The following is a 55,353-nucleotide window of genomic DNA, read 5'->3' on the forward strand; positions in this document are numbered from 1 at the left end:
ATCCGCCAAGCGTGCACTCAGCACCGCATCCGAGGCAAGATCGCCGTCGTGTCAACCACACCAGACGCGAGAGAGCCGATAAAACTCACCCGCAACAGCATCGCGGCCCTGTTAGGCAAGGGGCCGGACCGAGGGCTCGATATCGCCCGACCCACGCTGGCGACGCGTCGCGCGATAGGACTGCCCAGCACCTTGGGTGCGGATATCTTGGGGCGGAAGCCCGAAGTCGTTGCGGCACGCTGGCGTGTCGAGGCCGCCGCCAAGCGCATTGGCGTCGCTCGCGCATCGTTCTACCCCAACGTCAACCTTGTGGCATTTATCGGTTTGCAGTCACTGGGGTTGAGCAATCTCACGGCATCGGGTTCGGGCATCGGAAGTATTGGCCCGGCGATCCATCTCCCGATCTTCGAAGGCGGCCAGCTACGCGCCAACTACCAAAGTGCCCGCGCAGAGTACGACCTTGCCGTTGCAACGTACGACGAGGCACTGACCCAAGCCTTGCATGAGACAGCGGACGCAGCGCGCAGTCTGGACGCATTGAAAGACAGGCGTATTGCGATCGATGAAGGCCTGGCGCACAGCGAGAAGGCGTACGGCATGGCCAAGGCACGATTCGATGGTGGCCTCGCCGACTACCAAACCGTGCTCACCGCCGAAGACATCATGCTGCAGGCCCAATTGGAAGATACGGCGATCCACATGCGCGGTTACTCCCTGGACGTCGCGTTGGTCAAGGCACTCGGCGGCGGATTCGAATCCAACTCAACATTTGCAGCACAGGTGAAGCCATGAGCGACGCACTGGAAAATACACAGGTAAAGCAGGAAGAGGACGCCAAAGAGCCCGTCAATGGAAAGCGTAAACGCGCTTTTCTCGGGCTGGGAGGCGCCATCGCGCTGTGCGCCCTGGGAACTGGCGTATGGATGGTTTTCTTTGCAGGGAAAACGGTCTCGACCGACAACGCGTATACCGCCGTGGAAGTGGCGCAGATCACCCCCTTGGTAAATGGCCCCGTCAAGCAGGTGAAGGTCGTCGACACCCAGGCGGTGCATGCGGGCGACGTCCTGGTTGTTCTCGACGATACGGACGCCAGGATCGCTGTCGCGCAAGCCGAGGCGGATCTGGATCATGCACGGCGCCAGGTTCAGCAGATCATGCGCAACGACATCAGCCTCTCGGGGCAGATGGATCTGCATGAGGCGCAGATTCGCAGTGCCGAGAGTGATGTAGTCAGAGCGCGCGCCACCTTCGACAAGGCCTCACTCGACGAGAAGCGGCGGCAGAATCTGGTGGCTGGCGGCAGCGTGTCCGTGCAGGAGTTCACTGATTCGCAAACCACGCTGCGCGAAGCGACAGCTACGCTTCAACAGGCAGAGGCTAGCGTCAATGTTGCCCGCGCTGCACTTGCTGCAGCGGGCGGTGCAAGGCAGTCCAACGCAGCGCTTTTCAGCGGCAGCACCGTCGACAGCAATCCAACGGTCCGGGCCGCCGCCGCTCGACTGCAACAGGCGCGCGTCAACCTCGACCGTACCGTGCTGCGGGCGCCCATCGATGGCATCGTCACGCAACGAGCGGTCGATATGGGACAGCAGGTTCAGGCTGGCACGCGCTTGATGAGTATCGTGCCGATCAGCCAGATCTACGTCGATGCGAACTTCAAAGAGGTTCAGTTGAGCAAGGTTCGGCCTGGACAGAAGGTTCGCCTTACCTCGGATCTGTATGGCGACGACGTGGTGTACGACGGCCAGGTCGAAGGATTCGAGGGCGGCACCGGCTCGGCGCTCTCGGTTATTCCCGCACAAAATGCCACCGGCAACTGGATCAAGGTTGTGCAGCGCCTGCCGGTACGCATTCGTCTGGACCCGGCTCAACTGGCCAAACACCCGCTTCGCATCGGGCTGTCGATGGATGCCACGGTCGACTTGGCTTCATCCCGCGCGATCCGCTCGTCGGCGCGGGGGTAGTGCCATGTCTTCCTCCGAGTTTCCTCCGCTTACCGGAGCCAAGCTGGTCCTTGCGGCGATCGTGCTTTCGCTGGGCAACTTCATGGTGGTGCTGGATACCACCATCACCAATGTTGCGATGCCCACGATCTCGGGGTATCTCGGTGTGTCGACCACCGAGGGTACGTGGATCATTACTGCCTACGCTGTAGCGGAGGCCATTACGGTGCCGCTAAGCGGTTGGCTCGTGAAGCAGTTTGGCCAAGTCCGCGTTTTTGTAGTTTCGGTTGCGGCATTCGTGGTGTTTTCCATAGCTTGCGGACTTTCTTGGTCACTAGCCAGCCTGGTCGTCTTCCGTGTTCTGCAGGGGTTGGCAGGTGGGCCGCTGATTCCGCTTTCGTCAACACTCTTGTTATCGGTCTTCCCAAAGAACAAGTCCCATGTCGCGTTGGCCCTGTGGGGCATGATGACCGTGGTAGCACCCATCTTTGGTCCGATTCTCGGCGGACTGATTTCCGACAACTGGAACTGGCAGTGGGTGTTTTACATCAACATTGGTTTTGGTCTGTTCGTGGGCCTCGGATCCTGGAGCGTACTGCGGGGCCGCGAGACAACGATCACGCGCTCGCGCTTCGACAGTGTTGGGCTAATGCTTCTCGTGACCTTCGTGACCTCGTTCCAAGTGATGATCGACCAGGGGCGGGAGCTCGACTGGTTTTCCTCGAATGTCATCATCACCAGTGCCGTAGTAGCGGTGATATCACTGATATCGCTCATCATCTGGGAGTTGACCGACAAGGAGCCGGTCATCGACCTGTCCGTCTTCAAGTCGCGCAACTGGCTCGTGTCGACGGTCAGCCTGAGCCTCATGTTCGGCATATTTTTCGGCAATATCGTCCTCACGCCACTCTGGCTGCAGCAGCAAATGGGCTACACCGCCACGTGGGCGGGGTATGCGACAGCCCCCATGGGAATCCTTGCGGTGGTGACCTCGCCCTTGATCGGGCGCCTGCTGCCGAAGACGGATCCCAGGTGGCTCGTCAGCTACGGCATGGGGGTGCTGGCCATCTCGTTTTGCATGCGCGCGGTGCTCACGTCGCAAGTCGGCTTTATGTCGGTGGCATTGCCCATGTTTGTCCTGGGCGCAGGTATTCCCGCTTGCGTTATCACCCTTACGTCCCTCGGTGTTTCCGACCTCCCGCCGGAGAAGATTGCCAATGGAGCGGGACTTCAAAACTTCCTGCGCGTCCTATGCATGGCCTTCGGGTCGTCGCTGACACAGACGTACTGGGAGCATATGGGCAAGTTCAATCGGGCAGAGCTGGTGACTGCCATTGATCCCGATGCGCCGTCCGTTGTGGCCTCAACGGTCGCTCATGCAGGTGTTGGTCCTCAGGGCGCCACAGCAATGTTTTCGCGGATGGTGGATGGTCAGGCCGTCATGCTTGCGACAAACGATTTCTATGCGCTGGCTACCGTCCTTATGGTCGCGACCATCGGCGTGATCTGGTTCGCCAAGCGACCCACAGGTTCGCTGAAGGTGATCGCCCACTGAAAAGCGATCGTGCGATTCGACGCCTCCATACGATGAAGCATTTTCCATGTATGCCACTTGCATCAATTTACATGGGTGCTGCAGGCATGCAATGCGCTTCATCGAGGCGTTGCGCAACGGTCTCGCGCAAAAGGTGGAAATTATCGAGGTGCCAAGAACATGACTAGTCCAGAACGGCAACGTTACCCAAGTCCGGAGCATCGTATGCGTCCTTCACCCATCACAAATGCAGACTTCGAAGTAGCCGAAAAAATTTTGCATTTGACGGCTCGGGCGAGTGTCGCTATTTGGCATCTGATCACGCAGCACACCCGCGCTGTGGCTGATATTACGGGTATGCAGGCCAGTGTTCTCATGACCCTCATTGCCGGTCGCTGTACGACGTCAACTGAGCTTGCGCGCCAGTACGCTCTAAATCCGAGCGTCATTACTGGGCATGTCGATGGATTGGAGCAACATGGCTTCGTCAAGCGTGTGCCTAGCGAGTTTGATCGGCGGGTTCACCTGATCGTTCCAACGGATGAGGGGAGAGGCCTCTTCGGCAAAATTTCGCCCGTCTTCTCACGGGTTCTTGGTGAAGTATTCGACGGACTGGAAAGCGAAGAAATAGAGGCGTTCCAAAACAGTCTTCAGCGCATGGTTCTCAAGGCTGGTATGGCTGATGTGGGTGCCGAGTCGAAGCTTTTCCGGTTGGGAGTGGCGTGAAATTGCACCCCCCACATTACCCGACGCCAAAATTTTCGCCTCGTGATGACAACTCTCACGCACATCCACATACGGAAACACCATGGAGCCTAATGCTGGAACCATCGTTGTAACCGGCGCCAGCAACGGGCCTTGGCTTTGGAAACGTCTCGCTGATCCACATCGGTGCAATGTTTCACGACATGGATTCGGTCGCACCGGACAGCACGGCTACCTAGCGCCTCGAAGTCGACAGCGCGAACGCGTCATGCGACTTCAAGCGTTCAGGTCTTCGTCGAGTGGAGTCACGTGTGACTGACACGGAGGCGAATTCGCAAGTTCAACTTCTGTTGAAGGCCTGGTGCGAAGGTCATTATGCACGTACCGCCAAGGCTCCTTTCGATACGTGTCCGTATCTTGGCGGAGGTGAAATGGCCGTGGCCTGGCAACATGGTTGGCTATTCGTCGACCACGATGATGCCGCGATCGTCGGACCCGAAGTTAGTCACCGTGGTTATCCATAAGCATGAGGCGTCGAACCTCGAGGAGATCGACTACGCGCCGCCCGATTCGCACCGAACCGTGTCTAGATAAAGCTGTCGGTAGGCTTCGACCAGTTGGTCGAGACCGAACGTTCGGTTTCTGCCGCTCGGGTTCGGCAGTACCCAAATGGCAGCGTCCTTCAAACGATTTAGCTGCAATCCCCAGGCGACGTCTCGTTGACCCGAGAGTCCGCAGTATGCCGCTTTGCCCAGAAAGGCGACGGCACGTGGCGCATGGCATGCAATTTTCTGCTTGAACGCGGAGGCGGCAGCAACGAACTCCTCTGTCGAGAGTTGATCTGCACGCGCCGTCGGCCGCTTCACCACTGAAGTTAAACCGAACCCGTGACGGAGTATCGACCTATCTTCCAAGGGCGAAATTTCCTCGGGTGTGAATCCTGCGAGGTGCATGACACGCCAGAATCGATTGCTTCTTCCGGCGAAATGGTGTCCTGTCGCGGCTGCCATCACGCCGGGATTGATCCCGCAAAAGAGCACATGAAGACGCCCGGAAATGATGTCGGGGAGTCCATCGGTCACGACCTTCTCCTCAGCATGCGATAAACCCGGACTCGATGCCCGGGTGTGCCATTGCCGACCTCACCCATTACGGTTTGCACCGAAAGATCAGCCGCAAATCACCTTCACGGCCCTCTGCGCGAGCTTCCTCAGCTCCTTCCTAGGCGTACCGGAACGAGCGCGGACGGCCATGGTATGCATCGTTGCGGAGGCGAGCTCTGCGAGGGCTTTGAGGTCGGCATCCTTTCTCAGTTCTCCGGCGGCACGCGCTAGTTTGAAGCGCGCCTCGAAACTGGCATCGAGCGAATCAAAGCCCTTCGCGACAATGCCTCGGACCTCGGGATCGACCGAAGCCTCGGTGACGGCTGTGCCGACCACGAAACATCCAAGCACCTGCTCGTCGCTGGAGAAATAGATGGATAAGGTTGCGTCGTAAACCCGCATCAGGGCCTCGGCCAGGGTGCCGCCGCCTTCGAGCGCCTCACCCAGCACCGCAAGCTTGAACTCCCAGTAGGTGCTGAGCGCCTTGATGTAAATGTCGTGCTTGTCACCAAATGCCGCGCGAAGACTGGGCCTGTTCATGCCGGTCGCAGCAGAGATGTCATCGAGGGACGTACCGGAATAACCCGTCTTCCAGAACACCTCGCTGGCCGCTCGGAGGGCGGTTTCTGGCTCGTAGGCGCGTGGCCTGCCACGGGGCCTTTTCTCAGTCTTCCCATAATTTGTACGAGATTGCATAAAAATACTTGACCTCGGCTTGGCTCGATCCTTATTATTGTTCGTTGTTGTACAAAAATACAACGTCCCTGGGGCAGGGAGTGAGCCATGTCCTGGCAATGTCTAGGCTGGCAGGCATCGCTCAATTTCCGTACTTATCGAGACATCTGTGATGAACAAGCAATCCGATGGGGCAGCAGGCGGGCAAGAGGCAGGCGCTCGCGTCGAAACGGCAAGCAGAAGTATCAAGGCAAGGCTGCGCGCTCCACTCATGGTAGGACTGCCACTGTTGTTGGCCATAGGCGGCGGCGCCATATATGTGGCTGCGGCACACGATGTCGTGACCGACGACGCTTTCGTGCAGGCCGCGAGAGTTTCCATCAATGCCCGGGTCCCAGGGCAGGTGGTGAGCATTTCGGTGAGGGACAACCAACGGGTCCGTGCAGGCCAGTTACTGTTCCAGGTAGAACCCGAGCCCTATCGGATTGCAGTGGAACAAGCCGAGGCGCGCCTCGGCGGCGCGCGTCTGCAGATCGAGGCGCTCAAGGCGACCTATCGCCGGCAGTTGGTTGCCGTGGAATCAGCCAGGGCTTCCGCGGACTTTGCCCAGCGCGAATATGCGCGCAAGAAGGCCTTGCTCGCCTCGGATTTCACCTCGCGCTCCGCGTACGAACAGGCCGAAACGGAGCTCACGGTCGCGCAGCAGCACATTGCATCGGCCCAGCAGGATGTCGCCAGCACTGTCGCCGAGCTGGATGACAATCCCGATATCGCGGTCGATCAGCATCCGTCGGTCCGCGAGGCCATGGCTCAATTGAATCGTGCCAAACTCGATCTCTCCTACACAGCGGTGATCGCGCCAGATGATGGCGTCGTCACCAAGGTTGACGATCTGCAAGTGGGCGACTTCGTCAACGCCGGTGCGACCGTGTTCTCGATGATGTCGAGCCGGGATGTCTGGGTCGAGGCGAATTTCCGCGAAACCGGCATGACGCATATGCGGCCGGGCCAGACAGCCGTCATCGACGTCGACACCTATCCCGGACATGGCTTCAAGGCCCACGTGGTCAGCATCAGCCCTGGCACGGGATCTGAATTCGCAGTCTTGCCGCCCGAGAACGCCACGGGCAACTGGGTGAAGGTTGTACAGCGCATGCAAGTGCGGTTGGAGTTCGACAACGCTGATCCGAAGTGGCCGCTGTACTCGGGCATGAGCGTCACCGCGCAAGTCGATACCAGGCAGGGCGCGGGCGCCATGGCGGTGAGCTTCGGCAACGGGGCAGGTTTGTGAGTACGGATCTCCATCCCGGCACCGACGTGACGTCGCACCGGTACCTGGTCATGGCTGCGCTGCTCGCGACCTTCATGCAGGCGATCAACATATCCATACCGAATGCGGCCATCGAGTACGTGCAGGGCACCCTGTCGATGGCCGACGACGAGATCGGTTGGGTGTTTACCGCCTACATCGCCGCCAGCGCGATCATCATGCCGATGACGCATTGGTTGTCGGGGCGCTTTGGAAGGAAGGTCGTATTCCAGGTTTCGATCGCGCTTTTTGGTCTGGCCCTCGTGCTCGACACGCTGGCGACCACACCGCTGCAGTTTGTCTTGGCCCGCATCATCCAGGGCGCCGCAGGCGGTACGCTCGCTCCCTTGTCGATATCGATCTTGCTCGACGAACTTCCGCCGCTGCGGCACGGCTATATCGGCCTGCTATGGAGCGTGACGGCACTACTCGGCATGTTCAGTGGGCCAGCTGTTGGCGGCTGGCTGAGCGAATATCTGGGGTGGCATTCGATCTTCTATCTCAGCCTTCCGGTCGCTGCCTTCATCGCATTGACGATGGGCCTTTACCTGAAGGAGAAAAAGGCTGAGAAAAAACCAAGTTTCGACTTTTTTGGATTGGCAACGTTCTCGGCCGGCATAGTAGGGTTGCAGATGGTGCTCGATCGCGGCGAGCGCATGGAATGGTTCGCTTCGACCGAGATCTGGCTTGAAGCGGTGGCGTCCGCGCTCGGCTTCTACCTCTTCGTCGTGCACGTGCTGACCAAAGACCAGCACTTCCTCAACAAGGCCTTGTTCAAGGATCGCAATTTCGGTCTTTCGACGGTGATGTTCTTCGCGCTTGGCTTCGTGTTGCTGCCGACGCTGGCCTTGACCTCACCCATGCTCGAGGAGTTGCTCGGCTACCCGGCGCATACCGTTGGTTACATCACGATACCGCGAGGTGTTGCCTTGGTGGGGGCCTTGCTGCTGACCTGGCGTCCGCCCACACGCGTGGACAACCGGGTGTTTGTGATAGCCGGGCTTGCCCTCACGATTTATGGGTGCTGGCGCATGCTCGATTACTCGCCGCTGATGTATTGGTGGCCGATCGTCTGGGCCGGCGTCATCCAGGGTGTGGGCTTGGGAATTCTGATGCCCGCGCTCACCAGGGCGGCCTTCTGCACGCTGGATCCGAAATTCCGCTCGGAAGGCACCGGGCTCTTCAACCTGTCGCGTCTCTATGGCAGCACGATAGGCATTGCGATCGTGCAGATCTTTTTCTTCAACAACACTCAAAGCATGCACCAGGCACTCGCCAGGAACCTGCGGCCATATCGTATCGCGGGCGATGCAGGCGGGTCGTTGTCGCTGCAAAGCCTGGCAGCGATGAATGACCTGGTTACGGGTCAAGCGGCGGTCGTTGCGATCATCGATCAATTCAAGATCCTGATGGTGGTCGCGCTGGTCGTGAGCCCCCTTGTCCTCTTCCTTCGCAAGCCGCGCACCGGCTATTGATACTCCTGGGTAGCAACATGAAACTGATTGCATCGATTTTGCCGGGGCGCGTTGCGCGGACAGCGCTGGTCCCCTTCGCCATGTCCGTGCTTCTATCCGCCTGCATGGTCGGGCCAAACTTTGAAAGACCGGCGGCGCCCGCTTCGCAGCACTACGATGCGCAGGCCGAACAGGCGCTCGGCGGAACCAACAAGACGGCCGACACACCACATGTCGATCTCGGCGAGAAGATAAGTGGTGACTGGTGGTCACTGCTGGGCTCCGCAAAACTCGACGCGATGATGCACAAAGCCATCGCAGGCAACCTCGATCTGGCAGCGGCCGATGCGACGATCGCCCAAGCAAACGAAGCGGTGGCATCCGCAGCAGGAGGCCTGCGCCCCCAAGTTGGGTTTGCAGCCCAGGGCGGCCGTGAGCGGGCGATGATTGGGGCAGGGATCCCGACAACCAACTTCTATGCCGTCGGGCCGCAGGTGAGCTTCGATCTCGACCTTTTCGGTGGCACCAAGCGGCTGGTCGAAGAGCGCAAGGCGCTCGCCGAAGTGCGGCGGCATCGATTCGACGCGGCTTACCTGACAGTGACCGGCAACGTGGCCAGCGAGGCGTTGCTGCTGGCATCCGCGCGTGCCCAGATCGACGCGGTCCAGGCGTTGATCGCCGACGACAGGAAGAACCTCGAGCTCGTTCATGCAGCCCATCGATACGGCAGCGCCACGTTGGTTGACATCGCGCTGGTCACCACCGAGCTTGCGCAGGATGAAACCTTGCTGCCACCGCTCGCGCAGCAGCGCGACGTGGCACGGCACACGCTGTCGGTTCTGGTGGGGAAGGGGCCAGGTGACTGGATGCCGCCGGACTTCGATCTGAGCGATTTCACACTGCAGGACAATGTACACGTCAGTCTGCCCTCCGAACTTGCTCGCGAGCGACCGGACATCCTTGCAGCAGAGGCACGACTCCATGCGGCAAGTGCGGCGGTCGGCGTGGCGACGGCGGATATGTATCCGCACCTGACGCTCTCCGCTTCGCTCGCCCAGGCGGGCCCCGGCGTCGGAACGCTCTGGGGAGCGGCCGCCGACCTGGCCGCGCCGCTTTACGCCGGTGGCGCGCTAAAGGCGAATCATCGCGCCTCGATCGACGGCTACAACGCAGCCCTTGCCGATTACCGGCAGACCGTCGTCAAATCCTTGGGGCAAGTGCCCGACGTACTGCAGGCGGTCAACCACGACAGCGAAGAATATGCCGCGCAGGAGCGCGCGTTGAACGCCACGGATACCAGCCTGAAGTTGAATCAGCGTGGCTATCAGGTGGGCGAAACCGGTGTGCTTCAGGTGCTGGATGCCGAGCGCAGCTACCAGCGGGCATTGATCGGCCAGATTCAAGCGAAGACCGCGTGCTACCTCGATGCGGTGCGGCTGTCGATTGCGCTTGGCGGCAATTCCAATGGTGCTTTCGAGCAACGCGTGGCCTCCGGGGGCCCAGGACCAGCACAGTGACGGCGGCTGTTGCGATTCCACTTCGGTGGTCAGCTGTCCGAGACGCAGGCGTGGTGGTGCAAGGTGCGCGCGCGCAGGCGCGGCGTCACGAAGTCGAGGAAGGCACGCAGTTTTAACGGCAGCGGCACTTGCCCCCGGTGTACGACATGGATCGGTTGCGGCGCCGACTCGAAGGAATCGAGGACCACCGCGAGCGCGTTGTCACGTATGGCGTCTGCCGCCTGATAAGACAGCACGCGTATCAAGCCCACCCCGAGGATCGCGGCGTCGACGGCCGCCTCCGCAGTATTCACTGCGAGCCGCGACTGCACGGGCACGGACGACTGCGACTTGCCCAACTCGAAGACCCATGCGGGCTTGGATTCAAGCACCTCGAAACTGATGCACTGATGCCCGGCGAGATCGTGCGGAGAGGTCGGCACACCATGGGTCGCCAGATAGGCAGGGCTGCCGCAAATGACCCGGCGGACCGTACCGACACCTATCGCCATCAACGAGCTATCGGGCAATTCACCGATGCGGACGGCGACATCGATGTTCTCCTCCATCAGATGCATGACTCGATCGGTCAACACTAGGCTGATGGCGATCTGCGGGTAGTTCGCGAGAAAATCCGCCACTACCGGCACGAGGTGCAGGCGTCCAAAAACAATGGGCGCCGTGACCACCAGCTCGCCCTTGGGTGAAGCGTATTCTCCCGTCGCCTCACGTTCGGCTTCACCGATGTCTTCGAGTATGCGCCGGCAAGCGGCCACATAGGACACACCCGCTTCCGTCAGCGACAGTTGGCGGGTCGTGCGGTGGAGCAGGCGGACTTTCAGATGCGATTCCAATTGCCCGACCTTGCGGCTGACCGTTGCCAGCGGCATGTCCAGGCGCCGTGCGGCGGCCGACAGGCTGCCCGAGTCGACCACGGCGACGAGGATGGACATCGACTCGAGAAGATTCATTCGCTCTCTCAAATATTGGAAGGATCATTCCCAATATTGGCAGATTCTCTTTTTTAGTGCAGCTAGTTAACGTGCGCGCCTGAGTCCGGCGCTGCGGCTTGTGCTCCAGCGACAGTGAGACGAGATCATCTGGAGAACGCCGTGAGCGGCTTACCTACCACATCCGAAAACCTACCTGCTGGCATCGTGTCACGCGGCAAGATCATGGTGATGGCAATCATCGCCGGCGCGGTCATTACCAACATCTACTGCACTCAGCCTATCCTGCCGTTGATCGCGGCGAGCCTGGGAGTCAACCTGACCGCAGTCGACCTGGTCGCCGGCGCCGCGCTGCTGGGATTCTCGACCGGCCTGGGGCTGCTGCTGCCGCTTGGCGACCGGTTTGATCGACGCAAGCTGGTGCTGGGGCAGATCGCACTCGCGTTCGCCCTTGCCACGGCCGCAGCGGTGGCGCCAGGTATTTGGGCGCTGATCGCAGCATCCTTCGGCCTCGGCATCGTCAGTTGCGTACCGCAGCAACTTGTACCCTTCGCGGCAGCCGCGTCGCTGCCCAGCGAGCGGGGACGCTCGGTGGGAACCGTCGTCAGCGGCATCATGGTCGGCATCCTGACGGGGCGCACGGTGGCCGGAGTCATTGGCGCGGCGTACGGCTGGCGTGCGGTCTATGGCGTGGAGGCGGCCTTCATGATTCCTGTCTGGATCGCGGCCGCGGCGATGCTGCCGCGAGGCGTGGCATCCACCAACGTGTCTTACGGGCGCCTGCTTGCCTCGCTCTGGCCGCTGGTGCGGGATCATCGCCCGATCCGTGAATCGATGATTGTGCAGGCCTTGCTGTGGGCTTGCTTCAACGCATTCTGGGTGAACCTGGCGGCGCTGCTTGCGAATGGTCCGTGGCACCTTGGCAGTGCGTGGGCGGGTGGCTTCGGCATCATCGGCGCGGCCGGCGCGCTTGCCGCGTCTCTAGGCGGGCGGATCTCCGACCGGCGTGGCCCACGCACTGTAGTGGGCGCGAGTATTGGCTTCGTTACGCTTGCTTATCTACTGCTTTCCGGTGCAAACAGCTCGCTCACGTTGCTGGTCATTGGCGTCATCGTGCTGGACATCGGCGTACAGGCTGGGCTCGTATCCAATCAGACGCGCGCCTTTGCCGTCGACCCGAAGGCACAGGGCCGCATCAACAGTCTTTACATGACGGCCACGTTCTTCGGTGGCGCAGTGGGCACGATCGCAAGCGGCTGGCTGATGACGCGATTCGGTTGGAGCGGTGTGGTTGGTTTTGGCATTGCGCTGGGAGGCATCGCGTTCGGGTTCCACCGGATCGGTGCAGCACGCGGCGTGGGGGCTTTGCGTGGTACGGCGCTGGTGAAAGAAGTGGAGGTATCGAGGAGTGCGTCTTGAAGCGAGTAAAGAGAGTGCTTATGTGATGCGCCAAGTTCAAACGGGCGCACAAGGACCACGTCAGCATGAGCGACGGTGCGTTGAACATCAACGCGTTCGTGCACAAACCCGCACGTGCCGACGAGGCGAAGCAGACCGCCTGGCTGGCGCGGCGAGCCTGTTCATGCGGCTTGGTGCGTCGGTGCAGAAAACGGATACACCCAGCTATCCGATCGGTTATGACGCAGGCAAGGCGTTGAACGCGGCGGGGCGAGCGGCTGGCGAAACGGGTTACGGCGCGCACTGGGCCGGACAGGGGGCGCCCTTGGCGCGGCCCCTGTCGGCGCAGGCGTTGATGCGCAGCTTGATCAACGAGTGGCAATTGACGTCCTGAGCTCCGTCGATGTGAGGCTCGCGGGTAGGCGTGAGCCGAGGATTTGTAGGACACTTCCTTGATTACGTCGCCGGAGCCGGGTGGGTCGTCTCTTATGGATCGCATCGATGCCATGAAGGTGTTCGTCGCCGCCCTGGACGAGGGAAGCCTAGCTGGTGCGAGCCGTCGCACTGGGCGCTCAGCGGCCGCGGTGAGTCGGGCCATTGCCTTCCTCGAAGCGCATGTGGGCGTGCCGCTGCTGTACCGGACCACGCGCTCGATCAAGCTGAGCGAAGCCGGCGAACGTTATGCCGTCGCCTGCCGCAAGGTGCTGATGGAGCTTGAAGAGGCGGACCGCCAAGCCGCCGGCGAGCGTTCGGTGCCGCGCGGCACACTCACCATCTCCGCCACTGTGTTCTCCGGCGTGGAAATTCTGCGACCCGTCGTCGATGCCTTCATGGACGAGTACCCAACGGTGAATGTGCGGCTGCACCTGCTGGAGCGGGCGGTGAACCTGGTTGAAGAGGGCATGGACCTGGCGCTGCGCATTGCACACCTGGCCGACTCCACGCTCATCGCCCATCACATTGGCGAGGTCCGCCGTGTCGTGGTGGCCTCGCCTCGCTATCTAGCCACGCACCCGCAGATTGCCGAACCAGCCGACCTCGGCAAACAGCAAATCATCGCCATGACCCATATGGGTTTGGATTCGTGGAGCTTTCCACCGCTGGAGGGCTCGCCCGTATCGCGCTCCGTTTCATTCACGCCGCGGTTGGTGGTGAACAACGTTCGTGCCGTCATCGAGTCGGTGGTGGAAGGGCATGGCGTGGCACGTCTGCTGTCGTACCACGTGGCACCCGAGATCAGACAGGGCAGGGTGCAGGTGTTGCTCGTCGACGACGAACCGCCACCGCTCCCGGTGCACATCGTCTCGCCGTATGGACGGCTGTCCGTGCCCAAGGTACGGGCCTTCGTCGATTTCGCCCTGCCGCGCCTGCGTTCACGTTTCATTGCACTGGCGAAGGATGCGGAACGTGCCGACAAGGTGCCGATTCCACCGCCACGCGGAAGAGTGTCTGCCGAATAGCGGGGATTCGCTTCTTCCCTGTGTACTCCTAGATTGAAGTCGTCGGTGGCAACCGCCGATCAGCACACGCTGAACCTACTTCAATCCAGAGAGAGTCAGACCATGAACAAGCAGCAGAAAGTCGCCATCATCACGGGCGCATCCCAGGGCATCGGTGCCGGCCTCGTCAAGGCCTTCCGCGACCGCAACTACCGCGTGGTCGCGAACTCGCGTTCCATCCAGCCATCCAGCGATCCGGACGTAATTGCGGTGGCTGGCGACATTGCCGACCGTGCCGTGGCGGAGCGCATCGTGAACGAAGCGCTGTCGCACTTCGGTCGCATCGACACGCTGGTCAACAACGCCGGCATCTTCAGTGCCAAGCCTTTCACCGCGTTTACCGCACAGGACTACGCCGACAATATCGCCGTGAACCTCACGGGCTTCTTCCACGTCACCCAGCTCGCCATCGCGGAGATGGAAAAGCAGCGCAGCGGCCATGTGGTAAGCATCACCACCAGCCTGATCGACCACGCCATCGACGGCGTGCCGTCTGTCCTTGCCTCGATGACCAAGGGTGGCCTCAACGCCGCGACCAAGTCGCTGGCCATCGAATACGCCAAGCGCGGCGTGCGCGTGAATGCCGTGGCGCCAGGCGTCATCAAGACGCCGATGCACGCGCCGGAAACGCACGGTGCGCTGGCTGGCCTGCACCCGGTGGGTCGCATGGGCGAGATCGCCGACATCGTCGATGCCGTGCTCTATCTCGACAACGCCGGTTTCGTCACGGGTGAAATCCTGCACGTCGACGGTGGCCAGAGCGCCGGTCACTGAGTCCAAACCGGGGTGGGCATCCCACCCACCCCGGAAGGCATCGAGGAGAGCGTCATGCCAATGGTCAACATTCAGATCACCCGAGAGGGGACAGGCGCAGGCCGCAGCGCGGCTACCGCAAAAGAGAAGGCCGCCGTGATCAAGGGCGTCAGCGAGGTATTGCGCGACGTACTCCACAAGCCACTGGACTCTACGTTCGTAGTGATCGAAGAGGTGGAACTGGAGAACTGGGGCTGGGGCGGTTTGCCCGTAGCAGAGTTTCGCAAGCAGCTCTTGATAGAGAAACAGTGAATCGTCAGTGACGCCATGCCATTGCTGGCGTCCCGGAGCTGCATTTTAGGCGGCGCCTGCCTCGAGTTCGGTTTACTGCGCAAGCTCAGGCGGGCTCGCGCCATCACAGGAGACAGAGAGATGGCACGTGGGTACTGGGTTGTAACTTTCCGTTCGGTATCGGATGAGAGCCGCGTTGATGCTTATGCCGATGCATCCCTGCCGGCTATCCAACGGCATGGAGGACGGGTCCTGGCTGCGGGAGTACCGGCCTTCAATCATGAAGCAGGTTCGAACCAGCGGGTCGCCATGGTCGAATTTGACAGCGTGGAGGCTGCCGAAATGGCTTATCTCAGTCACGAGTACCAGGCCTCCCTTCAGCATCTAGCGGGCGCCGCCGTGCGCGACGTGCGCATCATCGAAGGCCGTTAGCTTTCTTCAAATACGAGTGCCATCACCATGAACAGTCATCGGGACGTACTCGACGTCGCGCAAAAGTACCTTCGAGGAATCTACATAGGGGGTAGCGCGACGCTGCATGAAGTATTTCGCGAAAGCGCGCGCGTTGAAGACATCGTGACCGGCGCGTTTCGTTCCCGCTCAGCCGCCGAATACATCGCGACAGTTGCATCCCGCCAGAGCCCCTTTGCCGGTGGTGAAGAGTTCGCGATGGCGCCCACCTCAATCACCGTCCTGGGCGATATGGCGGTTGTCACTGCAGATCTCCGTTTTCTCGGTAACAACTACTTCAATGTGTTGTCCTTTCTTCGTGACAACGGACGTTGGGGTATTGCCCACAAGCTCTTTGGGTCGCCGCGCCGTTGAGGCGCCGGTGCGAACTTCTTGCGCGTTGCACTGGCCCAAACAGGACCTGCAACGCATATACCACTTCAGCAGGTCGTGACCATGTCCGCGCAGATCGCCTCAAATCAGCTTGTCCCCGTGGCTATCACGGCGCGTTCGAGCTACGCCGAACGCAACGCCCCGTACTGGAAGCGCAACCTCGTCATAGGCGTGTTTGGCTCGTTCACCACGCTGGTGAGCCTGAGCATGCTGTTGCCGTTCCTGCCACTGTATGTGGAACAGCTGGGTGTCAGTTCGCATTCGGCTATCGTGCAATGGTCTGGTGTTGCCTTTGGAGCGACCTTCTTTGGCACGGCGATCACCGCGCCACTATGGGGGCACCTGGCGGACCGCTATGGTCGCAAGCCCATGCTGGTCCGAGCAGCAATCGGCATGGCGATCGTCATGTCGCTGATAGGTACGGCACACAGCATCACTGAACTCGTGTTGCTGCGTCTTCTTGCCGGGCTTGTCGGTGGCTACGCGTCCTCGTCGATGGTGATGGTTAGCACGCAAGCGCCGCGCGAACGGGCCGGATGGGCGCTAGGCATTCTTTCCATTGGCACATTGTCGGGTAGCCTCGTCGGCCCGCTGGCCGGAGGATTTCTGCCAGGGCTCGTGGGTATCCGCGGCACGTTCTTTGTAGGCGGTGCGGTGATTGCTGTGGCGGCGCTGGCGACGATCTTGTTCGTCAGGGAGGACTTCGACCGCAGGCTGGATGCGCGCCAACCTACGCATGGTGAGGCAATCCCGACTTCACCGGCCAATCGATGGCTTGTGGTCACCCTGCTTACTACCGCGATGATGGTTCTTCTGGCCAATATGTCGATCGAGCCCATCATCACTATCTACATCAACCAGTTGGGCGTGCCGCACGATCACCTGGCCCGCATGGCTGGCGTCGTGATGGCCACGTCAGCGTTTGGCAGCATGCTTACATCGGCGAGGCTAGGTGCGCTGGCCGATCGGGTCGGCAGCAACAAAGTCATTGTGGGAAGTCTGCTGATTACCGCGATCATCATGCTGCCGCAGGCCTTCGTCACGAGCTGGTGGCAGCTGGCCCTGTTGCGCGGGCTCATGGGCATGTCGATGGCCGGGTTGCTGCCAGCGGTAGCCAAGCGGGTGCGCGCCATGGTGCACGAACACCGAGCAGGCAAGACGCTGGGTTATCTGCAATCCTCGCAGTTCGCTGGGCAGGTCATCGGCCCGCTGATGGGCGGACAGATTGGCGCATGGGCAGGTCTGCGCGACGTATTTTTCGTCACTGCCGCGTTGCTTGGGCTGTGCGCCTGGCTCAACCTGAAGGTAGCCAATCAGCAAAACCAAGCATCAGGAAGCAGTGAGCCGGCAGTCCAATCATAGGCTGGAGGTGCTGTCATCCCCGGTGCAGTCCAGAGTCGCCCGAGCGGGAATCGGGTGCGCTTTGCCGGCCTGGTTATCATGCGCAGCGCTCTTCGACAGCCAGCGAGGTGACTGCCGCACCGACATGCTCTGGAGATAGTGGCTTGTGTGGGATTGTTGGCGAAGCAGGGCGATTAGGGATGGTTATCGGGGGTAGGTAGGCTGGGGCCTTCAGCCGTTCAATGATCCCCGGGATCAGCCTTGCGCACGAGCGTGTCGAACGCTGCAGCGATCTGTGCATGAGTGAAGTTGCAGTGTCCATGACCGGTGGGGGCAAGGACAGTCAGCCACTGACCGTTGCTTGCGGCACGAACCTGGTCTGGATAGATGTGATGAAATCGCTCGGGGATAGTCTGGTCGAAGGCATTCCATTGCATCACTAGCGGTATGTCGATGTGGCCGGTCAAGGTGACGTTGCGCCGGGCATAGGCCATCGCGGCGGGTGAACCGGCATAGCGATGGACCTTGTGGTTGAAGGCGGCATCGTCACCGAACCCGTGATAAACGGTCTGGCGGTTGTCCACCGGCATGCCGCCGGCGCGCCTCTCGAATGCACGCAATGCCATGTAATAGAGCGAAAGCGTCGGCAGTGTTTGCGGCGTTTCCTGCAGGCGCTTTTCCAGCAGGGCGGCTTCCTTCGGGTGTGCCTGCAGCGCCTTGGCGAAGACGTTCGGCGGAATGAAGGGCGGTGAGTCGGGTGCGGACAGATTCGGAAGAACACCAGGAATCAGGGCATCGAAGGCGACCAGCGGGGTGAGTACGCCGCGCGCCAGGAACCTTGGTGTGGAGACGGTGAGACCGCACATGATCAGCGCGCCCGTGTAGGTGTGAGGGTGACGCTCGATGCTCGCCGCCACCTCCAGGCCCCCCAACGAGAAACCGTAGATATAGGTATGGGCAGGGCGGGCGAAGGTGTGAACGAAATACTGGCGAAGGCGCTCGTTGTCGACGATGGCATCGCCCACCGCCCAGCCCTGCGATGCGTACTGGCTCTGGGCGACCGCATAGCCTTTCTCGAGAAAGACGGGTGTGGTTTCAGCGGCCCGCATCGGTGTCCTTTGATGAGCTCCCACGGGCTGGTAGCCGTGCATCAGCATGACCAGGTCACCATTCCAGTTTGTCGGGATATCGATGCGGTATTGGGCACCCTGCTGCGTGCCGGTGTGAGTGCCAGGCTGCGGTTTCGCGGCATGCACCGGCAGGGAGGCCGTGCCGATGGAGGTGACCAACGCGAAGCAGATCTTGGCGACGTAGCGTGATGCTGAACATCTCATGGTGTCATTCCTGAAAGGAGAGGGCGGGCGCAGGATGCCGTTGCGGCCATTTGGCATGGCTCCGGGGAACGCAGGTTTCAGCCGTGCCGCAATGAAAAGTGCCGGTGTCCCCGTTTGTTGTATTGCTGGTGCAGGAAGTTGGACACCGGGTAGCAGGCCGGAGACGTGCGGTTGCTCAGGACGATGATCGTCTCGCCGGTGACAGGGTAGGTGCGTACGTCGGTGCAGACGCCGTCCGCGCCGCCGCCGTGACCCCAGCGGAAATCTCGGGCGGGCACGCCGACGCCGTAGCCGGTGGCGAAGAAACCGAGGCCCATGTACATGCGGTAGGTGCGCGTGGCCTTGGCGAACAGTGCGTGCGGAATCAGCTTGCCGGACTGCAACGCACGTACGAACCGGTACATGTCGCGCGCTGTGGATGCCTCGCCGCCGGCCGGGAAACCGTGCGTGGGCTGCGTCGCACAATTGGGCACGCGCTTGCCGTTCACCGTCGAGTAGCCGACGGCCAGGTCCGGGTCATGCGTGGTGCAGTCGGGAAAGCCGGTATGCGTCATGCCTGCCGGCTTGAAGATGTGTCGGCGCACGTAAGTTTCGTAGTCCTCGCCCGATAGCACCTCGACCATGCGCCCGAGTACCACGTTACCGAAGTTGCCATAGACAAGCTTCGTGTCCGGCTTGAATGCCGGCGGACGGTGGTCGCCGAGCGCCAGCATGTCGGCAACGTTGTGCACGCGTGCGCGGTTGGCCGCGTTCTTCACGCCGAACAGGGGGATGTCTCCGGCACCTCCGGTGTGGGTCAGCAGTTCGCGAACGGTGACGCTGTCGGCGAAACGTCGGTTTGGATAGTCCTTCAGCACGTCGCCCACATGTGTGTCGAGCGAGATACGCCCGGCCGCGATCTGCTGCAGGATCGCTACGCTGGTGAACATCTTGCCCGCCGACGCGAGATTGAACTGCGTGTCGACGGTTACCGGATCGCTGCGCTCGGCGTCGCGCTTGCCGTAGGCCTTCTCAAGCAGTACATGCCCGTTGCGCGCGACGAGCACGACGCCGGAGAACCGGTCCGCCTCGGTCAGTCCGAGCGCAAAGCCATCCAGCTGCGCCAGATCCGCCGTGTATCCCGGGGTTGGAGCACCATTCGGTGCCGCCACCACCGGTGTCGTCATGGCCAGACTCGTCATGCCCGCTGCTAAAAGCATCCCACGCACAAGGCTTCGCATGTTTTCTCCTTTTGCTTACGAAAAGGGGTTTGTCCAAGATGGCCACTTTGTTTCAAGTCGAGCGCACGCCGGGGTTTCGACATGGTCAGTGGATCGGATCGCGACGCATCCAGCCCATACGCCAATGACCGCGATCAAGTGTCCACAGGTGCGCAAAGTGCGACCCCGGGGCCGTGCAGGGAGTGACTCCGATGGCGCAGAAGCGTTGCGTTCCGGTGACCAAGGCGCTGTCGTCGCCCACTGCGCGCACAGCCACGCTGTCGGGTGTCACCTGCCGATGCAGATGGTTGCAGATGTGATCGCGTGCTTCCCGGACCGGATCGATACGGCGCCCATTTTGCAGGCGGATGCGCGTGCCGGCGAAGACGGCGTCACGGAGAGCGTGCAGGTGGCACGTGTTGTAAGCGCTGCTCAACGCCGACTCCCGGGTGATCAGGGTTCGGGTCAACCAGGCTGCGTCGTCGGTACGGGAATGCCGGGACGGCGATGCTGCGCATGCCGTGGCGATCAGACAAACCGCCAGACCGAAGCCGGTAGGGTGCAGTACGGTGCGTGTGTTCATGGCATCACTCCTGGAGTGGGGGAATTGCCGGGCACAGGGGGGCTTGGCGGCCGTGCGGAGACGGCCACTGGCAGAACGGTGGTGAACATGGAGGGGGTTCAGACCAGGAGTGCGGGGAATCCCCTGGCTGAGTGATGAAGCCGGGGTGCTACGGGTAACGGTATGCCCACGTCAGGACACCGTTGTGGTCGACGTACAGCTCCACCGTTTCGGTACCGTACGCGTGTCTGACGGTGTAGACGTCATCACCGAACTTGCTGACACCGGTGAAGGTGTAGGACCGCACCGGACCCAATCGGGCAAGATATTTTTCGCGCGATGCCCTCTGCTGGGCACGGGCACGGGCCAGGCCGTCGCTCATGCCGGCACCACTGATCGGATCGCTGAGCAGAAGCTTCAGAGCCTTCTGGCTGTCCGGTAACGGCTTCTGCGCCTTGATGCGTGCGGCCAGCGTCGCGTCGATGCGTGCGGCTTCGGCCTTGTCGATGTGCGGAGCTTCCAACACGACATGGCCTTTCCAGACGACGTCGAGTCGCTTCGCATACCCGCGGGTGTCCATGGTGAAATGTACGACAGCGTCCGAGCCCTGGACCGCAAAGCGATCCGCGCCGAGTGGTAACGCATATTGCGGTCGGGGAGTGGGGCGTTGGGCGGTGATGACAATGCGCAGGCCGTCGCCCTGGCGCGTCACCCTGACCCGGGACAAACGACTCACCTTGTAGAAACCGACATAGCGATCCAGCACGGCAGGCGTCAGCGTGATGGTCTTCGGTGTGCCGGGCGCGGTGTTGCCGGGTGGCGTCATCTGCGTCGCGAACGCCGCCATGCCCACCGACACACTTACCAGCGCCAGCGCCGACACGCCTGCCCATTTCCTGGGTTGCGCCAGCATGAGCCTGATCCGCTGTTCCAGGAACGAGCCTGGCTCGGACATCGCCGGTACCAGGCCGACGCGGGACGACTGGCTCTGTCCCACATGGATAAGCGTTTCGTAGTACTCGCCGATGTCGCCACCGCGACTCAACACGCGGGCGTCGCAGTCGACCTCGATGGCGCGGCGAAGACGTCGGAACTGCCACCACAGCAGGGGGTTCCAGGGCATCGACACCAGCATCAACGCTGCCAACGCAATCAGTCGTGGGTCGCCGGCCTGCAGATGCGATCCTTCATGTGCCATGACTGCGTGCTGGTGGCTTTCGGGTGCTTGTAGCAGCCACGCCGGTACGACGATACACGGTCGCAACAACCCGGCCGCCGCTGGTCCCGTGTCGGGAGCGACCAGCACGGGCTCGCCACACAGCGTGGCTTCGACCCAGCCGCGCTTGCGTCGGCGCAGCACCACGGAGCTGGCCACCAAAGCGAGCATCATCAGCAGCGACAGCGTCATCCAGCCATCGCGGATCCATGCCTCGACATGATCCGGCGTCCCGTAGGGGTGGGTTCCGCCCCAATCGACCAGCATGGCTGGCACGGGAATGGAGGTGACGTCACGCAGCGCAATCGGTGCCGGCTGCGCACCGGATTGAAGCATGCCGGGCAAGCGGATCGTGACCGAGGCGATCAGCACCGGCAGCATGAGCGAGCCGGCCAGCGCCGCCAGCCAGATCCAGCGCGTAGCCCGGCGACGAACTCTGGCCGCGCGTTCGGCGGCCATTGCCGCTGCGCTCAGGGTTGCGGCAACCAGTACCGCATAGATCATCCAGTCGATCATTTCGACTTCTCCCCGCCAGAGCGTTCGGCCAGCAACTCGCGTATACGGCGGACCTGCTCGTCACTGAGCTTCTGTTCGGATACCAGGTGCGAGAACAGCAGTTCGGCCGAGCCCTTGAACAGCTTGTCGGTCAGGTGCTGTACGGCGTTCTTGCGCGCGGCCTGCTGCTTCACGGCAGCGAAGAAGCGGTGGCTGCGTCCGGCTTCCTCGTGGTCGACATAGCCCTTGGCTTCAAGCGTGCGTAACACCGTCAGCACCGTGGTGTACGCCAGCGGGTCGGCAAGTCGCTCCCGCACCTCGGCAACGGTGGACGCGCCGTGCTCCCAGAGCGCCTGCATCAGGTCGACCTCGCGGTCGGTGAGGGTGATCTTCATCGCGTTCCGCCGTCATCTACTAGAGTGATAGTAGATAGTAAGACATAATCCGCAGTTGTCAACTATGAATATAGTAGATAGTGCAGGCGCCAAACAGGCGCAGACCTTGGCTGATGCCAACGATGGCCATCGTAGGAGCACATCTAGACGCAAGGGCAGGGTGATTAGCCTGTGTTATCGAGGGTAGAGCAGCGCCGCTTTCGACCAAAACCGACATGGGAAAGAATGGAACCGGTTGCAATGCGATGCACGGGTTCAGTTCGTGGCGCTGCTGAATTACCGGTTGGGCCACAAGTGCGACACACCTATAGCTGGCATGGCCCTCGTGCTATGGTTCTCTTGCGCATCCATCTCCATCTTCCCGGTCAGATGACGCGAAAGTGAAGCGGATCCTGCTTCACCGGAACGTCAGTACGGGACGCCGAGGTGGGTGCGCTTTTCATTTCTGAGGGGTATGCCACCAGCTGGCCAAAGTTGCTTCCTGCTTGATGTCCGCGACAGTGAGCGCATGCGATTGCCAACTTTCCGGGTAGGACACGATTTCGCGGATTCGGATGACTAGCGTATGCGGATGGCCGTCAATGGATAGGGCGTCTCGATACCAGCAGATGACGTGCCGGGTTTCTATCATTCGTCGCCCGCTCCGAGCTGGGGCTTCCCGGCGGCAAAGGTAGCGATCCGGCACTTTGTCGAGAAACGCGTGAAGGTAGCGGGTGGCTAGTAGAGCGGAATGGCGCTGCTTCGCCGTCTTAGACCTGCGAGTGACATGGCGCCAGGCGAAGCGGCTGACCTTTAGTTCTCCAACAAGCGGATGGACCAGTCTCGTAGACTTTAGTCGCAAATAATCCACCTTCGCCAAAGGAAGAATTTTGCCTTCGTCGAATTTTCGGACTGTTTGGCACGCGTGTCGGTGGGCCCAAGTAGCATAGATAGCAAGGCGACTCAGATCGTATCGAAGAGACGGGCGGACGTAGTCGTTGAAAGCGACCTTGACTGCTGCCTTTCGCTTGGTCCGCGGATCTGAAGCGAACCAATAGACCCTATCCAACGGCGGGGGAGGGACCCACGCGATGAGCCCCGGCGTTCCTGTCCCGGTCAGGGCGTCTTTCGTATCGCCGTCTATGCTGAGCGTAATGTGGTCTTTTCCCCTTCGGCCGTAGGAAGGGCCGCTTTTTACCTGACAGCGAAGCGTTACCAACTCATTGGAACGGAATGCATTTCGAAAGGTCAGGTGCAAATCGACCTTGGCTGCGTCCTCATCCATTGATGCGTTGGAAACTTCCCCACAGGCGGCAATCCCTAACAAAGCTGCTGCGCGGCGAGCGCCACCGTCGCCAACTTCCTTTGTTGTTGCCATTTGCGCTCATACCCTCGTTTTCGGTGAAAGAATCACATTCCCGAAGCCCATTGCGTAGCAATGCACTGGCTTTCATGGGTCGTTTTAGGAACTCCATACCCGAAGGTCTCACATCCGCCCGGCGGTCGGCCGTCGGGCACGGACGATGCTGAGTTATGTGGCACTGATTCCCCGCAAAGAGGTTAGACCGAGGAACCACCCATCGCCAGCAGACCAAAGCGGCCACGGTCTGCCACGTGCGTGAACGTGGTGATCCGCGCGAAGTCGCCGATGGCCGCGGGCGGTGTCGAGTTCTCAATCACAATAAACTGCACGTGAGCCTTCAGGCTCGCCAGATGGCTGTAAAAATGTTCCGCAAGGCCGCTGCCGGCCAACGCAGCTTCGTCGTCAGACAACTGCCCATGACGCGAGGTGAGCGGCTCACGGTAGGTCAGCAGCGGTGTGTCTAGGACCAGGAACCCTGGGTGGGGCAGCCCGTTGTCGATACAATATACAATTACCGCCACGTTGAACGCAGCACGCAGGATCGCACGGACACCCTTGCCGTTGGCGGCGCGGCGCTTGCCCGCCACCGTCACATCGCCGCTGACGGTATCGAACTGCACCTTGTCCGCGTCAGGGAAATGCCAAGCCTTCAGTACGGCCTGGATGGTCTCACCGAAGCGGTATGCGGTGGTGGCATCGGCACCAACCTGAGGCGCTTCACGCTTGCCGGAAGTCGGCTCCTTGGCCAACTGCTCGCGTCGGACGACCAGCTCCGCTCGGCGCTGGTAAAGATCCAGCCAACGGACTACGTCAGCGCGCTTGGTCACGAGCGCAGCGTGACCGTTCCTCAGTGAAGCCTCCAGTGGGCGCGTCTGGCGAATTGACTCGTCGAGTCTACCGACTGTTTCGGAGAGCTGCTCGATCGTTTGCCCGAGACCGGCGAACTCGGCGTCGAGCGAAGCGGTGGTCTGGGCCAGCTCCAGTTGCTCACGCTCAATCTTGCGCACTTCTGCGGCGGCGGCAGTGTGCGCCATCGCAATCTCCTCGGCGGCGTGATTGTGCTTTTGCGCGTCAGCCGGCGCACCGCACACGGGACAATCCATGCCGGTCATCGCCACGAGAACGAAGCCACTTTCCTCGATCGATTGCAGTCGTTCCAGGTCCGAAACGTACACCGCTTTCAGTGAGGCAAAGCGTTGAAGGGTAAGATCCAACTCACCGGCACGTTGCTGTAACTCGTTACGGCGATCCATCACGGTGCGGCGCTCGGTCACGAAACCGTCCAGCGCTCCCTGGCTAGCCTGGACATCAGCCCACAGATCACGAGCGTTTTGCTCCAAGCGGCCCAACTGCTGCTCCAACTCGATTTGTGCGGGCGCGTTCTCGCCGAGCTCCGCTTCAACCTGGGTGATCATTTCATCGACCAGTTCAATCTTGGCAGCCTTGGCCACCTTGCGATCGGACTGCGTCTGAACTGCGACCGTGGCGCTGTCATCAACGCCTGTGACGAGTAGCTTGAACAGGTTTTGCTCGAAGGTGCGCTGGGCGGGCACACCCGAGGTAAATACTGGACTCTTCTCCGCAATAATGTCGCCTTCAGACACCACCATGTACGCCGACAACCGATTAATCGTTAGCGCATCCTTACTGCCGCTGGTGTTACGCACAATCGCCTTGCTCGCTAGCCCCAAGGCATCCAGCAGCAAGTGGGAAACAGTATCGGTGCGTTTGCTCTCATGCTTTTCGCGCAACATGATGCCTGCGTCAGCGGCAGCGCGGCTGACTAGGCCTTCAAAAATGCGCAGGTCGCCGCCACGTGCGGCGCGATAGAGCGTAACCTCGCGGCCATCCGGCATGACCAACCCGAGCCACACCTGGTCATAGGCCACGATCTGCTCAATCTCTGGCAGAGCCTTGCTCGCGCCGAGCATAAACAGGATGGCCTTCGTCGTGAACGACTTTCCTGTATTGGACGCCCCATAGATGATGTTGAGACCGTCGAAGAAAAGCAGTTCGGCCGGCGCCACGTGGGGGCCGGTAAACGTGAGGTGACGCAGGCGGATTCCACTCATGAGAGCGCCCCACCGGGCATCTCATTTGAACGGAACTCCGCCGTCCAGCGACCGATGCGCTGCTCGATCAGGCCCTTGATCTCGGCGGTATTCATGCCGCGAAAACGATCGGCGACCCACCGGGCCCTGTGCTTGAGCGCCTGTGAGTAGGGGGCTTGGAGCAGGACCAGGTAACTAGGCGCATTTTCACTGGCACAGTACTGAATTCCGCTATCCATTTCGTGCACCTCGACCAAGTGCATCTGCTGCATCATGCGCAAGCTCCGTTCGACAAGGGGTCGGCGAACAACCAGCTCGCCGGTCCGGTTGGGCAGAGCAGGGTGCAGGCTCGACGGCACGTTGTCGCCCTCCAGGTCGCCCGTATGAACGACCACGTAATCGAGCCAGGTCAGCTCCATCAAGTCGCAAGGACGCGGATAAAACGCTTCGAGCATCACTACCGCGCGAACGCCGGTTTCCAGCACACTATTGAAAGGATGTCCCGATGAGACGGGTGCCTCTACCGGTCCCATGGCAGGTGCCCTTCGTTGGCAAGCTGATGGCAGGTGCCCTGCTTGACCTTGGGGCCGGCGTGCCGGCCAAGCACGCCCGAGGCCTGCAATGCTGCTGCTTGCTGCATCACCTTGCCCAGCCGCGAATAGCCATTGGAATAGGTTTCGCGATGTGCGTCGATCACGCCGTGATAAATCTCGTCCTTGAAATTGGCCAAATACGCTTCCGGCGTGGAGTCACGATAGAAACGATCAAAGGCGACCGCGTCAAAAAAACGGATGCGCTGCTCGCGAAGGTGAGGGCCGAACTCGGCGCTGGCCAAGGCCGCTGTCGCACTGGCGTACGTCCCAGGTCCTTTCTCCTCATAAACCTTAAGCAACTGCTCCACGTACGCCGATTCGTCGGACTGAATTTCGTCCGGTACTGTACCGCGCGGCGACGGGCCCGGATCATCGTCGAACCATTTGACCAAGGCCACCTTGCAGGCGGCATCGTTTGCCAAGCGGACCGCATCAAACCAGTCGACATGAGTGAAATCAAATGCATTGATTACCGCCTCGATGGCCGGAGTCAATGCGATCGTTTTGTTCTCGACCAGACGGGGTGCGATGTCCTTATCCCAGCGCGCAAGGAAAGCGCTTCGAAACCGCTCCGGATGCGCAATGAAGTCCTGAACGGCTCTAACGACGCCCTGCGGCGCGACGAAAAAATAGGCCCGCGGCAGGGCGAACGCGCCGTCGGCGACGTGCATAAAGATTTTGCCCAGCTCAACGAACGCCGCCGTCTCTGACAGTCGTTTACTGAGCTGTTTGCACTGGTAGTTGTCCCACAAGCCTTCCATCCGCTGCGCAGTGGCGTAGCCCGTGACGTCTCGCCCCATGTCGCCGGTGCCGCGCCATAACTCGTGGCTATGGTAGTCCTTTACGCGCTGAGCGAGCCAATCGTTGACGAACTCCTCCAGCTCATCCGCACCTAAGGCGCTGATCAAAATTGCGTGGTTCCGTCGCAACGCTTGTCCCCTTTGATCCTTTCAGCCCATTATGCCGCGACCCGCGCCAGCAGGTAACAGGCATGGCGCAGTCCGATTCGCCACCGCGACCGCACGTCCCCTTCGAGGCGCGCCTCGATCGCGCCCAGCCGTCGCCATGCCCTCCTCTTGAGGTGATCTAGGCCATTATCGTCCAGTATTTGGCGGGCGCCCGGGGGAAGGAGCGTCACGATGCCCTATGCGACGCCCGGTGTTTGCAGGGCTTGCCACCGGCCCACTGCGCACAACCAAGCAAAGTTTGAATGATCAATTTCATGAGATGTTGGCCAAAATCAATGCTGAGCGATCCGGTGTCAACGGATGACGCCATGCAAGCGAAATAGACGGACAAAAAAACCAAACACAGTGGCGGGTGCTTGTTCTTCCATCAATTGTGATGCACCAAACCGATAGACCTCATAACCGGACAGGCGCATTTCACGATCAGCCTCAACCATCCGCGCATATCGCCGCGGATCCGCTCTTCCGTTTTCCGAGTAGTGTTGCTGGCCGTCAACTTCAACCACGGCACGGACGTTGTTGGGTAAGAGCAGCAAGAAGTCCATTCGGGAATGGAGTAGTGCATCTCGCCCTCGCATTCGAATCGTCTTGGGATCCCAGTGCAGCCAGACCTCGGGGAGGAGCGCCGGCAGGTGTAGTGAGTCTGTCTTGAATCCGTTATAGAAGCCATCGAACAACGCCATTTGAGGCGGCGACGAATCTGGAAGGCTTGCTCGCAAGCGTCGATAGAGCGTTTTCTTTGCTCGATCATCATCATCGAACTTCTGACTGTCCTTCCACCAGGATTGAAGGTCAGCCCAGCGCAACCCGTCGTGTCCAATGGGACGGTCGTAAATCAGTACTTGGTCAGCGCCAGTCACGATTTCGATGTCGTTGTCGATGGCGTCCCGGAACCTTAGATCCGGCTTTATCGACGATGCAAAGATCAGGTTTTTGGGTCGCCCGCGTGGCGTCGCATGGACTGAAACCACCTCGAAAGTAGGATATCCGCCCTCGCTTCCCGTTTCCTGAAGCTCAAGGCCCTGTTTTTTTAGTGGACCATTGACTTGCTCGACGAAGCGGCGCTGTTCATCCTCATTAGGCCTAACATCAGGGGATGCTAATCCCTCTAGAAACAGCGCAAAGCGATGGTCTGATGCTTCGAATGCACTGAGATTGTCAAAGAGCTCGACGCCAGACCAGTCGGGATTGCGATGGACGTGCTGTTCGATTTCTCCTCGCAAACTCCGATCCGGGAGACCAAGGATGGTGGAGACCGCTTGGATCGGATCATCACCAAGCACCCAGAGATCGGTCAGCAGCGCGTCGAAATGGCGAGCGTCAATAAAGAGATCGGAATGCCCCAGCGTCTCCGCGATCTCCCGCCTGGTGCGCTTGGGAATCTCTGGATAGCCAGCATCAGCCCACAGCGCATCCTGCAAGGCGTTGCGATCTGCGGCTCGTATAGGGAAAGCGGAAAGCAGTTGGTTGGACAGCCCTTCTGCTTGGTCATCCGAGATGCCTTCAATCGCTTCTGCGGAACGCTCGGCCTTAGTCTTCGCCGGGTCAGGAATTGGGAGTCCCACCTTTTGGCAGGTGGCTGATATTCCGTTATGCGTACAGAAGCCGAGCTGGTAGCGCAACACCTCACGCACCACCTCGCCAAGACGTTTCAGATCCATTCGTTTCCCTTCGCATGGCGAGGTCGGGCCATTGTGCAGCGACGAGCTTGCTTGCGCATCCCGGTCAGATCTGTGCGCGATCATCTTCTAATCGTCGATGCCCGTCATGAACACAGCAGAGACCAACTGAACACCATTACATCCAATGCAGCGATCTATTTGAGCAAGCGTGCCGCAGGATTGTCTTCCGCCTGACCCGACTGAAAGTACCCAATCACGCTCGCCACCGAACGGTGTTCCGTCATCGCCATAACGGCGGGCAGCGGCACGCCTTGCTTCCCTGCCTCGGTGACAAAGCCTGATCGCAGACTGTGCGCTCCAAAATCCCCCTTCAGCCCCGCCAAGGCGGCCCGTCGCTTGACGATCGTCGCCACCGATCCAGGTAGTAGGGCAGGGCCGACCCGATCCTTCCAGATTCGCCGAAAAATCGCCCCCTCGCGAATCCCTGCCGCCGCCAGCCACGCCGAAAGCGCCTGGGCGCTAATCCCCAGGATCGGCTTATCCGGCGTCGAATCCACCGTCACTCCGGCCTGTTGCGTCTTCGAATACTCCAGCCGATAAATGTAGCCCTCGTCCCCGGTCTTGCGCAGGTCCCGCATATCAGCGGCAGCAATCTCGCTGCGCCGACGACCGCCACTGGCGAAGCCGAAGCAGAGCAGGGCACGATCACGCAGGCCTTCCAGTGTGTCATCGCAGGTCGCCAACATGGCTTCCAGCTCCGGGCGCGTGATAGCCGTCTTCTTGGTCGGTCGTTCGCCACGTTTGACCGCCGCGCGCCGCGCGCGGCTCAGCAATGTGCGGACGCTGGCCGACTCACATGGATTGGCGAGCCGCTTGAGCTTATGCGCCGTCGACAGCACGGCTACGCGCTGGGTCACGGTCGAAAGCTTGAGCGGCCCGAGTTTCGCCTTGAGACCGGCCGTGACCAACACCTGGTCGATCGCCGGCGGCAGTTCGCTGACCAGGCCGGTCTTGTTCTTGCGCTGGATGTGATCGACCAGGAACTGGATCACCACGGCCTCACTTACCGGCAGTGTCAGCTCGACACCAAACCGGGCCTGGTGCCAGCCAGCCCAGTAGCGCAGGGCGGCGGCGTAACTGCGCGTGGTGTTGGCCGCAGCCGCCTCAGCGAGGAGTTCGCGCACCGCGTCGGCCGCTTGCTGGGCCAACTGTTCCGGCAGCACCAAGCCGGCAGCGGGTACGGTGAGGACGGGTGAGGTGGATTTATGCTTCATATTATGTAATGTATATTACGAAATCAGGCGCTTACTAGTGATAATCATCACTTATCGCCAGTACGTCAAGCCTAGGGCAGGGCGCCGATCGAGGAGACTAATTTCATGGCACGAGGTGTCACCCAAGAGCAGGTCAACGCCGCCGCCGACGCCATCCTCGGCGCCGGTGAAAATCCCACGGTGGAAAAAGTGCGTGCGGAGCTCGGCACCGGCTCGCCCAACACTGTCACGCGGATGCTCGATACGTGGCGCGGTGGCTTGGCCGAACGCCTCCAGAAAGTCCTGCAGCTCCCTGAACTCCCGGTGGAAGCCGGGCAGGCGATGACTACGCTGTGGCAATTGGCGGTGGAGCATGCCGAGCGCCTGCTCCAGGCCCGGCTGGCCGAGGACAGAGCCGCCCTTTCGGCGAACGAGGCCCGTCTCGCCGAGGAACGCACACGCTGGGCAGCGACACTGACCGAGGCCGAAACGGTCGTCGCCCAGGCACGGACACTCCAAGAATTGGCCGAACATGCCTGCGCTAACCTGGACAGCCAGCTCCGCGATAGCCATGCCCTTCGGGAGGATCTGGTCCAGCAGCGGGATCGGTTGCAGGCGATGGTCGATCATCAACTGGGTGAGCTCGAAGCTCTTCAGGGCGACAAGGCCGCCCGTCTCGTCTCTTTGGAGCAGGAACGGGAACGCATCGCGGCGCACGTCCAAGCCATGGAAGATCGAGCGCATCAGGAAGTGGATCGTGCCCGACAAGAGACCAAACAGTGGCAGCACCGCCACGAAGCGGCCGAGCGAAGCTATCGCGGGGCCCTTAAAGCGCTTGAGGCGCGATGCGAAGCACTGCAGAAGCAGTCACAGCATGCTGAGAAAGAAGTCGCCCGCCTCTCGGGGCAAGTCTCGGCGCTCGAAACTTCGCTGGCGGCGGCCAATGCCGTCCGGAAAACGAAGCGTACTCCGCGAGCGGCCGGGTCATCGAAGGTTGCCCTGACCAAGAGGCCGAAGTGAAGACGAGGGTTGGCAGGGATTTGGCCAAAAAACGGCAATCCCACCTCCAAGCCCTGTCGCGCGTAGGAATCCACGGTCGGATTCTTGCGTCGCGGCGCCGAAGGTGTAGGATTAAATCCTACGATTCTAGAGGGCTGCATATGCGCTCCACACAACAGTTCAGCATCACCCTCCCCAACGAGATGGCCGAGCTCGTGCGGTCCAAGGTGGCAGCGGGCGAGTACGCCACCGAAAGCGAGGTCATTCGCGATGGGCTGCGCACGCTTGCGGCACGCGATAAGGCGGTCGAGGCGTGGCTGCGCGACCAGGTGGTGCCGGCCGCGCAGGCGTTGCAGGCGGACCCGTCTCGCGGGCTTTCGGTAGACCAGGTGCGCGAACATCTCACTCGGAAGCGGTCGACGCGACGTGGCGGTCCGGCCGCGTGACCTTTACCGTCATCTTCGCTCCAGAGGCCATCGATCGCCTCGATGCGATTGAACAGTACATCGCTGACGCCGGTGTTCCAGTTGCCGGTGCCGACTACGTGGATGCCATCGTCGCGTTCTGCCAGAGCTTGGCCACGTTCCCCCTGCGGGGCACGAAGCGTGACGACCTAGTGCCTGGACTGCGCATCACCAACTACCGCGGCCCCGCCTTAGAATCCCGATCTTCGCAGGTGAATGCGCGCTGTCAGGCATTACGTAATTACGTATTACGTAACGCAGTACGGAATAAAAGCAGCGCGGCAAAAGTTGCGCTGCGGCGCTTGCCGCTCAGTCACTTGCGGGTCGAATTGCCGGTTTTTGGCCGAATCCCTGCCAACCCTCAAATTGGCCAAAATTACTGTCGCAAAAAGCAAACCAGCGCCCAGCAAAAGAAGGCCATCGAAATGATCGCCGCATCCTGCGTGGCTTACACGGCAGTCGGCTGATCCCAGCAAAGTTGTGACTTCTCGTCGGCTTGTTCGAGGAGGTCACTAAAGTTGTGACCTAAGCGCCGCAGACGAGAACCCAAGGAAAAGCGGCTTATCCAGAGGCTAGATCACGAGATTAGTTGGGGAACCTGCGGACGGCGCATTTCGGGCAGCGGCCGATGTGTTTGTTGAGGATCCGGATCGGGTCATCCAGTTGGCTCGCAAACACGCCGTTTTCGATCCCAATTTGTATTGGTAAGCCCTGCCTAGATAGGGCTTGTGCACTTTTGGTGTGGCTGCGCCCGGTGCGGAGGGTGAAGCAGGTGCGGCAGTTTGTGGGCCCAAAAGTGCGGCAGCTTGTCGGCAGGCCGGTGTCGGCTGTGGGCGCTTGAACCACCAATTTCGCGGCAGTTTGTCGGCGTCGACGATGAGAATGGGGCTGGTTGTTGGCCAATATCCGCCTCGGCGGCACCTTGTTGGCGGCTAGGAGGCGGTTTCTTCGGCTTGGCGGTGGCAGTTCGTTGTCCTCAGACATCACGGAAGCCTTCGGGGGAGATGTACCAGAGGCGCTTGCGGGGCCGTCTGGGGGCCTTGGCGTTTGCGCATAATGTATATTATGTAAAATTACAAAATGACTTGGTCGGCTGATGTCTGCGGTCCCAATAGATAGATGTATACAGTTTTACTGTATATAATGCTGAACATAATTTTGATTAGCTAGAGTGAAGCCATGCCCGAAATTGCCAACAAGGAAGTCGTCCGCCGCTTCAATATCGAGGTCATCCAGGAAGGCCGACGTGAGGCCTTTGACGCGTTAATGGCTTCCGATTTCGTCAATCGGTCGGCACCGGCCGGCACACCCAACGATGCGGAAAGCATGTGGAACACGTTTAAGAACATGCTCCACCCGGCGTTGACGGACCTTACCGTGATCATTCACGAACAGATTGCCGAAGACGACAAAGTCAGTACGCGCAAGACCATCCATGGCGTTCATACCGGACAACTGCTGGGAATCGCTCCGACCGGTAACGCGATTTCGATCGATGTGATCGACGTCGTACGTGTACGTGACGGGCGATATATCGAGCATTGGGGAATCAACAGCTTGTCGAGTGTGCTGGCGGGACTCAGGGCTTGAAGCGGCACGGAACAAACTTCGCACCTGACGACGATATCTTCGGGTTGGCGGAGCGCATGCGGCAGGTGCTGGGCGATTTCGTTCGAGCTGCACGCGCGCAAGCAGACACCCCGAGTACAGCCCGTGCGGAAACACTAGGCCTTCTCGATCGCGAAGGAGCGATGAGTACCGCCGCACTGGCCGAGCGTCGCAGCGTCAAGCATCAGAGTATGCGTCTGGTCGTCGCTCAGCTTAAGGCAGATGGGTTGATCGGACAGACTGCGGCCCCCCACGACCGTCGAAGTCAGTTGGTGACTCTCACGACAAGAGGGCACGCTGCGCTAATCAAGGACCGCCGAGCTCGTGCCGAATGGCTTGCCGCGGCTTTGCGCAACCAAGTAACTCCGCAGGAGCACCAGACGCTTGATGCTGCGGTCTCCATTTTGAGAAGGATTGCGATGGCTTCTTGGTGCGAAGGATCGGAGGACAATTAGTGCTCCGTAGCTAGTTGCGGACTAACCGCGTACCCCTACGTGAAGGAGCGCGCCGCCTCCCCTCACCCTCGCAAGTCAACTCCGGACCTCCGCGTACGCAGCTGTGCAAGCACTTGATCGCGTATGGCGATGAGGCACGCGATCGACTCGTTGTGTTTCAAAGGAACAATGGTGCGATCAGCTTATGACAAGGTTAAGTGGAAGGCGACAGCACTCGTGTCTCTTACACGATCGGCACCTGGCTGACGTTGTTCTTCGGGTCCATCCAGAACGATTCGTTGACGAAGCGGCCGAAGATTTCGCGTGGCAGGATCGAGGTGCGTTCGACCGGCTCCACTTTCGGGCGCACGGCGTGCAAACCCGGCATGCCGACGCGGGCGTCGAATTCGTCCGCGGCATAGGCGATGTGATCGAAGTCGTGCTCGAACCAGGGTTCGCCGAGGAACTGGTAGACCGCGCGCATGGCCGCGGCGGGATTGCGCACCAGGCTTTCGTAGGTCAGCAACAGCAAGTGGCCTGGCGCGTATTGGCCGTAGAACGCATCCTTGGTGGCCTGGAAGGCGAAGCCGACCATGCCGCGTGGATCCGTCAGTGCCTCGACGCGCGAGTACACCGTGGTATTGGTGTCGAAGCGGAATACCTTACTGACGCCGACCGGCTGTTTGCGCACCAGGCGTTCCATGCTGTCCAGCACCCATGACAGCTGACGCACGCAGGCGATGACCTTCGCTTCCGGAAACAGCGTGTCGAGCATCGGCATTCGGCTGCACCACAGCCGACTGGTATCGAACACCACCGCGGCATCCGCCTGCCCTTCGTAGAAGTTCTCGACCAGGCCACGCAACATCGCGGCACGCTGCGCGTCGGAGACGTCGAACGAAAAATCGTTCTTGCTGCTCGCCTCGGCGATCACCACGCCCATGATGTCGGCCAGCGGGCTGGTCATGCCGGCGCGAAAACGCGGGTTCTGGTTGAGGATCGCGGCCAGCAGCGTGCTGCCTGAGCGTGGCAGCCCCGAGATGAAGTGGAACTTCCGGGCGGGTTTCGCGATGTCGGATGCGGCTGGCATGCAGGCACTCTCCTCTGGATCGGTGGTGTGGATGGCGCAATCGTGTTCCGCTCGGGGTGTCTGTCGGCTGGAACGCGATCAGGCTACACGGTGGGCGCGGTGGACGCGCGGATGCACATTTCGTAGTCGACCTCGACCATCTTCGGCTCGCCCTTGTTCAACACCCGCAGCAGCAATTCCTGGGTGGCACGCCGGCCCATCTCGCGCACGGGCTGGTGGATGGTGGTCAGCGGTGGCCACACCTGGGTTGCAATGGTCGTGTCGTCGAATCCGCAGATGGACATGTCGCGCGGGATCGATACGCCGGCTTCCGCAGCGGCCCAGATCGCACCGACGGCCATGTCGTCGTCGGCCGCGAAGATCGCGGTCGGCCGCTGCGGCAACGCCAGCAACTGGCGCATGGCAGCCACGCCCGACTCGAAGGAAAACCGGCCCTGCACCATGTACGCGGGGTCTTCTTTCAGTCCGGCGCGCTTGAGTCCGTCCCGATAGCCCGCCAGTCGCCAGATGCCGGCGCCATGTTCCGGGTCGCCCAGAATATGCGCGATGTGCCGATGGCCCAGTGACACCAGGTGATCCACCATCGCTGCGGCGGCTTCGCGCTCGCGCAGTATCACGCCAATGCATGTCTCCGGGTGCCGCGGCGCGATCGAGGCGAACGGCACACCGTGCTGGCGCAGGCATTCCAGCAGTTGCGGATGATCCGTGAGCGGCGGCGTGAGGATCAGTCCGTCGGGCTGGTGCCGCGTGAGAATGTCCTCGATCCGCTCGACGAAATCTGCCGAGGTGGAGACCAGCGGCTGCACCATCATGCTGTAGTGCTGCGCCTCGCACGCCTCCAGCACGCCGGCCTGCACTTCCATGATGTAACTGGGCGAACGGTTGTCGTACAGCAGACCGATCATGAAGGAGCGGTTGGTCGCCAGGCTGCGCGCCGAGGTCAGCGGGCGGTAATTGAGCTCCGCCACCACGGACAGCACGCGCTGGCGCATCGACTTGCTGACGTTCGGATCGTTGTTGAGTACCCGTGAAATGGTCTTTTTCGACGTCCCCACCGCACGGGCGACATCGCTGATGGTCACGCGCGTCATGAAAGTCCGCCCTGATTCAATGCGTCCTGATTCAACGGGATTTCCCTTGCGAAGCGTTCGATTGGCTCCCCATGACAACCGGAAAGCTCCGGGTGGGAACGTTCCAGCCGCCTACCTCGATGACCGGCGCTGCCGTCCCCTGCCCCGCGTAACGCGCGGTCAGGGTGATCGATTCGCCAGGCCACAGCGTGACGTCATTGTCACTCCACAGGATCGGCAGCGCGAGCTTGCCGTGTGCGGACTGTTTGATCGACACATGCTGGAACAATGCCACGGTCCTGGCCGATGCGGGCACGCTCAAGGTGACGGTAACAACGTTGTCACTCCCTTCGTGGCGCATCGTGGCCCTGGCTTCGCTTGTCGCGGCCGGCAGCGACTGCAATGCGGTCAGATCCTCGTATCGCGTCACCGGCGTCAGGTACCAGTTCGAATGCGCCCAGTCGAGCTTGTCGGCTTGGGTGGACAGCCAGTACACATTTCGGCTGACCGGTTTGCCGTCGGCGGAGGTGAGCGCAAGTTCGACGAAGTACGTGGGCGACAAGTCGGTCGGCATCGGCAAGGTCGCCAGTTGCCGCGCGCTGTTGCCGGCGAGATCGATGTCATGCAGCTGCCGCTGGTAGCGTACGCGACCATCCAGGTTGCGTACGCGAATGCTCGCGTTCAAGCCGTGCTCGCGGGTCGAGGTCTGGTTCACCAGCATGATCGCGTGGGTGTCGTACGCATACTGGATGTGCACCGGCTCGTTGGCCTTCTTGGCGCCGAAGTAGGCGCCGGCCGGATTCATGTAGTAGTCGTACAGATGCCAGTGCAGCGAAGGCCACGCATTGTTGAGCATCCAGTAGATCACGCCGGTCGACGGATTGGCCGCGTCCATGTGCGCGTTGTACGCCTCGAACTGGGCGCGGGTGTTGTCGTAATTGTCGAGCTGGGCCTTGGCGACGTAGTCCGCCAGGTCCTTGGGCGCGCCATAGCGCTTGGCCAGCGCGGTATCGAACGGCGCGATGCTGGCGAATGGCGACCATGCGGCTGAGGCGTGGTATTGCCGCAGCTCGGGATACTTCCACAGTGCTTCCTGCTCCTGCGGCGACAGCATGCGGACGAGGTCTTCCAGTCGCGGGATGTCGGCACCCGCGCTGGTCTCGGAATTGAAACCGAACGCACCGCCCAGTTTGTCGGCATACCAGTAGGACGGCGGAACCCATGCGTAAGGCCCGCTCATCTTCATGCCGGAAGGGCCGGTTTCGGCGGTGGCCTGGGCAGATGCCGCGGCAATGATCGGTGTCGACCAGTCTTCGGCGTGCAAGGTGTCGACATACATTTTCGCGACGGCCGGCGGCAGCGCATTGTCGCTGCCGATCAGGAAGCCGATCACCGAGGGATGATTGCGCAGCAGTCGTGCCTCGCTGGCCATGGAGGCTTGGGCCACCTTCAGGTCGGCGGCATCCCATGGTGCCCCACCCGTCTTGGCCGCCGACTCCCATTTGTCGCAACACTCCCATCCGGCCAGGACCATGATGCCGTCGCGGTCAGCCAGGTCGTAGAAACGCGAGTTCTCCAGCTTGCCTTCACTGCGAATGGTGTTGAGCCCGAGGTTGCGGATGTAGCTGAACTCGGCCTCCATGCGTTTGGGGTTGTCGCGCAGGAACATGTCCGGCGCCCAGCCCGCGCCACGAATCAGCAGCGGCTTGCCGTTGATCACGAACTGGCGATAGCCCTGCTTTGTCAGCCGGGAACTGACGCTGCGTATGCCGAACCTTGTCTCTGCCCGATCGGAGACCGCGCCATCGACGGTTGCGCTCATCTGCAAGGCGTACAACGGATGGGCGCCCATGCCGATCGGCCACCAGACGTTGGGATGATCGAGGTCGAGGCCGGGGTCGGTTTCGGGTGTGAACGACACGGTCTGCGTCTGGCCTGGTGCCAGGCGGATTGTCTGGCGCAGCGAAACGCCGGCCACCGTGCCGGTGATCGTTGCCTCGTGTGCCACGGTATCGAGGTTCCGAGCCTGCACTTTCACAGTCAGTGCGGCATGCGTGAGATCCGGCAGCGACAGCGTCGGTGTCACCTGCGGGAAGCGCAGCTCGACCGGCCCGCTGCGCACGATGTCCACGCCCCGCCACGGCCCCATGTTGTTGTCCGGCGGCGTCGGGTTCCAGTCGACCCAGCCGATCGACAGGCTCCTGCGCGGGTCGGCCGGATGCACGCGCAAGGCGAGAACGTTGTTGCCCGCATGCACCCAGCGCGTCACGTCGAGCAGGTGCACGGGATAGGCACCGGCAACGGCGGCATGGTCGGCGACTTGATGGCCGTTCACCCACACATCGGCACTCGCGATGATGCCGTTGGTACGCAGCAAGGTGTGCATCCCGGCCGCATCCTTGGCCAGCGTGAATTCGGTGCGGTACCACCAGGGATTCACGAACAGGTTGCCGCTGGCATCGGGCACCTGCACCGCGCGCAGGTTGTCGCTGTAGAACACGTTCTTGTACGTGCCGTTTTCCAGCAGCCCGGCCATCACCGTCGCGCGGCCACTCACCGGATACCAGCCGTGGGTGGAAAAGCCCGATGATGAAATCGCGGCGCCGTCTTGCTGCGCCTTGGCGCTGGACTGGATTTGCCATTGGGCCACGGCCGTCGTGGAACCTGCCCCACCGTCCACCTGCGTGGGCGAGAAAGCGGTTTTGGCATGAAGCGGGGCGGCCATGGACGCAGCCAGAGCCAGCATCGCCGCGCACAGGGATGGGGCAAGCATTCGCATGGTGTCAGTCGTTCCCGAGATAGGCTTCGCGGATTTCCAGTGGTGCGAACGGCCAGGACCGGTTGACCCTGGCCCAGATCGCGAACACCACCAGGCCAGCGACGATCCACGCGCCGGACAGGATCAGCGACATGGCGGACGCCGACAGATAGACGTATACCCACCCCGCCAGCGCAATCACGCACGGTATCGGATACAGCCATTGTCTGTACGGCCGTTGCAGCGTCGGCTGGCGCTTGCGCAATACCACCAGCGCGGCGATCTGTGCGATGGACTGCACGATGATGGTTGCCGCCAGCAGCATGCTGATCACTTCGGTCAGGTCGAAGAACGTGCCGATCGCCGTCACCACGCCCATCGTCAGCAAGGCCACATGCGGAAAGCCGTGCTTGGCGTGCAGCTTGCCGAACACGGACAGAAACACCTTTTCGTGTGCCGCCTGGAACGGCACGCGCGAACCGCCGAGCAGGCCGGTAAACACCGAGGCGAACGCCGTCACGATGATCAGAATGGTCATGACCGAAGCCGCCGGGCGACCCCAGCTGTGCTCCACCACGAACGACGCCACGGACTTGGACTGGGCGATCTCCTGCCATGGCGCCACGCCGAGCACGCTGATATTGAGGATGAGGTAGACAAACATCATCGCGACCACGGAGATGATGATCGAACCGGGCATGGTCCGGCCCGGATTGCGCAATTCGTCGCCCATGTAAGCGGTGGTGAAATAGCCGAGGTAATCGTAGATGCCGATGATGAGTCCGGCGCCCAGGCCGACGAAGAAGTGCCCGCCGAACGCGCCGGCCGGATAGGTGAAGGCGAAGCTCGCGTGGAAATCCCAGAAGCCGGCCGCTGACACGCCAACGACCGAGAGCAGCATGATCACCCACATCGCAATGGTGATCGCGCGGATCGATTCGATTCGCCGGTACAGCAGCAAGGTCACGAGGCCGGTCGCCGCCACGCTGACCAGATGCACCGGCCACCAGCCCAGGTTCGGCAGGAAGTATTCCAGGTATTCGACCATCCCGATGATGCCGGTCGACATCAACAGTGGAATCGTCAGCAGCACCGTCCAGATGAACAGGAACGGCATCAGCTTGCCGGTGCGGTACTGGAAGGCTTCGCGAAGATAGACGTAGGTGCCGCCGGAGCCAGGCATGGCCGCGCCCAGCTCGGCCCAGACCATGCCGTCGGCCATCGCGAGAATGGCGCCCACGATCCAGCCGACCACCGCCTGCGGCCCGCCCATGGTGGCAACCATGATCGGAATCGTGATGAACGGCCCGATGCCGCACATCTGCGTCATGTTGATCGCGGTGCCCGAGAACAGGCCGATGGAACGATGGAAGTTGCCATCGAAATGAGGTGGGGGCGTATTGGAGTCCATGTTTGCCTTGTCGCAATGGTTGCTTGCGTCGAAATTCGATTCGTTCACCCTGAGCGCAGGCCCAGAGGGCCGGAGTCGAAGGGCATCATGCGATGGCCGCTTCGACTCCACTTGCTGACGCAAGCTACGCTCGGCGCGAACGGGACTTTTTGCCGGGCATCGCCGTCGATCCGGTTTCCATCACCATTGCCCGCGAATGCCGACCATGAACATGCGCTCGGAGAAATTCGAGTGCGCGGGCTGGTCGGGCCACACGAGGTAGTAGCGCTGATACTCGTTGGTCAGGTTGGTGCCGTCCACGAACAGTTCGGCGTATTTGTCGATCTTGTACGAAACCGACGCGTCGACGTACTTCTGCGGCGCCTCGTACATTTCCATGCCGGTGATGCCGCCCACGTCCTCCGATGCGGCGCGCTTGGAGCGGTAGTTGTACGCGATGCGCGCCTGGAAGCGGTCGTCCTGGTACCACAGGATGAAGTTGCCGGACTTGGTCGAGTTGTCCTGGAACGGAATCTTGTGTCCGGCCAGGTCGGTCTCGCCGGTGTCGCTCGGCGCGTAGGTGGCGTTGACCTCCATGCCGGTCTTGGACAGGATCCCCGGCAGGAAGGTGAACCCCTGGCGGTAATCGAACTCCGCACCATGGATGCTGTTGCCGGTGCCCTGGATCGGTTCGCTGATCGTGATGCAATGATTGCGCACCACGCCATCCTCGTCCGGCAAGGTGCAATTGGTGACACTGCCGCTCTTGATGAAGCTCTGCACGTTGATGCGGAACAGTGCCAGGCTGAGCATGCTGGTGTCGTTGATGTAGTACTCGAGCGAAGCGCCGAAGTTGGTGGAACGCCACGGATCGAGGTTCGGGTTGCCGTTCGAGCTGCCCGCCGCCACGCGGTACAGCGGTCCTTGCGGGGTTTCCACCAGCGAATAATTCAGCTCCAGGCCACCGCCCCAGGTACTCAGGTCAAGCGGCATCATGTTCTTCGAATAGGCCAGGCGAAGCTTCAGTGCATTGGTGAGGTCCAGCGCGAAATTCGCGGACGGCAAGTAGTCCTTGTACTCGCGGCGCGTGACCTGGGTGCCGGCATCGGCCGGCTCCGTGCCATAGGCGCCCGGATCACCGGAAAGATGCTGGGTAACGTCGAGATTGGTGCGGATCGCGCGCAGGCCGACATTGCCGCTGTACGGCATGTTGCCGATGCTGCCATTGAAATCGGCTTGCAAATAAGCCGAGGTTTCCTTCATCCACACGGCCCAGGTGCGCCCCGGCGTGCCCTGCCGCATGGTGTCCGGATAGAGCGACTTCCAGTACGCCTCCGGATCGTCCATCGCGTGGGGATTGATCGCCCAGTAATTGATTCCTGACCCGAGCAGGTTGTTGTACTGCTTCCAGTTGTTGGCCAGTGGTGGCGGTGTGTTCGACATCTGCAGCGCCGAGATCGGGCCACCGCGAAAATAGCCCTGTGCATTGCCCGCGGTACACGCACCGCTGTTCAGCACCACGTCGGCGCCCACGTAGCGCACCAGACATCCGTTCGGGTCGCTGGCGCCCATGCCGGCGTATACCGGCGTGACCAGTGTGAAGCCGATGTTGTCGGCGCTGCGGATGCTGTTGCGTACGCCGAAATCGAGCTTGATGCCGTCATCGAAGCTGTAGTGTCCATCGAAGCGCAGCGCGCTGAGCCCGACCGAGCGGTCGTAGTCGCCGGCGGATTCCAGCGTCTTCATCGTCCAGCCATTCGGATTGGCAAATTGGTTGGCCAGCGCCGCCGGCATGCTGACGGTGATGTTGCGACCGCCGAAGTTCGCAATGATCGGAAGCGTGTTCTGGGCGATGCCGCTGGCATTGAACACGCGGTTTCCGCCCAGTTGGCTGGGAAAGACGAAGGTCCCTGGCGGGACGGCATCATCGGGCACGCCGGGCATCAGCACGTTGGGCCACAGGCCGCCGTCGGAATCGGAAATGTTGACGTCGGTCTCGACGTTCGACTGACGTGCCGTATCGCGGATGCCGCGCACGCTTCCCGTGAACGGGCCGCCATTGTCGAAGTCCACCTGGAGATTGAAGTTCTGCGCGGTGGAGTCCTTCCGCGTCACCTGCGAGAACGACTCCACGTCACCGGGCCACTTTTCATACACCTGGGTGGTGTACAGCTGCATGCCGTCCCAGCCCGGCTCGGGCGTGCCGTACGAGCCGGCGACGGGGCGGCCGGTGTCGCGCGATTGCAGCGGTACGTAAGTTGCGCCCTGCCAGTTGGTGGAGTTGAACTGGATGCCGGCGACGCGATCGAGCTGCTTCTGCTGCGCGTAGAAGTAGTCGCTGGTCAGGGTGAATCCGTTGCCAAGATCCATCTGGAACGAAGCATTGCCGGACTTACGCTTGCGCTGGGTGGTGGTGTCGTACAGGCCGATGTTCTGGCTGCCCATGAACACGCCGTTGGATTTCCCGTCGCCGTTCACGTCGACACTGCCGTCGGGGTTCTGCACGATCTGCGAAGGAATCGGCGCACCGTTCCACGGCGTCAGGAAACCGTTGTAGCCGCCCGCACTGGCCGCGTTCTCGCCATTCAGGGCGACGCCGTACTGGTCCAGGCCTTCGGTCGAATTCTCCCGTGTGGTGTTGGAAAAGTCGGCGGAAACCAGCAGGCCCCATTTGCCATCATCGTTGTACGAGATGAGGCCGTTGGCCTCCGGTCCGGTCTTGCGGCTGGTGCGGCCGCGCTCACCATCGGCGGAATAGCTGTAGGTGAATCCGCTGGGAAGATCCCAGGGCCGATAGGTGTGCAGGTTGAGCGAGCCGCTGATGCCGCCGTCGGTCAGGCTGGCGGTAGGCGACTTGATGACGTCCACGCCGTGGAACAGCGTGGCCGGCAGCATGGTGAAGTCGGGCTGCTGCGAGTCGATCTGGTCCGCGGTGATGAATGCCTCGCCGTTCAACATGGTGCCCACTTCAGGCAGGCCGCGTACATCCACCGTGGTACCGACGCCGGCGTCGCGGTTGATCTGCACGCCGGTCACGCGCTGCAGCGCATCGGTGATGGTCACGTCGGGCAACTGGCCGATGCCTTCGGCGGTGATGCTGTCCTGGATATCCGGCGCCGAACGCTTCAGTTCGATCGCACGCATCTGCGACGCGCGTACACCGACAACGTTGACCGCCGCCAGCGTGGCTGCATGTTTGGCGTCCTTGTCCGTTCCGGTATCGCCGGTCGCGGGCTTGGCTTTCTTTGCGTCGGGCGCAGATGCTGCCTGCGCATTTTGTGGTGTGCTGGCCTGCGCTCCCGAGGTGTCCACCTGGACTCCCGCACGCGGTGATGCCATCGCGGATGTCGCCACCGCGGCGAACAGCGACATCGATATGGCAAATGACAAAGGATGCTTGCGATGTACGGTGGACATGAGCTTTCCCTCTTGGTTGATGTCTGCCGAATCTGTGGAGCTCCGCCATGCGTCAGCGCGCGCCCCGTTGGCGCCGGATGCGTGGCGCCTGCTGCAATGCCGAGCCCGAGGCAGCGACCCATGACACTGCGTGCCACGACCGCTTCCATCCGGTGTTCCCCCGCGGAATGCGACATCCGCGTATTGCCTAGAAACCGTGCGCGTCGTCCGCGCGGGTCCGTCGTCCCTGCACGCTTTTCGCGTGCACGCTCCCGCGCAGCCCAGCCCTGCGCATGCCACAACCTGGTTTCGTCCAGCCATACAGGCGCGGTTCCGTGATGCAGTTCATCCGGGTACCCCGTCAGCCGCGGCGCGACCGGGTTTCGTGTCTCCTGCCACGCTACGCCGGAGATACCAGCGTGCCGCCCCCAGCACGCCGTTGCGCCCGTGTTCCGTTACCCGTACCGGAACCTGCGACAGCAGCGCACGCACGCTGCGCCCATGCAGGAATCGCTGTTCGAAAGCGCTGCGCTCAAGCAACGTGAACATCGAATAGAGGAAGCCGCCGGCGAGGTACACGCCGCCCGTGGCCATGAAGGTCATGGCCAGGCTGCCGGCAAAACTTCCCAGCGCAGCACAGAAGATCTCCACCGCTTCCACGGCCTGCGCATCGCTGCATGCCGCTGCTGCCGCGGTGATGGCTTCGGGCGAGGCCAGCCTTGGCGCTTCCCCGAGCAAGGCGCACAGCGCCGCGTACACTGTCAGCAGGCCGGGGCCCGAGACGATGCGTTCGTACGCCACGTAGCCGCCGTCCGGTGCCAGGTGGGCAAGGACCTCGCGTTCGCGAATCGAATGGGGCGCGAAATCCGTCTGGCCGGCTTCCGTCGTCAGCACGTGACCACCTGCGGAAGCGGGCAAGCGCACCGCCGCGCCAAGCCCGGTGCCCGGCCCGATCACCAGCGTCGGGCCATCGGGCTGGCTGTCCGGTCCGCACAGCAGCCGTGCATTGCCGGCGGACGGGTAGTCGAGGGCGTACCCCAGCGCTTCGAAATCATTGAGAACGGCGATGTCATCCAGCGCCGTGGCTTGGCGCAAGGCTGACAAGCGGATGGGCCAGGCGAAATTGTCGTTCAGGACTTCGTCGCCCATGACCTGCCCGGCGCAGGCGAGCACGCAGTGCCGCACTGGGGTGCGCGCATCGTTTTCGATGAATGTTTGCAGCAGTTCCGCCAGCCCGCGAAAGTCCGCGCACGCAAACTTGCGATAGGCAAGCACGTGGAGCGCTTGCCCGCTGTCCGATGAGGCCTGCAGCAGTGCGATGCGGGCATACGTGCCCCCGACATCCGCTGCGAGAAATGGCAACGTCAGGATGCTTGCTGGTCTATCAAGAGGGTCGATTGCCGCGTTCACCATGCCTCCCCGCACTGGAACGGGCACCAGCTTGGGATTCATTGTCACCGGTGTCAACTTGCAAAGCGTCATCTATAAACAGGGTTGTAAATGCACTTTAATTTAATGTTTTATATGTATTTTTATAAAAATACATCAAATAGAAATAAGGATTTGAATTGCATTGCAACATTTCAGGATATTGTCCCGGGAGGACTCTGCTGGCGATGGCATGCAGCGTCGAATGGCAATTCGGCACATCGAGTGCGATAAAGCCTCCATGCAGGACTCCCCATCGACGACAACACCCCTCCCGCCCGCCCGCACCAACACGGCGCTGGCCGGGTTCATTGCCACGCACTCGCGCCTGTTCGTATTGACCGGCGCGGGTTGCAGCACGGATTCCGGGATTCCCGACTACCGGGATACGCACGGCCAGTGGAAACGCGCGCAACCGGTGACCTTCCAGGCCTTCACCGGCGATCACGCCGTGCGCCAGCGGTACTGGGCGCGCAGCCTGGTCGGCTGGCGCCGCTTCGGTCATGCGAAACCGAATGCAGCGCATCGCGCGTTGGCCACACTGGAGGCGCGAGGCAAGGTCACCTTGCTGCTGACCCAGAATGTGGATCGCCTGCATCAGGCCGCCGGCAGCGTGAACGTGATTGACCTGCATGGCCGGCTGGATCGCGTGCGCTGCCTGGCGTGCGAATTGCAGTTGCCACGCCAGACGTTCCAGGAGGATCTGCTGCGCCAGAATCCGGCTTGGGCGGCCGTCGACGCCGTGGACGCACCGGATGGCGACGCGGATCTGGAAGGCGACTTTTCACATTTCGTCGTGCCGCCCTGCCCGCGTTGTGGCGGCATGCTGAAGCCGGACGTGGTGTTCTTCGGCGAAGGCGTGCCACGCGAACGCGTGGAAGCGGGCATGCAGGCCTTGCACGAAGCCGATGCGATGCTGGTGGTCGGTTCGTCGCTGATGGTTTATTCGGGTTATCGCTTTGCCCGGGCGGCTGCGCAAGCGGGCAAACCGATTGCCGCAGTCAACCTGGGGCGCACCCGCGCCGACGATTTGCTCAGCCTGAAAGTCGAACAGCCCTGCGCGCAGGCGTTGTCCTTTCTCGACTGAGGCAGAAGCTGCCGGCGGGGCCGGAACGGGCCACCCTCTGGCTGACCGCCCTGCTCAGGCGCCGCGTCGCGAGCGGAAAAATTCGCGCAACATGGTCGACGCCTCTTCGGCCAGCAAGCCGCCCTGCACGTCGATGCGGTGGTTGTGGCGGGCATCGATCAGGGTATCGAACACGCTGCCGGCCGCCCCGGTCTTGGGATCATTGGCGGCGTAAACCACGCGTCCGATCCGGGCATGGATCAAGGCCATGGCGCACATCGAACACGGTTCCAGCGTCACGTACAGCGTGGCGCCGACCAGCCGATGGTTCGCCTGTTTCTCACCGGCAGCGCGCAGCGCCATGATCTCGGCGTGTGCGGTGGGATCGTGCAAGGTGATGTTGCGGTTCCAGCCAAGTCCGGCGATCTCGCCGTCCAGTACCAGCACGGCTCCAACTGGCACCTCGTTTTCGGCATCACGGGCGTGCGCGGCCAACTGCAGCGCGCGCTGCATGTGGCCCCTGTCGGCTTCGGAAAATGCGGCGGCAATCGCCGGGGCTTCAGCTTTCGTCATCAACCTATTATGGATGAAACGCGAGAACGGCTGGCGCGACAGGGTGCGCTGCCAGCCCGCTGACTCCCGTCATCCGACAGCTCGTCATCAGGCCATGCGCTGGCGTGGATTTGTCCGCCTCCGGGCCGCACAGGTCACCGATCGGTCGCGTACTGCTGGCGCTCGGGGCAAGGTTGTAACATTATGTAATAACGTTTCATGTTGATGGCGTCTTGGTGTCGTTATCGCAAGAATTTGCGACAGATGACGACACGTTGGCGCTTGTTGCTGTTCCGGAACTTTTCGAACGCGGTGCTTTCTTCTACCGGGCCGACGGGCTGCCGCAGCTGTCCGGCAAAGAGCATTCCAGCGTGTGATCGACACCAGTAGCCAGGGGGCGAGCGTGGGAAGGTAGAAGCCAACGTGTTGTCGCAATGCTCCCGGCAATGGGCCGCTGACGTGCTTGGTCCCAGCCTGCACGCGGGCCCGATGGATACCGCCGGGAGTCCGGGAGCCTGGCTTCCGCCCAAAGCATCAGGTGGCCGCCTGCCGGTCACGACTGGCGCGCACAGAGAATCCATCCCACCATGGTTGTTCCTCCGAATGCCCGCACGCCCCGGCCCCGCGCATCGTGCGTTGTCGCGGCCCTGGCGACCTTGCTGATCGCCGGCTGCGCCGCCGGACCCGATTTCAAGACGCCACCCGCTCCCCATGTCGATCGCTACACGGCCAAGCCGCTCGCCGCAGCAACAGCTTCCGGCGGAAGTGGGGCTGCCGGTGGCGTGCAGCATTTCGATGCTGCCGGCGATGTCACTGCCGACTGGTGGACCCTGTTCCACTCTGCGGCGCTTGATCGCCTGATTCGCCAGGCACTGGCACACAACCCCGACCTCAAGGCCGCACAAGCTGCGCTGAAAGCCGCACATGAAGATGTATTGGCCCAGCGCGGCAGCTATTACCCGTCGGTATCGGCCAGTCTTTCCGGCAGTCGCGAGAAAGATCCAGCCGGCGCCCTGGCCCCGGTGCCCAGCAACAACGCCTACCTGTACAACCTGTTCACCCCGCAGGTCAGCGTGTCGTACACGCCGGACGTGTTCGGGCTGAACCGGCGCTCGGTCGAATCGCTGAAAGCGCAGGAACAGGCCGTGCGCTTCCAGATGATCGCCGCCTACAACACCCTGACCGCCAACGTGGTGGTCACGGCGATCCAGATCGCTTCGCTGCAGGCGCAGATCGACGCCACCCGGAAACTGGTCGACCTCAACCGGCACATGCTGACCATCCTGCACTACCAGCTGACCGGGGGCTTGGTCAGCCAGCAGGATGTCGCTGCTCAGCAGGCACAGCTGGCACAGGCCGAGTCCGCCCTGCCCGACCTGGTCAAGCAGTTGAGCCAGCAGCGTAACCGCATGGCCGTGCTGGCCGGGCGCTTTCCCAGCCAGGGCGTGGATGCCGATTTCACCCTGGCAAGCCTGCATTTGCCCGAGCAACTTCCGGTCAGCCTGCCCTCGAAACTGGTGGCGCAGCGCCCGGATATCCGCCAGGCCCAGGCCAACCTGCATGCCGCCAGTGCCCAGGTCGGCGTTGCCGCCGCCAACCGGCTGCCGCAGATTCAGCTGAGCGCGGATGCCGGCAGCACGGCGCTGGCCATCAGCAAGGTGTTTTCCCCCGGCACCGGCTTCTGGAACCTGACGACGTCAATTACCGCGCCGATCTTCGAAGGCGGCACGCTGATGCACCAGGAACGCGCCGCCAAGGCCAACTACACGCAGGCTGCTGCGCAATACCGCAGCACCGTGCTGTCGGCCTTCGAGGATGTCGCCGACACCCTGACTGCACTGGAACAGGACGCCAAGGGTCTGCAGGCCGCCGCGACGGCCGCCGACGCGGCCAAGACTTCGCTCGACATCGCGCAACGGCAAGTGAAGGACGGTTATGCCGCACCGCTGTCGCTGCTGAATGCGGAACAGGCCTGGCAGCAGGCGCAAATCAGCCTCGTACAGGCGCAAGCCAACCGTTACGCCGATTCGGCCGCGCTGTTCCAGGCGCTCGGCGGTGGCTGGTGGCATCGCAAGGATTCAACCCGGGACACCCATGAAAAGTGAAACCTTCCGCGGTCTGGCTAACGCCGCGCGCCCTGGCGCCCTCAGTGTCGCCCTCTTGTTTGCCGTTGCCGCACTCGCCGGTTGCTCACACCCGGACAAGCAGGCTGCCGCGGATGCGTCGACGACACCCCAGAACGTGACGTTGACCAAGACCCAGCTCAAGCGCATCCATTTCTACACCGTGGCGCCCTCCAGCTATCGAAACACGGTCGATGCCACCGGCGTGGTCGGCTTTGACGACAACCAGGCCACCAGCGTGATGGCGCCGATTTCCGGCCCGGTCACCCGCTTGCTGGTCAACCCTGGCGACCAGGTAAAGAAGGGCCAGCCGTTGGCCATGGTGGCTTCACCGGATTTTGCCGCCGCCATCAGCGCATACCGCAAGGCGGTAGATTCGGCGCGCACGGCGCGCAAACTGGCGGATCAGGACAAGGACCTGGTCAAGCATCAGGGCGTCTCCGAGCGCGAGGCCGAGCAGGCGCAGACCGATGCGTCCAACGCCGAGGCTGATCGCAATGCCGCGCTGCAAGCCTTGCTGGGCCTGGGCGTCGATCCGAAGGACATCAAGGCGGTGCAGGCCGGTCTGCCGATCGCGCATATCGAAGGCATGATCCGCGCGCCGATCGCCGGCACCGTGGTGCAACGTTCGATCACCGTCGGCCAGCTGCTGCAAGCGGGCAGCACGCCCTGCTTCACCATCGCCGACCTGTCGCGCGTGTGGGTGAAGACCCAGTTGTTCGGGTCGGATCCTGCCTTGGTGAAAGCCGGCGACTCCGCCGAAATCGACACGGGCGACGGCAGCAAGCCGCTTGCCGGCAAGGTGACCTACGTCGCGGCGGAAGTGGATCCGGATACCCGCGCGACGCTCGCTCGCGTACAGGTGGACAACCCGGGCGGCCTGCTGAAAAAGCAGATGTACGTCAGCGTGAAGATTCATTCCGCCAACGCCGAAACCGGCCTGCGTCTCCCGGTGGGGGCGATCCTGCGCGACGACGAAAACCTGCCCTTCGTCTACGTCGCCCAGCCTGACGGCAGCTTTGCCCGGAAGCATGTGACGCTCGGCGCCCGCAACGACGACCAGTACGTCATCACCAAGGGCCTGCGTCCCGGTGACCGCGTCGTGATCGACGGCAGCATCTTCCTCATGTTCATGCAAACCCAATGAGTACGCCATTGACGCCGGAAGGCAATGCACCCCACAAAGCCTCGATCATCAACCGGATCGTTGCGTTCGCACTTGAGCAGCGCTTGCTGGTGATATTGCTGTCGGCAGCACTCGCTGCCGCAGGGGTATGGGCCTACAAGGTCCTGCCGATGAATGCGTACCCGAACCTGTCGCCGCGGATGGTGGAAATCATCAGCCAGTGGCCGGGACATTCGGCGCAGGAGGTCGAGCGCCTGATCACGGTGCCGATGGAACAGGGCCTCAACGCGATTCCGGGGCTGGTCAGCAAACGCTCGATTTCGCTGTACGGACTGTCCGATCTCACCCTGACGTTTGGCTACGGGACTGATCCCTATTTCCCGCGCCAGCGCGTGTACAACCGCCTGTCGGGGATTTCCCTGCCCGCGGGCGTCACGCCGTCCGTCGCACCGATGTCGCCGCCGTCCGGGCTGGTCTATCGCTATGTGCTGCAAAGTTCCGATCGCTCGCCGATGGAACTCAAGACGCTGGATGACTGGGTGGTCGTGCCGCAATACCGCAGCGTGCCGGGCGTCGCCGACGACTCCGCCTTCGGCGGCGGCACCATGCAATACCAGGTGCTGCTGAATCCGGTGAAGACCGCCGCGCTCGGCTTGAGCGTCTCGCAAGTCGAAGCATCGCTCGCGGCCAACAACAGCAACGCCGGCGGTGGCTTCTACCAGCAAGGCGGCCAGTTCTTCTATGTGCGCGGGCTGGGGCGCATCAAGACGCTGCAGGACATCGGCAACATCGTGCTGGCGGTACACAATGGCACGCCGGTGCTGGTCAAGGATGTCGCCGAGGTGAAGATCGGCACCGCGCCGCGACTGGGCGAATTCGGCTACATGAACCAGAACGACGCTGTGGAAGGCGTGATCCTGGGGTTGACCGGTAGCAAGACCGAGGACGTGCTGAAGCAGGTCGAGGCGAAGACGAAGGAACTCAACGACACGATCCTGCCCAAGGACGTGAAGGTCCATCCGTTCTACGACCTCACCACACTGATCAACCAGACCAAGAACGTGGTGATGCACAACCTCACGCTCGGCCTGGTGCTGGTGGTCTTGGTGCTGGTGTTCTTCCTGTACGACATGCGTGCGGGGTTGATTGCCGCCGTCACGGTTCCGCTGGCGTTGCTGTTCGCGTTCCTGTGCCTGGACCTGAAGGGCGCGCAAGCCAACCTGCTGTCGATCGGCGCCGTGGATTTCGGCATCCTGGTGGATGGCGCGATCTTCATGGTAGAGAACATCTTCCGCGAGCTGGCTGCACGCCAGGGCACCGAGTACAACCTCAAGCAGGTGATCCTGTCCGCGGCGGCCGAGATCGATCGCCCGCTGGTGTATGCCGTCGCGGTGATCGTCGCGAGCTTCCTGCCGATCTACTTCCTTACCGGTCCGTCCGGCACGCTGTTCAGGCCAATGGCCGACACCATGATCTTCGCGTTGATCGGCTCACTGCTGGTCACGCTGACCTTGTTGCCTGTGCTTTGCGGGATATTCATGCGCAAGGGTGTGCGTGAGCGGCGCAACGCGGGCTTCGAGAAGCTCAAGGCGTGGTACGTCCGCGGGCTTCGCAAGACCGCCCGGGTGCCGTGGCGCGTGGCAGGGGTTTGCGTGGTGCTGTTTGTCATCACCGTCGTGATGATGCAGAACCTCGGTGCCGAATTCATGCCGCATCTCGACGAGGGCGCGTTGTGGGTACGCGCGACGATGCCGTACAGCATCGACTTCAACGAAGCGTCCAAGATCAGCCCGGAAATCCGCAAGGTGCTGCGCTCCTTCCCGGTCGTCACCACCGTGACCAGTGAACTCGGTCGTCCTGATGACGGCACCGATTCGACCGGCCTCTACAACGACGAGTTCTTCACGGGCTTGAAGCCGTACTCGGAGTGGCATGGCAAGTACCGCGACAAACAGGCATTGATCAAGGTCATCAACGCCAAGCTGACGGCGAAGTTTGCCGGCATCCAGTTCAACTACAGCCAGCCGGCCGAGGATGCGGTGGACGAGGCCGAAACGGGTTTGAAGAGCGCGTTGGCAGCCAAACTCTACGGACCGGATCTGCAGGTACTGCAGAAGGAAGGCAAGGCGATCAAGGCGGTGATGGAAAAAGTGCGCGGCATCACCGACATCACGGTGGTGCACGAGCTCGGCCAGCCCAATCTGGCCATCCATATCGATCGCGCGAAGATTGCCCGCTACGGCCTGAACGTCGATGACATCAACAACCTGATCAATGCCTCGATCGGCGGCAGTGTCGCCACCGAAGTGGTCCAGGGCGACAAGCAGTTCGACCTGCTCGTGCGCTTGCAGAAGCGCTTCCGCAACAACCCGGAAGAGATCGGCAACATCCCGGTGGCCACGCCCGGCGGCCAGGAGATCCCGCTCAAGCAACTGGCCAGCATCAAGGTCGAGAACGGCGCCTCCTTCATTTACCGCGAGAACGGTTCGCGTTACACAGGTGTCCAGTTCTCGGTGCAGGGTCGCGACCTCGCCGGTGCGGTGAACGACGCGATCGCGCAGGTCGCGAAGAACGTGAAACTGCCGCAGGGCTACCACCTCGAATGGGGCGGCGAGTACAAGGAATACACCGCATCACGGGCCCAGATGCGGGTGATCCTGCCGTTGACCGTGCTGCTGATCTTCGCCCTGCTGTTCGTGCTGTACGGCAACTTCAAGTTCCCGCTGATCACCGTGGTGGGCGTGTTGCTGTCGGCCCCGCTCGGTGCGGTATTCGCCATGTGGGTCACTGGCACCGCGTTCTCGGTGTCCTCCGGCATCGGCTTCATCGTGCTGTTCGGCGTTTCGGTGCTGACCGGCGTGGTCTACATCTCCTGCGTGAACGAGCTGCGACTCGGCGGCATGGATATCGACGAGGCGCTGCATGAGGCCGCGGTATTGCGCCTGCGCCCCATCATCATGACTGCCCTGGTCGCGGCGCTGGGCCTGCTGCCCGCCGCCATCGCCACCGGTGTGGGCACTGACTCGCAGCGCCCGTTCGCGCTGGTGATCGTGGCCGGCATGATCTCGCGCCTGGTGATCGGCATCTTCCTGATGCCCACGCTGTACCGGCTGGTGGCTCGCCCAGGCGACCACTTGCAGGTGTGATATCAGGACTGGCCATGCCGTGGGCATGGCCAGTCCGCGAGGACGCCGGAAGAGCCTTCAGCCGCACGGGAGACCGGGGCATTCACCCTCAATCTTGCGAGGGAAATTCTCCATTTACTTCATTGATTTACATGGCAAACATGAAAAAGCCGGCACAAGGCCGGCTTTTTCGATACGGGGTTTGGGGAGCAATGGAACGAAAAACCGGGATAAGGTCTATTTATCCATAGAAACCATATAGATAGCCAAACACCCCTCCGGGGGCACTCATCCTCTCAATCGCCTTCCCTATCGTTGGGATCTCGTAGCGGGCGTAGTTCTCCGCGGGCCACTGCCTCGGGCACGGCAAAGGAATATCGGCCGTGCATGTTGATGTGGTCATGGCTGAGCGGCGACAGTCGTGCGACGTCCTCATCCCGTACGGGAAAACCGTCTTGACGCAACTGATCCAGTGCCGCCTCCATGTAGATGGTGTTCCACAAGACGACGATGTTGAGCACCAGGCCCAGCGCGCCCAGCTGGTCCTCCTGACCCTCCTGATAGCGTTGCCGGAGTTCGCCGCGTTTTCCGTGAAAAATGGCGCGCGCCACACTGTGACGCCCCTCGCCACGGTTGAGTTGGGTCAACGTGCTACGCCGCTTCGCCTCATCGTCAATATAGGTCAGTGTGTGCAGGGTCTTTTCAATCCGTCCGAACTCAGCCAAGGCCTGGGCCAGACGGGTTGGACGGTCGCCGATCTGCAAGGTTCGCATGATGCCGTTGGCTGGTACACGACCCAGTTTCAGCGAGCCCACCAGCCGCAGGATGTCGTCCCACTGCTCCTCGATCAATGGCAGTTTCACCCGCTGGCGGGCAACGGCATTGAGGTCGCCGTAGTCGGCCTCGGGATCGATGCGCCAGAATCGCGTGCCGCCGACGTCCGCCAATCGGGGACAGAACCGGTACCCCAGCAGCCTGAACAACCCGAACACCACGTCGCTGTATGCGCCGGTGTCGGTCATGATCTGCGTCGGCTGCAATTCGGTGGGCTGTTCGAGCACCACGCCCAGCAAGATCAAGCTGTCGCGCAGCGTGCCCGGCACGGTGATGTGGTTGAGACCGCTGAACTGGTCGGAGATCAGGTTGTACCAGGTCACGCCGCGTTCCCGACCGAAATACTTCGGATTGGCGGCCGCATGCACAGTGCGCACGGGCACGACGAAACGCATCCCGTCGGCTGACGCCACGTCGCCACCACCCCACTGATGGGCCAGAATCGACCGGTTCTGAGCCGCCACCAGGATGGCATTGGCCGCAACCAGGGTGTCGTTGCGGAGGTAATTCTGGTCGACCCACGACAGACGCGATCGTTTCAGTGCAGCGATGTCGGCACGAACGAGGGGTTCGAAGCCCGTGTTGCTCGCCTCAGCCAGCAATACGGCACAGAGGCTGATCGGAAGCTCCGCAGCACGAGCAGACCGCTCGGTGAGATGGGTGAAGGCATCGGTGAAACCGGTACGGGCCGCAATCTCCAGCAATACCTCTTCAATGTCCACGCGTGGCAAACGCTCATTAACCGCAGCGCGCAAGGCCAGCAAAGACGCTGGTTCTTCGAGCTTGTCGAGGGAGCTGACGACCAGGTCGTTCTCGCCTTCGAACCGCACCGCAGGATTGTCCGGAAGTCGGGACGCTACCGCGCGGTAGGTCTCATCGAGTTCTTTGGTGATCGCGACGAGTGCCGACGAGGGCGTTGGAGACAAGCTGAGCGTGCGGCAGATGATGGGGCGCGCAGTCTCCCATTCGTTGCCGCTCAACAGCCCTGCGCGCGGGTCGGCATACTTCCAACTGGGGGCGACGAACACGTCGCGCCGGCGTAACGACGTATGCAATTCGTCGAGCACGCAGAAAGTGTAGGCCCGATGATCGATGCTGTCGTCGTCGCGAATCGCGTAGCGCTGCCAGCGTTTGCGAATGACATCACGCGGGACGTCGTCGTCGGCCTTGAATCGCCCGGGATGCGAGCGAAGCCATTCATAGGCGGCGACCACAGCCTCGCCTGCGGGACTCGCGCCGAAACGCAGATTCTCCAGCACAAAGGGGAGAAAGCGCCGGATGCGCCGATAGCGTTCGCTCAGCTCGCTGTAAAACACGTCGTCGGGCGGTCGTACCAGGTTGCTCACTTCCTGGAGCGCCTGGGCGAGGACGTCGCGCGGCACCTTGGCGAACAAGGCTTTGCGTAGTTTCTTGTCCGGGAGCGTGCTGTCCAGCACCACTTGGCAAGCATCGGCCAGCAGCGTGGCCGCACGATCCAGGTCTTTCAGCGTGCGCAAGCGTGTTTTCCGATCCTCCTTGCGCGCTGTGGAAAAAACATCCCGCAGCAGCATTTCAAGAACTTCGACG

Annotated in this window: 47 protein-coding genes; 25 read left to right on the forward strand and 22 right to left on the reverse strand. The window is 61.7% G+C overall.

Features of this window, described 5'->3' with window-relative positions:
* The 4 genes from AB7849_RS17300 to AB7849_RS17315 all read left to right on the forward strand — a co-directional run.
* Positions 1-792 (forward strand): efflux transporter outer membrane subunit (locus AB7849_RS17300; protein ID WP_369501445.1); only part of this gene is annotated, 792 nt, incomplete at its 5' end.
* Positions 789-1,964 (forward strand): HlyD family secretion protein, encoded by a 1,176-nt coding sequence (locus AB7849_RS17305; RefSeq protein ID WP_037101398.1) that lies wholly within the window; start codon positions 789-791, stop codon positions 1,962-1,964. The genes AB7849_RS17300 and AB7849_RS17305, both read left to right, overlap by 4 nt.
* Before the next feature lie 4 nt (positions 1,965-1,968).
* Positions 1,969-3,498 carry a DHA2 family efflux MFS transporter permease subunit gene (locus AB7849_RS17310; protein WP_008214300.1) on the forward strand — a complete coding sequence of 510 codons (1,530 nt, stop codon included), beginning with the start codon at positions 1,969-1,971 and terminating at the stop codon, positions 3,496-3,498.
* A 204-nt stretch (positions 3,499-3,702) separates the two neighbouring features.
* Complete coding sequence (locus AB7849_RS17315; RefSeq protein WP_369501446.1) at positions 3,703-4,203, forward strand: MarR family winged helix-turn-helix transcriptional regulator; 501 nt, start codon at positions 3,703-3,705, stop codon at positions 4,201-4,203.
* 533 nt (positions 4,204-4,736) lie between these two features.
* Here AB7849_RS17315 and mug read toward each other — a convergent pair.
* Together mug and AB7849_RS17325 are read right to left on the reverse strand one after the other, a co-directional pair.
* On the reverse strand, positions 4,737-5,264 hold the full coding sequence (gene mug, locus AB7849_RS17320) for a G/U mismatch-specific DNA glycosylase (protein WP_008214296.1): 528 nt from the start codon (positions 5,262-5,264) through the stop codon (positions 4,737-4,739).
* 87 nt (positions 5,265-5,351) lie between these two features.
* Positions 5,352-5,981 carry a TetR/AcrR family transcriptional regulator gene (locus tag AB7849_RS17325; protein WP_037101395.1) on the reverse strand — a complete coding sequence of 210 codons (630 nt, stop codon included), beginning with the start codon at positions 5,979-5,981 and terminating at the stop codon, positions 5,352-5,354.
* A gap of 151 nt (positions 5,982-6,132) precedes the next feature.
* On the opposite strand from AB7849_RS17325, the gene AB7849_RS17330 reads away from it, so the two are divergent.
* The 3 genes from AB7849_RS17330 to AB7849_RS17340 are packed head-to-tail and all read left to right on the forward strand — an operon-like array spanning position 6,133 to position 10,240.
* A complete protein-coding gene (locus AB7849_RS17330) occupies positions 6,133-7,251 on the forward strand; it encodes an HlyD family secretion protein (RefSeq protein WP_081491825.1) in 1,119 nt (372 codons plus the stop codon).
* 50 nt (positions 7,252-7,301) lie between these two features.
* Complete coding sequence (locus tag AB7849_RS17335) at positions 7,302-8,744, forward strand: MDR family MFS transporter (protein WP_050984367.1); 1,443 nt, start codon at positions 7,302-7,304, stop codon at positions 8,742-8,744.
* 17 nt (positions 8,745-8,761) lie between these two features.
* Positions 8,762-10,240 carry an efflux transporter outer membrane subunit gene (locus AB7849_RS17340; RefSeq protein WP_037101392.1) on the forward strand — a complete coding sequence of 493 codons (1,479 nt, stop codon included), beginning with the start codon at positions 8,762-8,764 and terminating at the stop codon, positions 10,238-10,240.
* 29 nt (positions 10,241-10,269) lie between these two features.
* On the opposite strand, the gene AB7849_RS17345 is transcribed toward AB7849_RS17340, so the two are convergent.
* Positions 10,270-11,190 carry a LysR family transcriptional regulator gene (locus AB7849_RS17345; RefSeq protein WP_037101390.1) on the reverse strand — a complete coding sequence of 307 codons (921 nt, stop codon included), beginning with the start codon at positions 11,188-11,190 and terminating at the stop codon, positions 10,270-10,272.
* A gap of 141 nt (positions 11,191-11,331) precedes the next feature.
* Here AB7849_RS17345 and AB7849_RS17350 point away from each other — a divergent pair, with 141 nt between their 5' ends.
* From AB7849_RS17350 to AB7849_RS17385, 8 genes are all read left to right on the forward strand, one after another.
* Positions 11,332-12,588, forward strand: a complete 1,257-nt coding sequence (locus tag AB7849_RS17350) for an MFS transporter (RefSeq protein WP_050984360.1) — start codon at positions 11,332-11,334, stop codon at positions 12,586-12,588.
* 163 nt (positions 12,589-12,751) lie between these two features.
* Positions 12,752-12,961 carry a hypothetical protein gene (locus tag AB7849_RS17355; protein ID WP_008214285.1) on the forward strand — a complete coding sequence of 70 codons (210 nt, stop codon included), beginning with the start codon at positions 12,752-12,754 and terminating at the stop codon, positions 12,959-12,961.
* Between the two features lie 94 nt (positions 12,962-13,055).
* Positions 13,056-14,027: a LysR family transcriptional regulator gene (locus AB7849_RS17360; RefSeq protein ID WP_008214284.1), complete on the forward strand. Its 972-nt coding sequence runs from the start codon at positions 13,056-13,058 to the stop codon at positions 14,025-14,027.
* 102 nt (positions 14,028-14,129) lie between these two features.
* The gene (locus tag AB7849_RS17365) at positions 14,130-14,840 is read left to right on the forward strand and encodes an SDR family NAD(P)-dependent oxidoreductase (RefSeq protein ID WP_008214283.1); all 711 of its coding nucleotides are present in this window, start codon (positions 14,130-14,132) and stop codon (positions 14,838-14,840) included.
* Between the two features lie 54 nt (positions 14,841-14,894).
* On the forward strand, positions 14,895-15,131 hold the full coding sequence (locus AB7849_RS17370; protein WP_369501448.1) for a tautomerase family protein: 237 nt from the start codon (positions 14,895-14,897) through the stop codon (positions 15,129-15,131).
* 120 nt (positions 15,132-15,251) lie between these two features.
* Positions 15,252-15,542, forward strand: a complete 291-nt coding sequence (locus AB7849_RS17375; RefSeq protein WP_037101441.1) for a DUF1330 domain-containing protein — start codon at positions 15,252-15,254, stop codon at positions 15,540-15,542.
* A 27-nt stretch (positions 15,543-15,569) separates the two neighbouring features.
* Positions 15,570-15,935 (forward strand): nuclear transport factor 2 family protein, encoded by a 366-nt coding sequence (locus tag AB7849_RS17380; protein ID WP_008214280.1) that lies wholly within the window; start codon positions 15,570-15,572, stop codon positions 15,933-15,935.
* A gap of 81 nt (positions 15,936-16,016) precedes the next feature.
* Entirely contained in the window at positions 16,017-17,315 is a 1,299-nt protein-coding gene (locus AB7849_RS17385) for an MFS transporter (protein WP_008214278.1), read from the forward strand.
* 218 nt (positions 17,316-17,533) lie between these two features.
* Here the strand turns inward: AB7849_RS17385 and AB7849_RS17390 are convergent, their stop codons facing one another.
* The 11 genes from AB7849_RS17390 to AB7849_RS17440 all read right to left on the reverse strand — a co-directional run bounded on the left by AB7849_RS17390 (position 17,534) and on the right by AB7849_RS17440 (position 30,345).
* Positions 17,534-18,628, reverse strand: coding sequence for a hypothetical protein (locus tag AB7849_RS17390; protein ID WP_008214276.1), 1,095 nt, complete (start codon positions 18,626-18,628; stop codon positions 17,534-17,536).
* 77 nt (positions 18,629-18,705) lie between these two features.
* On the reverse strand, positions 18,706-19,848 hold the full coding sequence (locus AB7849_RS17395) for a serine hydrolase domain-containing protein (RefSeq protein WP_081491824.1): 1,143 nt from the start codon (positions 19,846-19,848) through the stop codon (positions 18,706-18,708).
* A gap of 85 nt (positions 19,849-19,933) precedes the next feature.
* Positions 19,934-20,410, reverse strand: a complete 477-nt coding sequence (locus tag AB7849_RS17400; RefSeq protein WP_008214274.1) for a hypothetical protein — start codon at positions 20,408-20,410, stop codon at positions 19,934-19,936.
* A gap of 148 nt (positions 20,411-20,558) precedes the next feature.
* Positions 20,559-22,121 carry a M56 family metallopeptidase gene (locus AB7849_RS17405; RefSeq protein WP_008214273.1) on the reverse strand — a complete coding sequence of 521 codons (1,563 nt, stop codon included), beginning with the start codon at positions 22,119-22,121 and terminating at the stop codon, positions 20,559-20,561.
* On the reverse strand, positions 22,118-22,495 hold the full coding sequence (locus AB7849_RS17410) for a BlaI/MecI/CopY family transcriptional regulator (RefSeq protein ID WP_008214272.1): 378 nt from the start codon (positions 22,493-22,495) through the stop codon (positions 22,118-22,120). The genes AB7849_RS17405 and AB7849_RS17410 overlap by 4 nt, the downstream gene beginning before the upstream one ends.
* Before the next feature lie 439 nt (positions 22,496-22,934).
* On the reverse strand, positions 22,935-23,852 hold the full coding sequence (locus AB7849_RS17415; RefSeq protein ID WP_157618169.1) for a hypothetical protein: 918 nt from the start codon (positions 23,850-23,852) through the stop codon (positions 22,935-22,937).
* Between the two features lie 182 nt (positions 23,853-24,034).
* Positions 24,035-25,909 carry a hypothetical protein gene (locus AB7849_RS17420; RefSeq protein ID WP_008214270.1) on the reverse strand — a complete coding sequence of 625 codons (1,875 nt, stop codon included), beginning with the start codon at positions 25,907-25,909 and terminating at the stop codon, positions 24,035-24,037.
* A complete protein-coding gene (locus tag AB7849_RS17425) occupies positions 25,906-26,421 on the reverse strand; it encodes an ABC-three component system middle component 2 (RefSeq protein WP_050984358.1) in 516 nt (171 codons plus the stop codon). Before AB7849_RS17425 ends, AB7849_RS17420 begins: the two co-directional genes overlap by 4 nt.
* Positions 26,409-27,389: an ABC-three component system protein gene (locus AB7849_RS17430; protein WP_008214268.1), complete on the reverse strand. Its 981-nt coding sequence runs from the start codon at positions 27,387-27,389 to the stop codon at positions 26,409-26,411. Before AB7849_RS17430 ends, AB7849_RS17425 begins: the two co-directional genes overlap by 13 nt.
* Before the next feature lie 353 nt (positions 27,390-27,742).
* Positions 27,743-29,110: a hypothetical protein gene (locus AB7849_RS17435; protein ID WP_008214266.1), complete on the reverse strand. Its 1,368-nt coding sequence runs from the start codon at positions 29,108-29,110 to the stop codon at positions 27,743-27,745.
* Positions 29,111-29,265: 155 nt separating this feature from the next.
* On the reverse strand, positions 29,266-30,345 hold the full coding sequence (locus AB7849_RS17440; protein WP_008214264.1) for a site-specific integrase: 1,080 nt from the start codon (positions 30,343-30,345) through the stop codon (positions 29,266-29,268).
* A gap of 105 nt (positions 30,346-30,450) precedes the next feature.
* On the opposite strand from AB7849_RS17440, the gene AB7849_RS17445 reads away from it, so the two are divergent.
* From AB7849_RS17445 to AB7849_RS17465, 5 genes are all read left to right on the forward strand, one after another.
* A complete protein-coding gene (locus AB7849_RS17445; protein WP_008214262.1) occupies positions 30,451-31,344 on the forward strand; it encodes a DNA-binding protein in 894 nt (297 codons plus the stop codon).
* Positions 31,345-31,484: 140 nt separating this feature from the next.
* The gene (locus AB7849_RS17450; RefSeq protein WP_008214260.1) at positions 31,485-31,769 is read left to right on the forward strand and encodes a type II toxin-antitoxin system ParD family antitoxin; all 285 of its coding nucleotides are present in this window, start codon (positions 31,485-31,487) and stop codon (positions 31,767-31,769) included.
* Positions 31,766-32,254, forward strand: a complete 489-nt coding sequence (locus tag AB7849_RS17455) for a type II toxin-antitoxin system RelE/ParE family toxin (protein WP_369501449.1) — start codon at positions 31,766-31,768, stop codon at positions 32,252-32,254. The genes AB7849_RS17450 and AB7849_RS17455 overlap by 4 nt, the downstream gene beginning before the upstream one ends.
* 712 nt (positions 32,255-32,966) lie before the next feature.
* Entirely contained in the window at positions 32,967-33,377 is a 411-nt protein-coding gene (locus AB7849_RS17460) for an ester cyclase (RefSeq protein ID WP_008214258.1), read from the forward strand.
* Between the two features lie 56 nt (positions 33,378-33,433).
* On the forward strand, positions 33,434-33,850 hold the full coding sequence (locus AB7849_RS17465) for a MarR family winged helix-turn-helix transcriptional regulator (RefSeq protein ID WP_369501456.1): 417 nt from the start codon (positions 33,434-33,436) through the stop codon (positions 33,848-33,850).
* Positions 33,851-34,073: 223 nt separating this feature from the next.
* On the opposite strand, the gene AB7849_RS17470 is transcribed toward AB7849_RS17465, so the two are convergent.
* The 6 genes from AB7849_RS17470 to AB7849_RS17495 form a co-directional block, all read right to left on the reverse strand.
* Positions 34,074-34,919 carry a sulfotransferase family protein gene (locus AB7849_RS17470; protein WP_008214253.1) on the reverse strand — a complete coding sequence of 282 codons (846 nt, stop codon included), beginning with the start codon at positions 34,917-34,919 and terminating at the stop codon, positions 34,074-34,076.
* 83 nt (positions 34,920-35,002) lie between these two features.
* Entirely contained in the window at positions 35,003-36,010 is a 1,008-nt protein-coding gene (locus tag AB7849_RS17475; protein WP_008214250.1) for a LacI family DNA-binding transcriptional regulator, read from the reverse strand.
* Positions 36,011-36,041: 31 nt separating this feature from the next.
* Positions 36,042-38,714 carry a glycoside hydrolase family 2 gene (locus AB7849_RS17480; protein ID WP_008214248.1) on the reverse strand — a complete coding sequence of 891 codons (2,673 nt, stop codon included), beginning with the start codon at positions 38,712-38,714 and terminating at the stop codon, positions 36,042-36,044.
* Positions 38,715-38,772: 58 nt separating this feature from the next.
* Entirely contained in the window at positions 38,773-40,158 is a 1,386-nt protein-coding gene (locus AB7849_RS17485; protein WP_369501451.1) for an APC family permease, read from the reverse strand.
* Positions 40,159-40,338: 180 nt separating this feature from the next.
* Positions 40,339-43,554 carry a TonB-dependent receptor gene (locus AB7849_RS17490; RefSeq protein WP_008214246.1) on the reverse strand — a complete coding sequence of 1,072 codons (3,216 nt, stop codon included), beginning with the start codon at positions 43,552-43,554 and terminating at the stop codon, positions 40,339-40,341.
* A gap of 324 nt (positions 43,555-43,878) precedes the next feature.
* On the reverse strand, positions 43,879-44,895 hold the full coding sequence (locus AB7849_RS17495) for a glucokinase (RefSeq protein ID WP_008214245.1): 1,017 nt from the start codon (positions 44,893-44,895) through the stop codon (positions 43,879-43,881).
* Positions 44,896-45,202: 307 nt separating this feature from the next.
* On the opposite strand from AB7849_RS17495, the gene AB7849_RS17500 reads away from it, so the two are divergent.
* Complete coding sequence (locus AB7849_RS17500) at positions 45,203-46,048, forward strand: NAD-dependent protein deacetylase (protein ID WP_369501452.1); 846 nt, start codon at positions 45,203-45,205, stop codon at positions 46,046-46,048.
* Positions 46,049-46,102: 54 nt separating this feature from the next.
* On the opposite strand, the gene tadA is transcribed toward AB7849_RS17500, so the two are convergent.
* Positions 46,103-46,600, reverse strand: coding sequence for a tRNA adenosine(34) deaminase TadA (gene tadA / locus AB7849_RS17505; RefSeq protein ID WP_369501453.1), 498 nt, complete (start codon positions 46,598-46,600; stop codon positions 46,103-46,105).
* A 215-nt stretch (positions 46,601-46,815) separates the two neighbouring features.
* Between tadA and AB7849_RS17510 the strand changes: the two genes are divergently transcribed.
* The 4 genes from AB7849_RS17510 (at position 46,816) to AB7849_RS17525 (ending at position 52,974) form a co-directional block, all read left to right on the forward strand.
* The gene (locus AB7849_RS17510) at positions 46,816-46,956 is read left to right on the forward strand and encodes a hypothetical protein (RefSeq protein WP_157618165.1); all 141 of its coding nucleotides are present in this window, start codon (positions 46,816-46,818) and stop codon (positions 46,954-46,956) included.
* Positions 46,957-47,166: 210 nt separating this feature from the next.
* Positions 47,167-48,684, forward strand: a complete 1,518-nt coding sequence (locus tag AB7849_RS17515) for an efflux transporter outer membrane subunit (protein WP_139201662.1) — start codon at positions 47,167-47,169, stop codon at positions 48,682-48,684.
* Entirely contained in the window at positions 48,674-49,849 is a 1,176-nt protein-coding gene (locus AB7849_RS17520; RefSeq protein WP_092700868.1) for an efflux RND transporter periplasmic adaptor subunit, read from the forward strand. Before AB7849_RS17515 ends, AB7849_RS17520 begins: the two co-directional genes overlap by 11 nt.
* Positions 49,846-52,974, forward strand: a complete 3,129-nt coding sequence (locus tag AB7849_RS17525; RefSeq protein ID WP_037101423.1) for an efflux RND transporter permease subunit — start codon at positions 49,846-49,848, stop codon at positions 52,972-52,974. The genes AB7849_RS17520 and AB7849_RS17525 overlap by 4 nt, the downstream gene beginning before the upstream one ends.
* 275 nt (positions 52,975-53,249) lie before the next feature.
* Here AB7849_RS17525 and AB7849_RS17530 read toward each other — a convergent pair.
* On the reverse strand, positions 53,250-55,353 hold a 2,104-nt coding region (locus tag AB7849_RS17530), incomplete at its 5' end, for a Tn3 family transposase (RefSeq protein ID WP_369501454.1).

Origin of the sequence: Rhodanobacter sp. FW021-MT20, assembly GCF_041107475.1 — a bacterium.
Classification (GTDB): Bacteria; Pseudomonadota; Gammaproteobacteria; order Xanthomonadales; family Rhodanobacteraceae; genus Rhodanobacter_A; species Rhodanobacter_A glycinis.

What these genes read in the sequence shown, in the direction of transcription:
- AB7849_RS17425 (WP_050984358.1), bottom strand. Translation starts at nt 26,421, where the DNA reads ATGGGACCGGTAGAGGCACCCGTCTCATCGGGACATCCTTTCAATAGT.
- AB7849_RS17490 (WP_008214246.1), bottom strand. Translation starts at nt 43,554, where the DNA reads ATGTCCACCGTACATCGCAAGCATCCTTTGTCATTTGCCATATCGATG.
- AB7849_RS17405 (WP_008214273.1), bottom strand. Translation starts at nt 22,121, where the DNA reads ATGATCGACTGGATGATCTATGCGGTACTGGTTGCCGCAACCCTGAGC.
- AB7849_RS17370 (WP_369501448.1), top strand. Translation starts at nt 14,895, where the DNA reads ATGCCAATGGTCAACATTCAGATCACCCGAGAGGGGACAGGCGCAGGC.
- AB7849_RS17460 (WP_008214258.1), top strand. Translation starts at nt 32,967, where the DNA reads ATGCCCGAAATTGCCAACAAGGAAGTCGTCCGCCGCTTCAATATCGAG.
- AB7849_RS17470 (WP_008214253.1), bottom strand. Translation starts at nt 34,919, where the DNA reads ATGCCAGCCGCATCCGACATCGCGAAACCCGCCCGGAAGTTCCACTTC.
- AB7849_RS17485 (WP_369501451.1), bottom strand. Translation starts at nt 40,158, where the DNA reads ATGGACTCCAATACGCCCCCACCTCATTTCGATGGCAACTTCCATCGT.
- AB7849_RS17500 (WP_369501452.1), top strand. Translation starts at nt 45,203, where the DNA reads ATGCAGGACTCCCCATCGACGACAACACCCCTCCCGCCCGCCCGCACC.
- AB7849_RS17315 (WP_369501446.1), top strand. Translation starts at nt 3,703, where the DNA reads ATGCGTCCTTCACCCATCACAAATGCAGACTTCGAAGTAGCCGAAAAA.
- AB7849_RS17440 (WP_008214264.1), bottom strand. Translation starts at nt 30,345, where the DNA reads ATGAAGCATAAATCCACCTCACCCGTCCTCACCGTACCCGCTGCCGGC.
- AB7849_RS17335 (WP_050984367.1), top strand. Translation starts at nt 7,302, where the DNA reads ATGGCTGCGCTGCTCGCGACCTTCATGCAGGCGATCAACATATCCATA.
- AB7849_RS17375 (WP_037101441.1), top strand. Translation starts at nt 15,252, where the DNA reads ATGGCACGTGGGTACTGGGTTGTAACTTTCCGTTCGGTATCGGATGAG.
- AB7849_RS17465 (WP_369501456.1), top strand. Translation starts at nt 33,434, where the DNA reads ATGCGGCAGGTGCTGGGCGATTTCGTTCGAGCTGCACGCGCGCAAGCA.
- AB7849_RS17520 (WP_092700868.1), top strand. Translation starts at nt 48,674, where the DNA reads ATGAAAAGTGAAACCTTCCGCGGTCTGGCTAACGCCGCGCGCCCTGGC.
- AB7849_RS17360 (WP_008214284.1), top strand. Translation starts at nt 13,056, where the DNA reads ATGGATCGCATCGATGCCATGAAGGTGTTCGTCGCCGCCCTGGACGAG.
- AB7849_RS17355 (WP_008214285.1), top strand. Translation starts at nt 12,752, where the DNA reads ATGCGGCTTGGTGCGTCGGTGCAGAAAACGGATACACCCAGCTATCCG.
- AB7849_RS17395 (WP_081491824.1), bottom strand. Translation starts at nt 19,848, where the DNA reads ATGCGAAGCCTTGTGCGTGGGATGCTTTTAGCAGCGGGCATGACGAGT.
- AB7849_RS17450 (WP_008214260.1), top strand. Translation starts at nt 31,485, where the DNA reads ATGCGCTCCACACAACAGTTCAGCATCACCCTCCCCAACGAGATGGCC.
- AB7849_RS17390 (WP_008214276.1), bottom strand. Translation starts at nt 18,628, where the DNA reads ATGAGATGTTCAGCATCACGCTACGTCGCCAAGATCTGCTTCGCGTTG.
- AB7849_RS17525 (WP_037101423.1), top strand. Translation starts at nt 49,846, where the DNA reads ATGAGTACGCCATTGACGCCGGAAGGCAATGCACCCCACAAAGCCTCG.
- AB7849_RS17515 (WP_139201662.1), top strand. Translation starts at nt 47,167, where the DNA reads ATGGTTGTTCCTCCGAATGCCCGCACGCCCCGGCCCCGCGCATCGTGC.
- tadA (WP_369501453.1), bottom strand. Translation starts at nt 46,600, where the DNA reads ATGACGAAAGCTGAAGCCCCGGCGATTGCCGCCGCATTTTCCGAAGCC.
- AB7849_RS17435 (WP_008214266.1), bottom strand. Translation starts at nt 29,110, where the DNA reads ATGGATCTGAAACGTCTTGGCGAGGTGGTGCGTGAGGTGTTGCGCTAC.
- AB7849_RS17365 (WP_008214283.1), top strand. Translation starts at nt 14,130, where the DNA reads ATGAACAAGCAGCAGAAAGTCGCCATCATCACGGGCGCATCCCAGGGC.
- AB7849_RS17345 (WP_037101390.1), bottom strand. Translation starts at nt 11,190, where the DNA reads ATGAATCTTCTCGAGTCGATGTCCATCCTCGTCGCCGTGGTCGACTCG.
- AB7849_RS17475 (WP_008214250.1), bottom strand. Translation starts at nt 36,010, where the DNA reads ATGACGCGCGTGACCATCAGCGATGTCGCCCGTGCGGTGGGGACGTCG.
- AB7849_RS17480 (WP_008214248.1), bottom strand. Translation starts at nt 38,714, where the DNA reads ATGGCCGCCCCGCTTCATGCCAAAACCGCTTTCTCGCCCACGCAGGTG.
- AB7849_RS17305 (WP_037101398.1), top strand. Translation starts at nt 789, where the DNA reads ATGAGCGACGCACTGGAAAATACACAGGTAAAGCAGGAAGAGGACGCC.
- AB7849_RS17325 (WP_037101395.1), bottom strand. Translation starts at nt 5,981, where the DNA reads ATGCAATCTCGTACAAATTATGGGAAGACTGAGAAAAGGCCCCGTGGC.
- AB7849_RS17310 (WP_008214300.1), top strand. Translation starts at nt 1,969, where the DNA reads ATGTCTTCCTCCGAGTTTCCTCCGCTTACCGGAGCCAAGCTGGTCCTT.
- AB7849_RS17380 (WP_008214280.1), top strand. Translation starts at nt 15,570, where the DNA reads ATGAACAGTCATCGGGACGTACTCGACGTCGCGCAAAAGTACCTTCGA.
- AB7849_RS17410 (WP_008214272.1), bottom strand. Translation starts at nt 22,495, where the DNA reads ATGAAGATCACCCTCACCGACCGCGAGGTCGACCTGATGCAGGCGCTC.
- AB7849_RS17385 (WP_008214278.1), top strand. Translation starts at nt 16,017, where the DNA reads ATGTCCGCGCAGATCGCCTCAAATCAGCTTGTCCCCGTGGCTATCACG.
- AB7849_RS17400 (WP_008214274.1), bottom strand. Translation starts at nt 20,410, where the DNA reads ATGAACACACGCACCGTACTGCACCCTACCGGCTTCGGTCTGGCGGTT.
- AB7849_RS17445 (WP_008214262.1), top strand. Translation starts at nt 30,451, where the DNA reads ATGGCACGAGGTGTCACCCAAGAGCAGGTCAACGCCGCCGCCGACGCC.
- AB7849_RS17340 (WP_037101392.1), top strand. Translation starts at nt 8,762, where the DNA reads ATGAAACTGATTGCATCGATTTTGCCGGGGCGCGTTGCGCGGACAGCG.
- AB7849_RS17420 (WP_008214270.1), bottom strand. Translation starts at nt 25,909, where the DNA reads ATGAGTGGAATCCGCCTGCGTCACCTCACGTTTACCGGCCCCCACGTG.
- AB7849_RS17415 (WP_157618169.1), bottom strand. Translation starts at nt 23,852, where the DNA reads ATGGCAACAACAAAGGAAGTTGGCGACGGTGGCGCTCGCCGCGCAGCA.
- AB7849_RS17330 (WP_081491825.1), top strand. Translation starts at nt 6,133, where the DNA reads ATGAACAAGCAATCCGATGGGGCAGCAGGCGGGCAAGAGGCAGGCGCT.